Source organism: Meridianimarinicoccus zhengii (assembly GCF_003254465.1).
GTDB classification, from domain to species: domain Bacteria; phylum Pseudomonadota; class Alphaproteobacteria; order Rhodobacterales; family Rhodobacteraceae; genus Meridianimarinicoccus; species Meridianimarinicoccus zhengii.
On the sequence record NZ_QDFI01000029.1, the window covers coordinates 1 to 49,743 of the forward strand.

At 67.8% G+C, this 49,743-nt stretch carries 49 protein-coding genes; 32 read left to right on the forward strand and 17 right to left on the reverse strand.

Annotation, left to right across the window (positions count from 1 at the left end; genetic code table 11):
• Positions 1–1,279: DNA polymerase III subunit gamma/tau (locus DDE13_RS10860; RefSeq protein ID WP_111404109.1), on the reverse strand; the 1,279-nt coding region annotated here is incomplete at its 3' end.
• 195 nt (positions 1,280–1,474) lie between these two features.
• Here DDE13_RS10860 and DDE13_RS10865 point away from each other — a divergent pair.
• Entirely contained in the window at positions 1,475–1,858 is a 384-nt protein-coding gene (locus DDE13_RS10865; protein ID WP_111404110.1) for a hypothetical protein, read from the forward strand.
• A 58-nt stretch (positions 1,859–1,916) separates the two neighbouring features.
• Here DDE13_RS10865 and argF read toward each other — a convergent pair whose 3' ends face one another.
• From argF to DDE13_RS10895, 6 genes are all read right to left on the reverse strand, one after another.
• A complete protein-coding gene (argF, locus tag DDE13_RS10870; protein WP_111404111.1) occupies positions 1,917–2,843 on the reverse strand; it encodes an ornithine carbamoyltransferase in 927 nt (308 codons plus the stop codon).
• A 3-nt stretch (positions 2,844–2,846) separates the two neighbouring features.
• Positions 2,847–3,446 carry a GNAT family N-acetyltransferase gene (locus tag DDE13_RS10875; RefSeq protein ID WP_111404112.1) on the reverse strand — a complete coding sequence of 200 codons (600 nt, stop codon included), beginning with the start codon at positions 3,444–3,446 and terminating at the stop codon, positions 2,847–2,849.
• Positions 3,433–4,617 (reverse strand): aspartate aminotransferase family protein, encoded by a 1,185-nt coding sequence (locus tag DDE13_RS10880; protein WP_111404113.1) that lies wholly within the window; start codon positions 4,615–4,617, stop codon positions 3,433–3,435. Before DDE13_RS10880 ends, DDE13_RS10875 begins: the two co-directional genes overlap by 14 nt.
• Before the next feature lie 196 nt (positions 4,618–4,813).
• A complete protein-coding gene (locus DDE13_RS10885; protein ID WP_111404114.1) occupies positions 4,814–6,226 on the reverse strand; it encodes an L-serine ammonia-lyase in 1,413 nt (470 codons plus the stop codon).
• Between the two features lie 226 nt (positions 6,227–6,452).
• Entirely contained in the window at positions 6,453–8,897 is a 2,445-nt protein-coding gene (gene hrpB, locus DDE13_RS10890) for an ATP-dependent helicase HrpB (protein WP_111404115.1), read from the reverse strand.
• Between the two features lie 256 nt (positions 8,898–9,153).
• Positions 9,154–9,879 carry a DUF3108 domain-containing protein gene (locus tag DDE13_RS10895; protein ID WP_162630952.1) on the reverse strand — a complete coding sequence of 242 codons (726 nt, stop codon included), beginning with the start codon at positions 9,877–9,879 and terminating at the stop codon, positions 9,154–9,156.
• A 96-nt stretch (positions 9,880–9,975) separates the two neighbouring features.
• Here DDE13_RS10895 and meaB point away from each other — a divergent pair, with 96 nt between their 5' ends.
• The 5 genes from meaB (at position 9,976) to DDE13_RS10920 (ending at position 13,378) form a co-directional block, all read left to right on the forward strand.
• The gene (gene meaB, locus DDE13_RS10900; protein WP_111404117.1) at positions 9,976–10,989 is read left to right on the forward strand and encodes a methylmalonyl Co-A mutase-associated GTPase MeaB; all 1,014 of its coding nucleotides are present in this window, start codon (positions 9,976–9,978) and stop codon (positions 10,987–10,989) included.
• Positions 10,986–11,918, forward strand: coding sequence for a DMT family transporter (locus tag DDE13_RS10905; protein WP_111404118.1), 933 nt, complete (start codon positions 10,986–10,988; stop codon positions 11,916–11,918). The genes meaB and DDE13_RS10905 overlap by 4 nt, the downstream gene beginning before the upstream one ends.
• 109 nt (positions 11,919–12,027) lie before the next feature.
• Positions 12,028–12,318, forward strand: coding sequence for a 50S ribosomal protein L28 (rpmB, locus tag DDE13_RS10910; RefSeq protein WP_111404119.1), 291 nt, complete (start codon positions 12,028–12,030; stop codon positions 12,316–12,318).
• Between the two features lie 173 nt (positions 12,319–12,491).
• Entirely contained in the window at positions 12,492–12,842 is a 351-nt protein-coding gene (locus DDE13_RS10915) for a hypothetical protein (RefSeq protein ID WP_111404120.1), read from the forward strand.
• Positions 12,843–12,883: 41 nt separating this feature from the next.
• On the forward strand, positions 12,884–13,378 hold the full coding sequence (locus tag DDE13_RS10920) for a copper chaperone PCu(A)C (RefSeq protein ID WP_111404154.1): 495 nt from the start codon (positions 12,884–12,886) through the stop codon (positions 13,376–13,378).
• A gap of 37 nt (positions 13,379–13,415) precedes the next feature.
• Here the strand turns inward: DDE13_RS10920 and DDE13_RS10925 are convergent, their stop codons facing one another.
• Complete coding sequence (locus tag DDE13_RS10925; RefSeq protein ID WP_111404121.1) at positions 13,416–14,108, reverse strand: NAD-dependent deacylase; 693 nt, start codon at positions 14,106–14,108, stop codon at positions 13,416–13,418.
• A gap of 45 nt (positions 14,109–14,153) precedes the next feature.
• On the opposite strand from DDE13_RS10925, the gene DDE13_RS10930 reads away from it, so the two are divergent.
• Positions 14,154–14,615: a low molecular weight protein-tyrosine-phosphatase gene (locus DDE13_RS10930; RefSeq protein ID WP_111404122.1), complete on the forward strand. Its 462-nt coding sequence runs from the start codon at positions 14,154–14,156 to the stop codon at positions 14,613–14,615.
• A 4-nt stretch (positions 14,616–14,619) separates the two neighbouring features.
• Here the strand turns inward: DDE13_RS10930 and DDE13_RS10935 are convergent, their stop codons facing one another.
• Positions 14,620–14,922 carry a hypothetical protein gene (locus DDE13_RS10935; RefSeq protein ID WP_111404155.1) on the reverse strand — a complete coding sequence of 101 codons (303 nt, stop codon included), beginning with the start codon at positions 14,920–14,922 and terminating at the stop codon, positions 14,620–14,622.
• A 78-nt stretch (positions 14,923–15,000) separates the two neighbouring features.
• A complete protein-coding gene (locus DDE13_RS10940; RefSeq protein ID WP_111404123.1) occupies positions 15,001–15,552 on the reverse strand; it encodes a TlpA disulfide reductase family protein in 552 nt (183 codons plus the stop codon).
• A 165-nt stretch (positions 15,553–15,717) separates the two neighbouring features.
• Here DDE13_RS10940 and argH point away from each other — a divergent pair, with 165 nt between their 5' ends.
• From argH to DDE13_RS11010, 13 genes are all read left to right on the forward strand, one after another.
• Positions 15,718–17,112: an argininosuccinate lyase gene (argH, locus tag DDE13_RS10945; RefSeq protein ID WP_111404124.1), complete on the forward strand. Its 1,395-nt coding sequence runs from the start codon at positions 15,718–15,720 to the stop codon at positions 17,110–17,112.
• On the forward strand, positions 17,109–17,432 hold the full coding sequence (locus tag DDE13_RS10950; RefSeq protein ID WP_111404125.1) for a hypothetical protein: 324 nt from the start codon (positions 17,109–17,111) through the stop codon (positions 17,430–17,432). Before argH ends, DDE13_RS10950 begins: the two co-directional genes overlap by 4 nt.
• A 224-nt stretch (positions 17,433–17,656) precedes the next feature.
• Positions 17,657–17,971 (forward strand): DUF2834 domain-containing protein, encoded by a 315-nt coding sequence (locus tag DDE13_RS10960; protein WP_111404127.1) that lies wholly within the window; start codon positions 17,657–17,659, stop codon positions 17,969–17,971.
• Between the two features lie 71 nt (positions 17,972–18,042).
• Positions 18,043–19,308, forward strand: coding sequence for a Coenzyme F420 hydrogenase/dehydrogenase, beta subunit C-terminal domain (locus tag DDE13_RS10965; protein WP_111404128.1), 1,266 nt, complete (start codon positions 18,043–18,045; stop codon positions 19,306–19,308).
• 83 nt (positions 19,309–19,391) lie between these two features.
• The gene (locus tag DDE13_RS10970; RefSeq protein ID WP_111404129.1) at positions 19,392–20,975 is read left to right on the forward strand and encodes an ABC transporter substrate-binding protein; all 1,584 of its coding nucleotides are present in this window, start codon (positions 19,392–19,394) and stop codon (positions 20,973–20,975) included.
• Positions 20,976–21,039: 64 nt separating this feature from the next.
• A complete protein-coding gene (locus DDE13_RS10975; protein WP_111404130.1) occupies positions 21,040–22,020 on the forward strand; it encodes an ABC transporter permease in 981 nt (326 codons plus the stop codon).
• 1 nt (position 22,021) lies between these two features.
• Positions 22,022–22,978 (forward strand): ABC transporter permease, encoded by a 957-nt coding sequence (locus DDE13_RS10980; protein WP_111404131.1) that lies wholly within the window; start codon positions 22,022–22,024, stop codon positions 22,976–22,978.
• On the forward strand, positions 22,975–23,958 hold the full coding sequence (locus tag DDE13_RS10985; RefSeq protein WP_111404132.1) for an ABC transporter ATP-binding protein: 984 nt from the start codon (positions 22,975–22,977) through the stop codon (positions 23,956–23,958). Before DDE13_RS10980 ends, DDE13_RS10985 begins: the two co-directional genes overlap by 4 nt.
• The gene (locus DDE13_RS10990; RefSeq protein WP_111404133.1) at positions 23,955–24,935 is read left to right on the forward strand and encodes an ABC transporter ATP-binding protein; all 981 of its coding nucleotides are present in this window, start codon (positions 23,955–23,957) and stop codon (positions 24,933–24,935) included. Before DDE13_RS10985 ends, DDE13_RS10990 begins: the two co-directional genes overlap by 4 nt.
• A gap of 163 nt (positions 24,936–25,098) precedes the next feature.
• Positions 25,099–26,067, forward strand: a complete 969-nt coding sequence (locus DDE13_RS10995) for a TAXI family TRAP transporter solute-binding subunit (protein WP_111404134.1) — start codon at positions 25,099–25,101, stop codon at positions 26,065–26,067.
• Positions 26,068–26,130: 63 nt separating this feature from the next.
• The gene (locus DDE13_RS11000; RefSeq protein ID WP_111404135.1) at positions 26,131–28,740 is read left to right on the forward strand and encodes a TRAP transporter permease; all 2,610 of its coding nucleotides are present in this window, start codon (positions 26,131–26,133) and stop codon (positions 28,738–28,740) included.
• Positions 28,737–29,174, forward strand: coding sequence for a universal stress protein (locus DDE13_RS11005; protein ID WP_111404136.1), 438 nt, complete (start codon positions 28,737–28,739; stop codon positions 29,172–29,174). The genes DDE13_RS11000 and DDE13_RS11005 overlap by 4 nt, the downstream gene beginning before the upstream one ends.
• Positions 29,175–29,190: 16 nt before the next feature.
• Positions 29,191–30,231, forward strand: a complete 1,041-nt coding sequence (locus DDE13_RS11010; protein ID WP_162630953.1) for an AI-2E family transporter — start codon at positions 29,191–29,193, stop codon at positions 30,229–30,231.
• A gap of 85 nt (positions 30,232–30,316) precedes the next feature.
• On the opposite strand, the gene DDE13_RS11015 is transcribed toward DDE13_RS11010, so the two are convergent.
• The 7 genes from DDE13_RS11015 to DDE13_RS11045 all read right to left on the reverse strand — a co-directional run bounded on the left by DDE13_RS11015 (position 30,317) and on the right by DDE13_RS11045 (position 38,249).
• Positions 30,317–31,126 (reverse strand): division plane positioning ATPase MipZ, encoded by an 810-nt coding sequence (locus DDE13_RS11015; protein WP_111404138.1) that lies wholly within the window; start codon positions 31,124–31,126, stop codon positions 30,317–30,319.
• Positions 31,127–31,229: 103 nt separating this feature from the next.
• Positions 31,230–31,409, reverse strand: coding sequence for a formate dehydrogenase subunit delta (locus DDE13_RS11020; RefSeq protein ID WP_394340299.1), 180 nt, complete (start codon positions 31,407–31,409; stop codon positions 31,230–31,232).
• Between the two features lie 13 nt (positions 31,410–31,422).
• Complete coding sequence (gene fdhD / locus DDE13_RS11025; RefSeq protein ID WP_111404140.1) at positions 31,423–32,250, reverse strand: formate dehydrogenase accessory sulfurtransferase FdhD; 828 nt, start codon at positions 32,248–32,250, stop codon at positions 31,423–31,425.
• Between the two features lie 5 nt (positions 32,251–32,255).
• The gene (gene fdhF, locus DDE13_RS11030) at positions 32,256–35,153 is read right to left on the reverse strand and encodes a formate dehydrogenase subunit alpha (RefSeq protein WP_111404141.1); all 2,898 of its coding nucleotides are present in this window, start codon (positions 35,151–35,153) and stop codon (positions 32,256–32,258) included.
• 103 nt (positions 35,154–35,256) lie between these two features.
• Positions 35,257–36,777: a formate dehydrogenase beta subunit gene (locus DDE13_RS11035; RefSeq protein ID WP_111404142.1), complete on the reverse strand. Its 1,521-nt coding sequence runs from the start codon at positions 36,775–36,777 to the stop codon at positions 35,257–35,259.
• On the reverse strand, positions 36,774–37,274 hold the full coding sequence (locus DDE13_RS11040; protein ID WP_111404143.1) for a formate dehydrogenase subunit gamma: 501 nt from the start codon (positions 37,272–37,274) through the stop codon (positions 36,774–36,776). The genes DDE13_RS11035 and DDE13_RS11040 overlap by 4 nt, the downstream gene beginning before the upstream one ends.
• An 87-nt stretch (positions 37,275–37,361) precedes the next feature.
• Positions 37,362–38,249, reverse strand: coding sequence for a LysR family transcriptional regulator (locus DDE13_RS11045; RefSeq protein ID WP_111404156.1), 888 nt, complete (start codon positions 38,247–38,249; stop codon positions 37,362–37,364).
• Between the two features lie 346 nt (positions 38,250–38,595).
• Here DDE13_RS11045 and rpsM point away from each other — a divergent pair, with 346 nt between their 5' ends.
• The 12 genes from rpsM (at position 38,596) to DDE13_RS11105 (ending at position 49,405) form a co-directional block, all read left to right on the forward strand.
• Positions 38,596–38,964, forward strand: coding sequence for a 30S ribosomal protein S13 (gene rpsM / locus DDE13_RS11050; RefSeq protein WP_111404144.1), 369 nt, complete (start codon positions 38,596–38,598; stop codon positions 38,962–38,964).
• A 12-nt stretch (positions 38,965–38,976) separates the two neighbouring features.
• Positions 38,977–39,372, forward strand: coding sequence for a 30S ribosomal protein S11 (gene rpsK, locus DDE13_RS11055; RefSeq protein WP_109812311.1), 396 nt, complete (start codon positions 38,977–38,979; stop codon positions 39,370–39,372).
• 113 nt (positions 39,373–39,485) lie between these two features.
• On the forward strand, positions 39,486–40,502 hold the full coding sequence (locus DDE13_RS11060; protein WP_111404157.1) for a DNA-directed RNA polymerase subunit alpha: 1,017 nt from the start codon (positions 39,486–39,488) through the stop codon (positions 40,500–40,502).
• A 153-nt stretch (positions 40,503–40,655) separates the two neighbouring features.
• A complete protein-coding gene (gene rplQ / locus DDE13_RS11065; protein WP_111404145.1) occupies positions 40,656–41,075 on the forward strand; it encodes a 50S ribosomal protein L17 in 420 nt (139 codons plus the stop codon).
• A gap of 83 nt (positions 41,076–41,158) precedes the next feature.
• Positions 41,159–42,496 carry a replication-associated recombination protein A gene (locus DDE13_RS11070; protein ID WP_111404146.1) on the forward strand — a complete coding sequence of 446 codons (1,338 nt, stop codon included), beginning with the start codon at positions 41,159–41,161 and terminating at the stop codon, positions 42,494–42,496.
• A 13-nt stretch (positions 42,497–42,509) separates the two neighbouring features.
• Complete coding sequence (crcB, locus tag DDE13_RS11075; RefSeq protein ID WP_111404147.1) at positions 42,510–42,893, forward strand: fluoride efflux transporter CrcB; 384 nt, start codon at positions 42,510–42,512, stop codon at positions 42,891–42,893.
• Complete coding sequence (locus tag DDE13_RS11080) at positions 42,890–43,948, forward strand: RluA family pseudouridine synthase (protein WP_111404148.1); 1,059 nt, start codon at positions 42,890–42,892, stop codon at positions 43,946–43,948. Before crcB ends, DDE13_RS11080 begins: the two co-directional genes overlap by 4 nt.
• On the forward strand, positions 43,945–44,658 hold the full coding sequence (locus tag DDE13_RS11085; protein ID WP_111404149.1) for an ATP12 family chaperone protein: 714 nt from the start codon (positions 43,945–43,947) through the stop codon (positions 44,656–44,658). Before DDE13_RS11080 ends, DDE13_RS11085 begins: the two co-directional genes overlap by 4 nt.
• A 290-nt stretch (positions 44,659–44,948) precedes the next feature.
• Positions 44,949–45,965, forward strand: a complete 1,017-nt coding sequence (locus DDE13_RS11090; RefSeq protein ID WP_111404150.1) for an amino acid ABC transporter substrate-binding protein — start codon at positions 44,949–44,951, stop codon at positions 45,963–45,965.
• A 98-nt stretch (positions 45,966–46,063) separates the two neighbouring features.
• Positions 46,064–47,278, forward strand: a complete 1,215-nt coding sequence (locus DDE13_RS11095) for an amino acid ABC transporter permease (protein WP_111404151.1) — start codon at positions 46,064–46,066, stop codon at positions 47,276–47,278.
• A gap of 1 nt (position 47,279) precedes the next feature.
• Complete coding sequence (locus DDE13_RS11100) at positions 47,280–48,590, forward strand: amino acid ABC transporter permease (protein ID WP_111404152.1); 1,311 nt, start codon at positions 47,280–47,282, stop codon at positions 48,588–48,590.
• A 14-nt stretch (positions 48,591–48,604) separates the two neighbouring features.
• Positions 48,605–49,405 carry an amino acid ABC transporter ATP-binding protein gene (locus tag DDE13_RS11105; RefSeq protein WP_328587839.1) on the forward strand — a complete coding sequence of 267 codons (801 nt, stop codon included), beginning with the start codon at positions 48,605–48,607 and terminating at the stop codon, positions 49,403–49,405.
• The last annotated feature ends 338 nt before the right edge of the window (positions 49,406–49,743 follow it).

The following is a 49,743-nucleotide window of genomic DNA, read 5'->3' on the forward strand; positions in this document are numbered from 1 at the left end:
CGTGCCCGCCGGACGCGGTCGCGGCATGCGGGCCGGATTGCGCCGCTCTTCCCGCACCCGTGCCCGCAGGCGGCGGGGCAACTGCCGGGGCAGGGCTGGGCGCCGGGGCCGCGGCGGTGCCGTCGGTCATGGCGGCGAGCTTGCGCATCAGGTCTTCGGGCGGGGGCAGGTCGGCCACATGGGTCATGCGGATCACCGCCATCTCCGCCGCCATCATGGCGTTGGGTGCGGTGGCCACTTCCTCCAGCGCCTTCAGCAGCATCTGCCACGCGCGGCCCAGCACCCGTTGCGAAAGCTTCTCAGCCATCGCGGCACCCCGGCTGCGGATGTCCGGCGGCAGGGTCGGGTCGTCCGCGGCGTCGGGCGTGACCTTGCTGACCGACAGCCAGTGCGCCACCTCGGCCAGATCGCGCAGCACCGCCATCGGGTCCGCGCCGTCGGCATAATGCGCCGAAAGCTCGTTCAGCGCGCCAGCGGCATCCCCCGACATCACCATGTCGAACAGGTCGAGCACCCGGCCACGATCCGCAAGCCCAAGCATGGACCGCACCTGATCGACGGTCGTGTCGCCCTGCCCGTGGCTGATCGCCTGATCCAGAAGCGAGGTCGCGTCGCGCGCCGAGCCTTCGGCGGCCCGCGCGATCAGCGACAGCGCCGCGTCCTCGATCTGCGCGCCCTCGGCATCGGCGATGCGGCGCAGCAGGGCCAGCATGTCCTCGGGCTCGATCCGGCGCAGGTCGAACCGCTGGCAACGCGACAGCACCGTGACCGGCACCTTGCGGATCTCGGTCGTGGCGAAGATGAACTTCACGTGGCGGGGCGGTTCCTCCAGCGTCTTGAGAAGCGCGTTGAAGGCCGAGGTGGACAGCATGTGCACCTCGTCGATGATGTAGACCTTGTAGCGGCTTTCCGACGGCGCATAGGTCACGCTGTCCAGAACGTTCTGGCGGATGTTGTCCACGCCGGTATTGCTGGCCGCGTCCATTTCGATCACGTCCACATGGGTGCCCGCGGCGATGCGTACGCATTGGGGGCATTCCCCGCAGGGGTCTGTCGTCGGCCCGTCGCGCCCGGTGCAGTTCATGCCCTTGGCGATGATCCGGGCCGTGGTGGTCTTCCCGGTGCCGCGGATGCCCGTCATGATGAAGGCCTGCGCGATCCGGTCGGCGGCGAAGGCGTTGCGCAAGGTGCGGACCATCGCCTCCTGCCCGACGAGATCGGCGAAGGTCTCGGGCCGGTACTTGCGGGCCAGCACCTGGTAGCCTGTCGTCTTTTCCACGCCTGCTTGCCCTTCGCGGATTCGATCAAGACCGCAGCCTAGGGCCGGGGGGCGGCAAGGTCCAGCCGCGCGGCCCCGCCCAGCCGTCGGTCAAGCCATGAAGCCCCTCATTGCGCGGTGACGGACCCGCGCCTAGCGTAACGTCAGCGCGGGCGGCGGGCCGGCGCCGGGAACGCCCATGAAGGAGGACACGACATGGCCAATTTTCTAAGTCCGACCCAGCATATCAAGCTGGCCGAGATGCTCGACAAGGCGATCAACATTCCGCTCGTGAGCAACCAGAAGGAAAAGGATATCTTCCTGAAACTCGTGCGCGCCATCGACAGCCGGGTGGAGGCGATCACACCGGACGAGGTGCTCGCGGCCTTGAACAGCAAGGACGTGACCGTGGCCGACGTGGTGGCGGGGGCGATGAAGGACAATCTGGTGCCGTTCCTCGCGGATGCGCTCGCCTTTCCCTTCCTGCCCACGATGATCAAGCGGCGCGTGCTGGAACTGGTGGTGGACATGCTTGTCGAAGCCGCGGCGCAGGCCACGACGCTGGACGACAAGCTCGACGATTTCCTGCAGGCGACCTGACGCCCGCGCCCCGGTCGGCGCGCCACGCGGCCGGGGCGCCGCGTGGCGCGTGTCGGCGTCAGACCCCGAGACACCAGCGCAGCACGGCCTTCTGGGCGTGCAGGCGGTTCTCGGCCTCGTCGAAGATCACCGATTGCGGACCGTCCATGACGCTGCTGGTCACCTCTTCCTCGCGGTGGGCGGGCAGGCAGTGCATGAACAGCGCCTGTGGCCCCGCGGCGGCCATCAGCGCGTCGTTGACCTGGTAGGGGCGCAACTGGTTGTGCCGCCGTTCGCGCATGGAGGCGGGATCGTGCATGGATACCCATGTGTCCGTGACCACGAGATCCGCGCCGGGCACGGCCTTGAACGGGTCCCGCTCGATCGTGATCGTGGCCCCTGCCGCGCGGGCGGCCGCGATGGCCTCGGGCTCGGGGTCGAGCGGCTCCGGCCCTGTAAAGGTCAGGTCGAACCCGAACTGTCCTGCGGCATGGATGAACGACGCGCACACATTGTTGCCGTCCCCCGCCCAGACCACGCGCCGCCCCGCGATGGGGCCGCGATGTTCCTCGAAGGTCAGGATGTCGGCCATGATCTGGCAGGGATGGGTGCGGTTGGTCAGGCCGTTCACCACGGGCACGGTGGCATGTTCGGCCAGTTCCAGCAGGGTCGATTCCTCGAAGGTGCGGATCATGATCAGATCAACGTAGCGCGACAGGACCCGCGCCGTATCGGCGATGGTCTCGCCGTGCCCCAGCTGCATGTCGCTGCCCGACAGTACCAGCGTCTCCCCGCCCATCTGGCGCACGCCCACGTCGAAGCTGACCCGCGTGCGGGTGGACGGCTTTTCGAACACGAGCGCGACCATCCGCCCGGCAAGCGGCTGCTTCGCGTCCGGCGTGCCGCGCGGCAGGTCGCGGCGGGCGTCCTTCATGGCCGCGGCCCGGTCGATCATGGCGCGCAGGTCGGTGGGCGCGGTCTTGTGCAGGTCGAGGAAGTGATTCATGGATCAGTGCCTTGTGGCGGAGGTGCAGGGGCCATCTGGCCCACGGACCCCCCGAGGATATGTCGGGACGGAAGATGGATCGGCGCGCTGCGCGGGGCTGTTGCCCGGTACGAAGACCATGCAGCGCACCTGCGCGCCGTCTTCGGCGATACGGATCTCGCCGGGCACGAAGCCGGCGCGGCGATACATGGCGATGCCGCGCGGGTTGGTCAGGCGCGGGTCGGTGACGACCGCGGGCGCATCGGCGGCGCGCAGGCGGCTGGCATAAGCACGCACGAAGCCCGAAGCGACACCGCACCCGAGCAGGTCCGGTTCGCCGAGGAACATGTCCACCGCGCGGGTGCCCGCCGGGGCATCGTGGAAATGCGGCACCCCGGCAAGATGCGGGCACCAGTTCTGGACGAAGCCGACGGGTCTGTCGTCCATGGTCACCACATGCATCTTGCAGTCGCCGCCGTCGATTTCGGCATGGATCAGCGCGAGTTCGCGGTCAGGATCGCCCCATGTCGCGCGGACATGGGGCTGCGCAAGCCACACGAGAAGCATCGCGTCATCGCCGCGTTGCACGGGCCGGAAGCCGAAGGGCGCGTCAGGCGGGTTCATGGGCGGTCACGGCGACGGCGGCGCGGTCGAGCCGGTCCGCCGCTTCGCCGATCTCGGCATCGGTGATGGTCAGCGGCGGCAGGATGCGCACCACGTTGTCGGCGGCGGGCACGGTCAGCACCTGCTGTTCGATCCCTGCCGCAACGACCGCCGCGGCGGGCTTCACGCAATGCAGGCCCAGCATCAGCCCGCGCCCGCGGACATGGTCGAACACATCCGGGTGCCGCGCCACCAGCCCGTCCAGCGTCGCGCGCAGTTCGCCGCCCTTGCGCGTGACCTCGGACAGGAAGGCCGGGTCGGCGACGTGCCGCATGACGGCAAGCCCCACGGCGCAGCCCAGCGGGTTGCCGCCATAGGTCGATCCGTGCGTGCCTGCCGTCATGCCCGATGCAGCGTTTTCGGTCGCCAGCACCGCACCCAGCGGGAAGCCGCCGCCGATGCCCTTGGCCACCATCATGATGTCGGGGGCGATCCCGGCCCATTCATGGGCGAAGAGCCGCCCCGTCCGGCCCATGCCGCACTGCACCTCGTCGAGGATCAGCAGCATTCCGGTCTCGTCGCAGATCTTGCGCAGGCCGCGCAGGCAGTCCAGGGGCAGGGGCCGGATGCCGCCTTCGCCCTGCACGGGTTCCACCAGTATCGCGGCAGTGTCAGAGCCGATGCCAGCGCGCAGCGCGTCATGGTCGCCCCACGGCAGGTGGGTGAAGCCGGGCAGCAGCGGCGCGAAGCCCTTCGTCATCTTTTCCGAACCGGCGGCGGCGATGCCCGCGCTGGACCGGCCATGGAATGCGCCCTCGAAGGCGATGATCCCGGTGCGATCGGTCCGGCCCTGGTCGAACCAGTATTTCCGGGCCATCTTCATCGCCAGCTCGCAGCTTTCCGTGCCGGAGTTCGTGAAGAACACCGTGTCGGCAAAGGTCGCGGCGACCAGCGCGTCGGCCAGCGCCTGCTGCTGCGGGATACGGTATAGGTTGGAGGTGTGCCAAAGCCGCCCCGCCTGTTCGGTGAGCGCCGCGACCAGCGCCGGGTGCGCGTGGCCCATCGCATTGACCGCGATCCCGGCGGTCAGGTCCAGAAAACGGCGGCCATCCGCCTCGGTCAGCCAGCAGCCTTCGCCGGTCACGAAGCTCAGAGGCGTGCGGTTATAGGTCGGCAGGACGGTCGGAAACATGGCGGAACCTCAAGGGGCAAGCCCTGTTCGTGCCGCAGGCACGGGGGCGTGTCAATTGGAACGGGACGAAGGTCTGGGAACAGGCACGGGGCAACGGCCCCGTTGGGGGCTCAGGCGGTCGCGCGGAGGCGTCGGAGAGCGGGCGTGCTGTTCATACGGTTCCGATAGCAGGGTCCGGCGCCGCGGGGAAGCCCCGTCAGCATTCCGGCAGGTTGACCGCAAGCCCCCCCTGCGAGGTTTCCTTGTACTTCTCGGACATGTCGCGCCCGGTCTGGCGCATCGTTTCGATGCAGTTGTCGAGCGGCATGAAATGCTGTCCGTCCCCGCGCAGCGACAGCGACGCGGCGGATACCGCCTTGATCGCGCCCAGCCCGTTGCGTTCGATGCAGGGCACCTGCACCAGCCCCGCCACCGGGTCGCAGGTCATGCCGAGGTGATGTTCCAGCGCGATCTCGGCGGCATTCTCGATCTGTGCATTGGTGCCGCCAAGGGCCGCGCACAGCCCTGCCGCGGCCATGGCGGCGGCCGATCCGACCTCGGCCTGGCAGCCGCATTCCGCGCCCGAGATCGACGCGTTGTGCTTGATGAGCCCGCCGATGGCGGCGGCGGTCAGGATCATGTCGCGGATGCCGGCCTGCGTGGCCCCCACGCAATGGTCGCGGTAATAGCGGATCGTCGCCGGGACGACCCCCGCCGCCCCGTTGGTGGGCGAGGTGACGACGGTGCCGCCCGCCGCGTTTTCCTCGTTCACGGCCATGGCGTAGACCGACAGCCAGTCGTTGACCACGTGGGGCTGGGCAAGGTTGCGGCCCGCCTCTGCGATCAACTGGTCATGGATCGCGCGGGCACGGCGGCGCACGTTCAGCCCCCCTGGCAGGGTCCCGGTCGCGGCGAGCCCCCGGTCGATCACACCGTCCATCGTCGCCCAGAGCGCATCGAGCCGCGCGTCGAGATCGATGCCAGGGCTGTGCGCGGTCTCGTTCGCACGCTTCATCGCGGCGATGGACAGACCCGCAGCGTCCCCCATCGCCAGCATCTCGCGCGCCGATCCGAACGGGTAGGGGTAGCCATGGGCCGCCTTTTCGGCGTGCAGGTCGCCATCTTCCGCATCTCGCGCGGCCATTTCGGCCGCGGTCAGAACGAAACCGCCCCCGACCGAGTAGTAGGTTTCCCGGTGATAGGGATTGCCCGCGGTGTCGAGCGCGGTCAGTACCAGCCCGTTCGCATGTCCCGGCAGGGGCGGGCCATAGTCGAACACCACGTCAGCGCCCGGGTCGAAGGCCAGCGGGGGCAGCCCCGGCGGCGTCACCCGCCCCTCGGTCCGCACGCGCGCCAGCGCCGCCTCTGCGGCCGCCGCGTCGCAATCGTGCGGCACGAATCCGCACAGCCCGAGGATCACGGCCCGGTCGGTCGCGTGTCCCTTGCCCGTGAAGGCGAGCGAGCCGTGAAGGGACGCCCGCACCGATGCGAGATCGCCCGCGCCAGGGATCTTCTCCGCACCGCCGCGTAGATCGTCGAGGAATCGTGCGGCCGCCGTCATGGGCCCCATCGTATGGGACGAGGACGGGCCGATCCCGACCTTGAAGATATCGAAGACGCTCAGGAACATCGCGCGCACTCCATGCTGGCATGATGGACACTAGCGGCGATGCCCGCCGGGTGCAGCCCGATAACGACGCAGGCCCGGCGATCCGCGACCGGCCCAGACCGCCCGCCAACTTTTGTCCCGAAATATCCCTGCCTGACGCCCGCGTGCAGCGCACGCGGCGCGGCCCAACGGGGTGGCGCCCGCAAAGCGGGCGGAAGACGTGTGGAAGTCGCCCCGTCCCGGCGGCTCAGGTTCCGCGCGGTTTTGCGCGCAGGGTCGGATCGGCCCGGGTCGGGTCCTCGGGCCAGGGATGGCGGGGATAGCGCGCGCGCATGTCCTTGCGCACGTCCGCGTAGCTGCCCGCCCAGAATCCCGGCAGGTCCATCGTGGTCTGAACCGGCCGCCCTGCGGGCGACAGCAGCGTCACACGCAAGGGCTGCCCGCCCACGACCGGGTGACGGGTTTCCCCGAACATCTCCTGCAGCCGCAGCGCGATCTCCGGGGCCTCGCCGTCGTAATCGATGGCGATCCGCCGCCCCAGCGGTGTCGTGTAGGCGGGCGGTGCGATCCGGTCGAGCGCCTGTACCTGGTCATGGTCAAGCGATGCCAGCAGCGCCGGGGCCGGGTCGAAGCCGCGCAGGTCGGCGGCGGTCCGCACCCCGGTTAGGTACGGCAGCAGCCAGTCCTCCGCGCTGTTCAGCAGCGCCGCTTCTGATGGATTGGGCAGGTCGGGCCGTTCTGCCCGCGCCACGCGCAGCCGCGCGCGCAGGAGCGCGAAGGCCCGCGACCCGTCGAACACGCCGGGCCCGAGATCGCGCACACCCGCCAGGGCCGCCGCCGCCAGCGTGTCGGGCGGCGCGTCACGCCAGATTGCATCCGCCAGCACCAGCGCGCCCAGCCGTTCCTGCCGCCGCGCGGTGACGCGCCGGTCGCGTCTGGACCAGACGCATAGGTCCACGGTTTCGATCCGGTCGGAGAACAGAGCCCGCAGGGTGGCCTCGGAAATCGGGGCGGCCCGGCGGATCTTCGCCTCGCGCGGATCGCCGTCCAGATCGGCGACCGCCAGCAGGCGTTGCCCCGCCAGCGGGTCGCCCTCGGGCAGAACCGCCCCCTTGCCGCCCGACAGCACGAAACGCGGCGCGTCGCCGGGACGGTGCAGTGCGATCCGGTCGGGATAGGCCAGCGCCGTCATCCCGCCCGTATCCAGTGGTGTGGCGGGGTCGGGCGCGAGCCGCGCAAGCCGCTTCGCCTCCGTTCGGATGCGTTTGGCGGCCGCAGGCTCCGGAGGCGGGCCGTCGCCGCGCAGCGCGCGCAGCCGCAGGTCCAGATCCGCCCCCGCGTCGCGCGGCAGGGGATCACGCTCCTCCATCAGTGCGGCAAGCATGGCTGCCGGTTTGCCCGCGCGCACGAGCATGTGCCCCAGCCGCGGATGCAGGGGCAGCCCCGCCAGCGCCTGCCCGTGTGCGGTGATGCGCCCGGCTGCATCCAGCGCGCCCAGGTCGCGCAGCAGCGCCTGCGCCTCGGCCAGGGCGGGTGCCGGCGGCGGGGTGAGGAACGCCAGTTCCCCGGCCTGCGCCCCCCATTGCGCAAGATCGAGCGCGAGCCCGGTCAGGTCCGCCGCCTCGATCTCGGCGGGGGGATAGGCGGCCAGCGCGCCCTCTTCGCCCGCCGTCCAGAGCCGGTAGCAGGTGCCCGGTGCCACCCGGCCCGCGCGGCCCCGGCGCTGGTCGGCCTCGGCGCGGGTCACGCGTTCGGTCACAAGCCGCGACATGCCCGATCCCGGATCGAAGCGCGCCCGCCGGGCGCGGCCGGCATCGACCACCACCCGGATACCGTCGATGGTGAGCGAGGTTTCGGCAATGGCCGTGGCGAGCACGATCTTGCGCATCCCCGCCGCCGCGGGCGCGAGCGCGGTGCGTTGCGCCGCGGCAGGCAGCGCACCGTAGAGCGGCAGGGCAGTGCAATCAGCCGGCAGGCGCGGGCTGAGGCTGGACATGCAGCGCCGGATCTCGCCTTCGCCGGGCAGGAACACGAGCACCCCGCCCGCGGTTTCGTCCAGCGCGCGCAGGGTCAGGTCCGCGGTGGCCTCCGGCAGCCGGGCACCGCGCGGCAGGGGTGCGTAGAGCCAGCGGGTGTCCACCGGATAGGCGCGCCCTTCGGCGGTCAGCACGGGGGCATCATCCAAGAGCGCCGCGACCGGGGCGGCGTCGAGCGTGGCGGACATCACGAGGATCGCCAGGTCGGGGCGCAAGGCGCCGCGAACCTCCCAGGCGAGTGCAAGGCCCAGATCGGCCTGCAGCGACCGTTCGTGGAACTCGTCGAAGATCAGCGTGCCGATGCCGGCCAGTTCCGGATCGGCCTGGAGACGCCGGGTCAGCAGACCCTCGGTGACGACCTCGATGCGCGTCGCGGGCGACACGCGGCTTTCGCCCCGGATGCTGTAGCCGATGGTTTGCCCGACCGGTTCGCCGCGTTCGGCGGCCATCCGCTCGGCGGCCGCGCGGGCGGCGATGCGCCGGGGTTCCAGCATGACGATGCGGCCTTCTGCGCCAGCCGCCAGCAGCGCGGGCGGAACGCGCGTGGTCTTGCCCGCGCCGGGCGGCGCCTGCAGCACGGTCCGCCCGTCCCGCGCCAGTGCGCGCACGAGATCGGGCAGGACCGGGTCGATGGGAAGCGGCGCGGGCGGGGTCATGGCGCGGTTATGGCGCGCGGCGCGGGCCGGTGCAAACCGGCGGTACGCCGCCGCGCCTGCCAGACCGCCGCACCGTGTGCTGACCGTGCGTGGTCCATCCGGAAAAGTCCCGGCCAAAGGGCTGCGCGCCAGCCGGGCGCGACACGGTCCGGCGTCTGCCCTGCCAAGTCGACGGCCGGGGCGGCGCGTCCGCCGTTCCGCCGGTGGCACGGTTCCGCGCGCGCCGCGTGGCCGGCCATGTGCCCGTGGCTGCCGGCTAGCGGCGGGTGACCCGCGCCGTGCCGAAACTGGTGGGAAAGCTCAGCCGTTCGACCCGCAACGTTCCGTCCGGCAGGCGCGCATATGTCAGTGTCAGCGGCCAGTCGCGTTGTTCCGACATCTCCTCGGCGCTGAACCCCGCGACCCGGCTGTAGGTGCCGGTGCAGGTCAGGCCGTCCGCCGCCATCCGGTCGAACACGATCCGGTGCCGCTTGCGCCCGTCGAACACCGCGAGGTCCAGATCGCAGGCCAGCGCCGCTGGACGGTCGCGCAGGATGGCATAGGCCGCGGTCGTCGTATCCACGGTGCCCGCCTGCCGTGCCGCGGGCGCGTCCCCGGGCCGTGGATCGCGCGCGGGCGTGTTGGTGATCTGCGGCACGCCCGCCGCGGTGAAATCATACCGCCGTTCGCGCCGGTCATCGGGCTTGGCCGTCACCTCGCGCGCCATGCGGGGGCTGTAGGCGTTCCCGCTGACCCGCCCCTGCGCCACCGTGTCGATTTCCGCATCGAAGAGCGCGCCCAGCAGCCCGCTTGCCCGCGCCGATCCGTGGACCGTGTAGCTGCCGCCGCCATCCTCGCCGCGGAAGGCCAGCACGCCGGCCCGGATGCCGCCGAAGCTGACGTTGAAGGCGGCGCTTTCCTCGGCAGCCCGCGCGCCCTGCGCTGTGGCAAGTACGAGAACGAGGACACAGGCGAGAACGCGCGTGATCGGGCGGTGTGGCATGGGGCGATCCTTGGGTCGGCTGAGGCACGGGGCGAGGGTGGACATAGCCGGGACGACACGGCAAGACCATCCGCACGCATTTCACCGTGAGGTCCCATGCAGGATACCGCCGCCGCCGCACCCGATCCCGCCGCGCTGGCCCACACGCTCGCGCCGCGTATCCTTGCGGGGGAGCGCCGCGCGCTGGCTCGGGCGATCACGCTTGTTGAAAGCGGGCGGGCGGATCATCGCGCGCAGGCCGTGGCCCTGCTGGACCAGCTTCGGGGCGCGGGGCGGCAGGCGCTGCGCGTCGGGCTGTCGGGCACGCCGGGCGTGGGCAAGTCCACGTTCATCGAAGCCTTCGGCACGATGCTCACGGGGCAGGGGCTGCGGGTGGCGGTGCTGGCGGTGGACCCGTCCTCTGCGCGCTCCGGCGGATCGATCCTTGGAGACAAGACCCGGATGGAGCGGCTGAGCCGCGATCCGAACGCGTTCATCCGCCCCTCCCCGAGCCAGACCCAGCTGGGCGGGGTCGCGCGCCGGTCGCGGGAGGCCGTGGCGCTGTGCGAGGCGGCGGGATTTGACCTGGTGCTGATCGAGACCGTGGGCGTGGGGCAGTCCGAAACAGTTGTGGCCGAGATGGCCGACCTGTTCGTGCTGCTGATGGCGCCCGCGGGCGGTGACGAATTGCAGGGTGTCAAGCGCGGCATCATGGAAATCGCGGACATGATCGTCGTGAACAAGGCGGATGGGGAACTGTTGTCGACCGCCACGCGGACCTGTGCCGATTACGCCGGTGCGCTGCGGCTGCTGCGCAAGCGGCCGCAGGACCCGTCAGGCTTTCCCAAGGCGTTGATGGTGTCCGCCGTGGCCGAGACGGGCCTCGCCGAGGCCTGGGCCGAGATGCGAGATCTTGCCGACTGGCGGCGCGAGCATGGGCACTGGAATGCCCGACGCGCGGGGCAGGCGCGCTACTGGTTCGAGGAGGAGGTCCGGCAGGGCCTGCTCGCGCGGCTCACGGGCGATCCGGCGGCGCGCGCGCGGCTTGCCGAACTGGGCGATACGGTCGCGGCGGGAGAGGTGCTGCCCGGCATCGCCGCCGCGCGGATGCTCGACTGGCTCGGGCGATGACCGCGCGTGCAGGGCGGGCCGTGCCCGTCGCCGCGTCGCGCGCCGACAACCTGCGTGGGGCGGCGCTGATGGTGGCGGCCATGGCGGCCTTCGCCGTCGAGGACATGTTTCTCAAGGCCGCCGCCGCCACCCTGCCCGTGGGCGTGGTGCTGATGCTGTTCGGCGCGGGCGGCGCGCTGGGCTTTTCGGTACTGGCGCTCTCGCGGGGCGAGCCGCTGTGGCACCCGGCGATGGCCAGCCGGGGCGTGGCGATGCGTGCAGTGGCCGAGGTGACGGGGCGGCTTGGGTACACGCTGGCCATCGCGCTCACGCCGTTGTCTGCGGCCACCGCCATCCTGCAGGCGACGCCGCTGGTGGTCGTGGCGGGGGCTGCGGTTTTCTTCGGCGAACGGGTCGGCTGGCGACGCTGGTGCGCGGTTCTGGCCGGGTTCGCGGGGGTCATGGTCATCCTGCAGCCGACGCCGGGAAGCTTCGTGCCGTCGTCGATCTTCGCGGTGATCGGCATGGCGGGGTTCGCCGCGCGCGATCTGGCCACACGTGCCGCTCCGCGCGTGCTGTCGAATCGCCAGCTTGGCCTGTGCGGCTTCGTGGTGCTGGTGCCCACGGGTGCGCTGCTCTGGGCGTGGACGGGCGGCGCGGTTCCGGCCGATGCGCGGGCCTTCGGCTACCTGGCCGCGGGAACCGCCATCGGCATCGCGGCCTATAGCGGGCTGACAGCGGCCATGCGCGTGGGCGATGTTTCGGTTGTGACGCCATTCCGCTACAGCCGCCTTCTGTTCGGGATAGGGCTAGGCGTGGCCGTGTTCGGCGAAGACCTGTCGCCTGCCACGCTGCTGGGCAGTGCCGTGGTGCTGGCGGCTGGGCTTTACACGCTGGCCGGGGCGGGACGTGGCGCAAAAGTGCTTGACGCCCCCCGGAGCAGCCGCTAGAGCCAGCCCTCACATCCCGAGGGCGCTGCAAGTCGGCGCCCCTGTCATTTGAACAACACCCGTTCGGGGCTGCCCCGGACCCCGCTTGTCGAGATCACGAGGAACGCCCATGTCGCGCCGCTGCGAATTGACCGGAATTGGCCCGATGGTCGGCAACAATGTCAGCCACGCCAACAACAAGACCAAACGCCGCTTTCTGCCGAATCTGCAGGAGGTCACGCTGATCTCCGACACGCTGGGCCGGTCGTTCAAGCTGCGCATCTCGTCCAAGGCGCTGCGCTCGGTCGACCATCGCGGCGGGTTCGACGCGTTCATGGCCAAGGCCAAGGATGCCGACCTGTCCGAAGGTGCGCTGAAGATCAAGAAAGAGATCGCGAAGGCGCAGGCGGCCACCGCCTGATCGCGTCGATCCGCCGGGCGCGGCCCGGCGTCACCCTTTCAACGACGATCCGGTGAACGGACACCTTGGGCCCCGCGGAGACGCGGGGCTTTTTCATGGGCGGTGCATGGTGCGCGTCTGGTCGCACCGGGCAGGTCTTGGCGGGCCTGAGGGTCCGGGATAGACACCTGCGCATGGTTCGCCGCTCCGCGCCCTTCCTGTCCGTCCTGCTGGCGCTGGTGATCGCGCTGACCGCGATCCATGCGGGCGCCATGCGCGGGCAGGCGAAGGCCGCGGGCAGCATCGTGCTGTGCACCGGAACCGGGCCTGTCAGTGTCGCCGTGGACGCGGATGGCCAGCCGGTCGGTCCCGTTCATGTCTGCCCGGACTGCGTCATGTCCCTTCTGGCCGCGGTGGATGCCCCGTCGCCGGTCCCCCATGCCGCGGCCCCGGCCCGGCGCCTGTCCTTTGCGCAGGCCGGCGTGGCCTTGCGGTCCCGCGCCGTTGTCGGCCCAAGGGCGCGGGGGCCGCCGCACCCGTCCTGATCCGCGACACCGACATTCCAGATCAAGGACAACAGACGATGATGAAACCGACCCTCCTGGCCGTGGCGCTTGCCGTGGCTATGCCCGCCGCCGTGTTCGCCCAGAGCGTGATCGAGGTGCATGACCCGTATGCCCGGGCGTCCGGGCCGTCCGCCGTGTCCGGCGCGGCGTTCATGGTGCTGCACAACCACGGCGACGTGGATGACCGGCTGGTATCGGCCAGCAGCCCGGTGGCGGCGCGGGTGGAACTGCACACCCATATCGAGGACGACGCCGGCGTGATGCGCATGGTCCATGTGGACGAGGGCCTGTCCCTCCCGGCCGGCGGCGAACGGTCTCTGGTGCGGGGCGGGGACCATGTGATGTTTCTCGGGATCACGACCCCGTTCGAGGACGGCACGTCCGTGCCGCTGACCCTGACCTTTGAGCAGGCGGGCGACGTGACCATCGAGGTGCCCGTGGACCTGAGCCGGATGCCCGGCGGGCACGGGGAACATGGCGGCCAAGACGGCCATGGTATGACAACCGGGAACTGATCCCGGCGCGGCGTCGCCTCGCACGGGGCGGCGCGCATCAGCCTGCCAGTATCGCGTCCACCCAGCCGGGCACGAGCGTTTCCGCGGGCCCGTGGCGATGTTCGGCAAACATCGCGGACGTGTCGGACGGATCGAGGTTCAACTCCAGCGTATGCGCGCCCATGGCCGCCGCCTCGGCCACGAAACCCGCCGCGGGATAGACGCTGCCGGATGTGCCGATGGACACGAACAGGTCGCAATCGGCCAGCGCGTCGGCGATACGCTCCATGTGATATGGAAATTCACCGAACCACACCACGTCGGGCCGGGTCGCCGCCGCGCCGCAAGCCGGGCAGGGATCGTCGGGCGACATCTCCGGCGGTGCGTCCCAGCGGTGTCCGCAGGCACCGCAGAGCCCGCGCATCAGTTCGCCATGCATGTGCACGATGCCGCGTGCCCCTGCCCGCTCCAGCAAGTCGTCGATGTTCTGCGTCACCAGCATGACGTCGGTCCCGCGCACCTGCGACAGCCGCGCAAGCGCTTCGTGGGCGAGGTTCGGCCGCGCGGCGATGCAGTTGGCCCGCCGCGCGTTGTAGAAACCATGCACCAGCCGCGGATTACGGGCGAAGCCCTGCGGCGTCGCCACGTCCTCCAGATCGTACTGCGACCACAGCCCGCCCGCATCGCGGAACGTGCCCAGACCGCTGGCCGCGGACAGGCCCGCGCCGCTCAGAACCACGATGCGCGTCATGGCGTCCCCCTTTTCCGCGTTCGCCCGCCCCGGTATGGGTGGCATATGGAACATGCCCCTGCCAGCCCGCGCATCCTGTGCGTCTGTCTCGGAAATATCTGCCGGTCGCCCATGGCAGAGGCCGTGCTGCGTGCCATGGACCCCGGACTGGTCGTGGACAGCGCGGGCACCGGCGCGTGGCACCTGGGCAGCCCGCCCCACGAAGATGCTGTGAACGCCGGGGCGCGGCGCAGGTTCGACCTGACCGGGCAACGCGCGCGGCGCATCACGGCTTCGGATTTCGACGCGTTCGACCTGATCCTCGTGATGGACGATTCCAACCTGCGCGACGTGGAGGGTCTGCGCCCGCGCGGCAGCGCCACCCCGGTCCGCAGGCTTCTGGACCACGTGCCCGGCTGCGGTATCTCGGCTGTGCCCGACCCATGGAACACGGGCGATTTCGATGGCGCGCTTGACCTGATCGAAGCCGGGTGCCGGGGCGTGCTGCGCGCGCTCGGGCGGGCGTGACGGGTCAGTTGCAGGACTGTTCGGCCAGCGCGCCGAACTGGCGATAGACGGTCCAGAACCGTTCGTCCTGCGCGCGGTCCGACATGCGGATTTCCTGTGCCCGATGCGGGTCGCGGAAAAAGCTTGCAGCAAGCCGCTGGTCGCGCGGGGTCAGCAACTGGTCGGCGATCCGCTGGATGCAGGTGCACAGGCGCGAATCGTCGCCCACGCGTTCTGACCGGACGCAGGCCTGTTCGATGGCCCGGGCGTGCAGCGGTGCGGCAAGGCTGACGACAAGGACAGAAGCGGCGGCAAGGCGGAAGATCATCGCGGCGTCATCCATTCGGCGGGAGATTGCGCGAATCGTGGCAAATTCTCGCCGACTTCGCAACCGTTGCGCGGCGTGTCACCGCGTGTCCTCGATGATTGCGGACAGAAGGGCGCGTGCGCTGTCGCCGTCCCAGGTCGCCTCCCCCTGCATTCGGGCGATCTCCTGCCCTTCGCGGTCGAGGATCAGGGTGACCGGCAGGCCCAGCACCCCCATCCCGCGCGCCATCGCCATGGTCGGATCGTTGTGCAGCGGCAGGGTGTCGATTTGCGCCTCGTCGAAGAAACGCGTCATGGCCGCGGGGGAATTGCGCCCCGTTGCCACGGTCACCACCTGAAAGTCGTCGCCGCCCATGTCGCGGTTGAGCGCATCGAGCATCGGCATTTCCTTGCGGCACGGGGGGCACCACGTCGCCCAGAAATTCAGGACAACCACCTGCCCGCGATAGGCGTCGAGCGTGATCTCACCGCCGTCGGCCGCCTTGAACGGCGCGGCATCGACCGGGCGCGGGCTGTCGTGGATGACAAGCTTGCGCATGTCGCCCTCGCGGAGCGTGGCCCATGCGGCAGGGTCCGCGAACGCGGGCAGGGCGGACAGGCAAAGGGCAACAAATGCAATCAGTCGGGTCATGTGGTCCTCCGGGCTGCACCGGAAGTGGCCGGGGCGAGGCGACGGGTCAAGGAAACGCGGCGAAGCTGTCGCAGATGTGAACCCGTTTGCGCGGGCGCCGTGCGAGGTCTATGGACGGGGCCGAAGGTGCGGGTCAGGCTGCGCCGGGATACCGGGGAACGGCACATGGGCAAGGATAGCGGCAGCAACGCGATGTGGGGCGGACGGTTCAGCGCCGGACCCGACGCGATCATGGAGGCGATCAATGCGTCCATCGGGTTCGACAAGCGGCTGGCCGATCAGGATATCGCGGGATCGAAAGCCCATGCCGCGATGCTGGCCGCGCAGGGGATCATCACGCGCGCCGACGCCGATGCCATCGCGGACGGGCTGAACCGGGTGAAGGCCGAGATCGATGGCGGCCAGTTCGTGTTTTCCGCCGCGCTCGAAGACATCCACATGAACGTGGAGGCACGGTTGCGGGATCTCATCGGCGCGGCGGCGGGGCGGCTGCACACGGCCCGGTCGCGCAACGACCAGGTGGCAACGGATTTCCGGCTTTGGGTGCGCGACCAGTGCGATGGGGCGGTCGAGGGGCTGGAGGCGCTGCAGCGCGCGCTGCTGGCGCAGGCAGAGGCCGGTGCGGACTGGGTCATGCCCGGCTTCACCCATCTGCAGACCGCGCAGCCGGTGACGTGGGGCCATCACATGCTGGCCTATGTGGAGATGTTCGCCCGCGATGCGGGCCGGTTCCGCGATGCACGCGCGCGGATGAACGAATGTCCGCTCGGGGCGGCGGCGCTGGCGGGCACCGGGTTTCCCATCGACCGCCACGCGACGGCGACAGCGCTCGGGTTCGACAAGCCCATGGACAACAGTCTCGATGCCGTGTCGGACCGGGACTTCGCGCTGGAATTTCTTTCGGCTGCGGCGATCTGTTCAGTGCACCTGTCGCGGCTGGCAGAGGAGTTAGTGATCTGGTCCTCGGCGCAGTTCCGGTTCGTGACGCTGTCGGACCGGTTCTCGACCGGGTCCAGCATCATGCCGCAGAAGAAGAACCCCGATGCCGCCGAGCTGATCCGCGCCAAGATCGGGCGCATCACCGGCGCTCTGGTGGCGCTGCTGACGGTGATGAAGGGGCTGCCGCTGGCCTATTCCAAGGACATGCAGGAGGACAAGGAACAGGTCTTCGACGCCGCCGACACGCTGATGCTGTCGCTGGCGGCGATGACCGGGATGGTGTCGGACCTGACGGCGAACCGCGCGGCGCTGGAAGCCGCGGCCTCGGCGGGTTTCTCGACCGCGACGGACCTTGCTGACTGGCTGGTGCGCGAGGCGGGGCTGCCGTTCCGCGACGCACATCACGTCACCGGCACGCTGGTGGCGATGGCCGAGGCGCGGGGCGTGGACCTGCCGGACCTGACGATTGACGACATGCAGTCCGTGCATACGGGCATCACCGTGGGGGTGTTCGACGTGTTGGGCGTGCACAACTCGGTCGCATCCCGCACGAGCCATGGCGGCACCGCGCCCGCACAGGTACGCGCGCGGATCACCGACTGGAAGGAGCGGTTGGGATGACGGGATATCGCAAGGCCCTGCGCGCTGTGACTGCGCTGCTGACCTGCGCGGCTCTCGCGGGCTGTGCCGGCGCGAACCCGGACGGTGAAGTGTCGGTCGGATCGAGCGGTGCCGAGGCGCGCGCGGGCGTGGAGACCGACACGGGACGCGCCCGCGCCGGCATGTCCACCTCGGGGCCCTATGCCGAGGCCGACGTGGTCAAGGCCGGTCCGGCCGCGGTCACCGTGGGCACGGGCGGCGTGAGCGCCAGCGTCGGTGCGGGCCCGCTGCGCGTGGGTGTCGGCAGCGGCAGCTGGTGGCGCGTGGGGCTGGGCCTGTGAGCCGTGTCGTCGCCTTTGTCGCCGCGCTGTGGCTCGCGGGATGCGGGCTCGACGGTGCGCCCACCCGCCCGGAACCGGCGCCCGCCCCTCAGTCCGGTGTCGTGATCGGCGGATCGGGCTACATCGGAGGGTCCGTGAGGCGGTAGCGGTATGCCGGAGCGATCCGGTCCCGGTCGCCGCCATGGATTTCCCGGCGCAATCCGCGCCACAGCTTGGAGCCTGCGATGACCGCCCTGCGCCTGACCTACCTTGCCCTTGCCATCTGGGGGGCGATCCACCCGATGTACTGGTTCGTCAGCCACATGGCGAACAATCCCGGCGGCTTGGGCGGCCTGATCGACGCGTGGTATGTCAACGACAGCACCACCGGCCTGACATGGGATCTGACCATCGCGGCCATCGCGCTGACGGTGTGGATCGTGGCGGAATGCGTCCAGAGGCGCACATGGGTCAATCTCGTGGCGATCCCGGCCACGTTCTGCATCGGGGTAAGCTGCGGTCTGCCGCTGTTCCTGTTCCTACGCAGCCGTCCCGCCTGATAGGTGCCTGATCCGGGCCTGAGACAGCCCGCCGCTGGACGCGGGCGCCCCAAGCAGTCTACGCAGGACGCATGAAGGACGCAGGCCCCATCCCCGGACTGACAAGCCCTACCCCCGGCGGGGCCGCGCGCCCGGGCCTGTGCACCGATTGCGGGGTGTCGCGGATGGGCGACGGCAAGGCCTGCGGGCGGGCCTGCCAGTTCATCGCGCCGGACTATCCCGCGCTGGAACGGGCCGTCCATGGCCGGGCCGCGGGCGGCGCGGGCGAAGAGCCGTTCTTCGGCGTGATCCATGCCATGCACCGCGCGCGGCTCGACCCGCCTGCCGCGGGCGCGCAATGGACCGGGCTGACCACGGCGCTGGCGGCACGGCTGCTGGAAACGGGCGCGGTCGACGCCGTGCTGACCGTGGCGCCGGACCCGGACGACCGCTGGGCTCCGCGTGCGGTGATCGTGACCGACCCGTCGGCGCTGGCGGCCTGCCGGGGCATGCGCATGGGCTATGCGCCGCTGCTGGCCATGCTAGAACCGGCCCGTGACGCCGGGCACCGGCGCATCGCGGTGATCGGAATCCCCTGCCAGGTCTATGCCCTGCGCGCGCTGGAGTCGGAGCTTGGCTTCGACGCGATCACGGTGATCGGCACGCCCTGTTCCGACAACACGACGACCGCGCGGTTCCACGAGTTCCTCGCCCTGCTCGACGACCGGCCCGACACGATCAGCTACCTGGAGTTCCGCCACGATTACCGGGTGGAGCTGCGCTTCGACGACGGGCGCGCGCCGCGCCTCATCCCGTTCCTGAAGTTGCCCATATCCGACCTGCCCGCGGATTTCTTTCCGCTGACCTGCAAGACCTGCGTGGATTACACGAACCGGCTCGCGGACATCACCGTGGGCTACATGGGCGGGGATGGGCAGCAATGGGTGATCGCCCGTAACGCGCGCGGGGCCGATGCATTGGCTGCGCTTGGGTCAGACGTCGTGCTGTCGAACCCGACCACGCGCGGCAGCCGCGCCGGGGCCGTGAAGGGGTTCATTGCCAACACGGAACGCGCAGCGGGGGGGATGCCGCTGCGCCGTATGCCCGGTTGGCTGCGCCCCATCGTGGCGTGGCTGCAACCGCGCATCGGTCCTCGGGGGCTGGAATTCGCGCGCGCACGGGTGGAGATGAAGGCGGCCGAGACGGTGCTGCACCTTCGCCGCACCCATCCCGCGCGGATCAAGAACATGGTGCCCGCCCATGTCTGGCGGCTCGTGGCGCCTTATGGGCTTGCGCCTTCGGCTGACGAACTGCGCGAGACGCCCGTGGAACGGGCAGGCACCGAGGCCGAAGGCTGACGTCGTAACGGAAAGGTTGCGCGACGGTCCCATCGCCGGCAATCATGACGCCAATGCGACAAGACATCAGGGAGACAACCACAATGACCCGGACAACCGGACTTCTGACAGCCACGCTGCTGGCCACCACGGCGATGGCGCCCTTTGCGCAGGCCGAAACGCTCCGCTGGGCGCGGGCGGGCGACAGCCTCACGCTGGACCCGCATGCCCAGAACGAAGGGCCGACTCACACGATCGCGCACCAGATCTATGAACCGCTCCTGATCCGCGACATGACCGGCGCGTTCGAACCGGCACTGGCGACCGATTGGGCCCCGTCGCCGGACGATCCCAACGTATGGGTGTTCAATCTGCGCGAAGGCGTGACCTTCCATGATGGGGCCGCCTTCGATGCATCGGACGTGGTGTTCTCGATCGAGCGCGCCCAGACTGAGGACAGCGACATGAAGGAGCTGCTGACCTCCATCGTCGAGGTTCGCGCGCCCGACCCGCTGACCGTGGAATTCGTCACCGACGGGCCGAACCCGATCCTGCCCAGCAACCTGACGAACCTGTTCATCATCGACGAGGACTGGGCCCGCGCGAACGACGCGGTCGAGGTGCAGGATTACGAAGGCGGGGAGGAAACCTTCGCCGCGCGCAACGCCAACGGCACCGGGCCTTACGTTCTGAACAGCCGGGAGCCGGACGTGCGCACCGTGATGACGCGGTTCGAGGAGTACTGGGGCATGGACCAGTTCCCGCTCGACGTGACCGAGATCGTCTATACCCCGATCCAGAACGCCGCGACCCGCGTGGCCGCACTTCTGTCCGGTGAGGTCGACATCATCCAGGACATGCCGGTGCAGGATCTGGGCCGCGTGGCCGGGACCGACGGGCTGGACGTGCGCACGGCACCGCAGAACCGCACGATCTTCTTCGGGATGAACATGGGTGCCGCGGATATCGAGACCGACTCCGTCGAGGGCGCCAATCCCTTCGCCGACGCCCGTGTGCGGCAGGCGATGAACATGGCGATCAACCGCGATGCCATCAAGCAGGTCGTGATGCGCGGCCAGAGCCAGCCTGCCGGGATGATCGCGCCGCCCTTCGTCAACGGCTGGACGGCCGAACTTGACGCGACCAGCACGGATGTCGCGGCCGCCAAGGCGCTTATGGAGGAAGCGGGCTATGGCGACGGGTTCTCGGTGCAGCTCGACTGCCCGAACGACCGCTACATCAACGACGAAGGCATCTGTCAGGCGGTCGTGGGCATGATGGCGCAGATCGGCGTCACCGTGAATCTCGAAGCGATGCCCAAGGCGCAGTTCTTCCCGCTGATCTCGAACCGGACCACGAATTTCTACATGCTGGGCTGGGGTGTGCCGACCTATGACAGCGAGTACATCTTCAACTTCCTCGTGCATTCGGCGGAAGGGGATCGCGGGTCCTGGAATGCCACGGGCTATTCCAACCCGGAACTGGACGCGATGATCCAGTCGCTGGCGTCGGAAACCGATCTTGATGCGCGCAACGACACCATCGCGGCGATCTGGGAGGTCGTGCAGGCGGAAACCATCTATCTGCCGATCCATCACCAGGTTCTGAACTGGGGTGTGGCCAGCAACGTGGCGATCGAGGTCGATCCCGAGGATCAGCCGAAGATCAAGTATATCGCACTGAACTGATCCGCCATCCGCGCCGGCGCGGGGGCTGTCCCCGCGCGCCGGCGCGTGCCCGAAGGGGTCACCCATGCTTGCCTATATCCTGCGCCGGATCTTCCAGTCGGCCATCGTGCTGCTGGTGGTCGGGCTGGTCGCCTTTTCGCTGTTCCGCTTCGTGGGCGATCCGATCGACAACATGCTGGGGCAGGAACGCACGCAGGCCGATGTGGAGCGCCTGCGCGAAACGCTGGGCTTGAACGAGCCGTTCGTGGTGCAATACGCCAAGTTTCTCGGGCAGGCGGTGCAGGGCAATTTCGGGATGTCCTATCGGCAAGGGCGGCCAGTGGCCGAGATCCTCATGGAGCGCGCGCCCGCGACGCTGGAACTGGCCGCCGTGTCGGGCGTGCTGGCATTAAGCTTCGGGATCGGGCTGGGCGTGTTCACGGCGATCCGGCGTGACGGGTTCGCGGCCAATGCGATCATGACCCTGTCGCTGATCGGCGTGTCGCTGCCGACCTTCCTGATCGGGATCCTTCTCATATACCTGTTTTCGGTGGAACTGGGCTGGTTGCCCAGTTTCGGCCGCGGGGAGGTCGTGGACCTTGGCGGCTGGACCACCGGGTTCCTGACGCCAAGCGGGCTGCAGGCGCTGATCCTGCCGTCGATCACGCTCGGGCTGTACCAGATGACGCTCATCATGCGGCTCGTGCGGTCCGAGATGCTGGAGGTGCTGCGCACCGACTACATCCGCTTCGCCCGCGCCCGCGGGTTGCGCGACCGGGCCGTGCATTTCCGCCACGCGCTGAAGAACACCATGGTGCCGGTCATCACGGTGACGGGGCTTCAGCTTGGGTCCATCATCGCCTTCGCCATCATCACCGAAACCGTGTTCCAGTGGCCCGGCGTGGGGCTGCTGTTCATCAACGCGATCCAGTTCGTCGATATCCCCGTGATGGCCGCTTACCTGATGCTGATCTCGGTCATGTTCGTGGGCATCAACCTGATCGTGGATCTTCTGTATGTCATGGTCGATCCGCGGTTGCGCGGCGATAGCGCACGGGGGCACTGACATGGCCGATCTGCCGCGAACCGGCACGCCCGCGCCCGCCGCCCCCGGCCGTCTGCGCAAGGCATGGGACAGCGATATCGTCTGGTCTTTCCGCCATGCGCCGGTGGCTGTCGTGTCGCTGGTCGTCGTCACGCTCATGGTGCTGGCAGCGGTGTTCGCGCCCTTGATCGCACCCTACGACCCGTTCGATCCCGGCACGCTGAACCTGATGAACGGGTTCACGCCGCCGATGGAGCCCAACGCCTTCACCGGCGACACGTTCTGGCTGGGTACGGACGACCAGGGCCGCGACGTGTTCTCCACGATCCTTTTCGGGCTGCGGATATCGCTGTTCGTGGGGTTCATGGCGGTGGCGCTGGCGATGGTGCTGGGCATCACGCTGGGGCTGCTGGCGGGATATCTGGGCGGCTGGGTCGACACGATCATCATGCGCGTGGCCGACGTGCAGCTGACCTTTCCGGCGATCCTCGTCGCCATGCTGATCTTCGGGGTCGCCAAGGGCATCACGCCGCCCGAGTTGCGCAACGAGGTGGCGATCTGGGTGCTGATCCTCGCCATCGGCCTGTCGGACTGGGTGCAGTTCGCCCGCGTCGTGCGCGGCGCGACACTGGTGGAGAAAAGCCGCGATTACGTCGCCGCCGCGCGGCTGATCGGGCGGGGGTCGGGCGCGATCATGCTGCGCCATATCCTGCCCAACGTGCTGTCGCCCGTGCTGGTGATCGCCACGATTTCGCTGGCGCTGGCGATCATCGCCGAGGCAACGCTGAGCTTCCTCGGCATCGGCGCGCCGCCCACGCAACCCAGCCTCGGCACGCTGATCCGGATCGGGCAGGGGTTCCTGTTCTCGGGCGAGTGGTGGATCCTCCTGTTTCCGGCGGCGACCTTGCTGGCGCTCGCGCTGGCGGTGAACCTGCTGGGCGACTGGCTGCGCGACGCGCTGAACCCGAGGCTGCGGTGATGGCGCCGGTCCTTTCCCTCCGCAACCTCACCGTCGAGATACCGACCCGCCACGGCGTGCTGCGCCCCGTGGACAGTGTCAGCTACGACATCGTGGCGGGGGAGATACTTGGCGTCGTGGGTGAGTCCGGCGCGGGCAAGTCCATGGCGGGCAACGCGGTCATCGGCCTGCTGAACCGCCCCGCGCGGATCACGGGCGGGGAGGTCTGGCTGAACGGCGCGCGGATCGACAACCTGCCGCCCGAGGGCTTGCGCAAGCTGCGCGGCAAGCGGATCGGGATGGTGTTCCAGGACCCGCTCACCAGCCTCAACCCGCTTCTGACCGTGGGCGACCAGATCGCCGAGACGATCCTGGAACACCTTCCCGTCAGCCGGGCGGAGGCACGGGAACGCGCCATCGCGGCCTTGGAGGAGGTGGGCATCCCCGCCGCGCGCGACCGGGTCGACAGCTATCCGCACGCGTTTTCCGGCGGCATGCGGCAACGGGTGGTGATCGCGCTGGCGCTCTGTGCCGAACCGGATCTGGTGATCGCGGACGAGCCCACGACCGCGCTCGATGTCAGCGTGCAGGCGCAGATCATCGTGCTGCTGAAGCGGCTGTGCCGCGAACGGGGCACGGCGGTGATGCTTGTCACCCACGACATGGGCGTGATCGCCGAGGCGGCAGACCGCGTGGCGGTCATGTATGCCGGACGGCTGGCCGAGATCGGGCCGGTGGCTGACGTGATCCAGCACCCGCGCCATCCCTACACGGCGGGGCTGATGGGCTCGACCCCCGGCGCGTCGCAGGGGCAGGCGCGGCTCACGCAGATCCCCGGTGCCATGCCACGGCTGGATGCGATGCCGCCGGGCTGCGCGTTCCACCCGCGTTGCCCGCGGCGCGGCCCCGGCTGCGACATTGACCCGCCGCCCGTCCGCGCGCCCGACGCGCGGGCCGCCTGCCACTATCCGCTGACCGTGGCCGAGGACGTGACCGCATGAAGGATACAGAATCCCCGGCACTGGTCCGCGTCCGCAACCTGACCCGCGTGTTCGACGTGTCGAAACCGTGGCTCAACCGGGTGCTGGAACGGCTGCCGCGCGCGCTGCTGACCGCCGTGTCGGACGTGAGCTTCGATATCCCCGAAAAGGGTGTCTATGCGCTGGTCGGCGAAAGCGGGTCGGGCAAGTCCACCATCGGCAAAATGATTGTGGGGCTTCTGCCGCCGTCGGACGGGTCGGTGTTGATCCGCGACACCGATCTGGCCACGGAACGCGACCCTGCCCGTATCGCCGCAGCCCGGTCGGAAATCCAGATGATATTCCAGGACCCCTATGCCAGCTTGAACCCCCGATGGCGGGTGCGCGACATCATCGCGGAGCCCGTGACCGCGCGCGGCGGGGATGCGTCAGGTCTGGCCGAGCGTCTGCTGGAACAGGTCGGACTCGCGGCGCGGGACGCGGGAAAATACCCGCACGAATTTTCCGGCGGACAGCGGCAGCGCATCTGCATCGCGCGGGCGCTCGCGGCGAACCCCAAGCTGATCGTGTGCGACGAGCCGACATCGGCGCTCGACGTGTCGGTGCAGGCGCAGGTGCTGAACCTGATGTCCGACCTGAAGGACGAATTCGGGCTGACCTACCTGTTCATCAGCCACGACCTGACGGTGGTGCGCCACATGGCCGACACGATCGGCGTGCTGTATCTGGGCCGGCTGGTGGAGGAAGCCCCGGCCGAGGCGCTGTTCGACAATCCGCGCCATCCCTACACGCGGATGCTGTTCGCCGCCGCCCCGCGGATGGATGCCTTCGGCCGCGAGGTGGAACCCCCGAAGGGCGAGATCCCCGACCCGATCAACCCGCCGCCGGGTTGTGCCTTTCATCCGCGCTGCCCCATCGCGGTGGACCGCTGCCGCGCGGAGCGCCCCGAAATGCGCAGGCTCGGGAATGCCCGCGTGGCGTGCCACCTCGCTGAATAAGCGCGGTTTCGCGCCATCGCCGTGGTGCGGCCTGCGTCGGCTCAGGTCAATTGCAGGGATCGGGTGCGACGAGTTGACAAGCCGCGCCACAGGGGATTGCATGAAGGCACAACGCGGCGCCGTCGGGCGCGCCGTGAAACATGCATCAACAGGGGAGAACAGGATGCTGAACCACTTCAAGCTGGCTGCAGTCGGGATCGCGATGGGGGCCATGGCCGCACCCGTTGCGCAGGCGCAGGAATTCTTCACCATCGGCACCGGTGGCGTGACCGGGGTCTATTACCCCACCGGCGGCGCGATCTGCCGTCTCGTGAACCAGGGGCGCCGGGAACATGGGCTGCGCTGCTCGGTGGAATCCACCGGCGGCTCCGTCTACAACCTCAACACCATCCGCGCGGGCGAACTGGAATTCGGCGTCGCCCAGTCCGACTGGCAGTACCACGCGTATAACGGCACCTCGTCCTTCAGCGATGCCGGCCCGTTCGAAGGTCTTCGGGCGGTGTTTTCGGTCCATCCCGAACCCTTCACCGTGGTGGCGCGTGCCGATGCGGGTATCGTGAATTTCGAGGATCTGAAAGGCAAGCGGGTCAATATCGGCAACCCCGGTTCGGGCCAGCGCGGCACGATGGAAGTTCTCCTGGAGGCCTATGGCTGGACCACGGACGACTTCGAACTCGCGACCGAACTGCGCCCGGCGGAACAGTCGGCGGCCCTGTGCGACAATCAGATCGACGCGATGGTCTACACCGTCGGTCACCCCTCGGGGTCCATCCAGGAAGCGACCACGGCCTGCGACAGCGTTCTCGTGAACGTGGCCGGCCCGGTGGTCGAGCAGCTTGTGGCGGACAACGCGTTCTACCGCGTGGCGACGATCCCCGGCGGCATGTATCGCGGCAACCCGGAAGACGTGACGACCTTCGGCGTCGGCGCGACCTTCGTGACCTCCACCGACGTGCCCGAGGATACGGTCTATACGCTTGTCAGCTCGGTCTTCGAGAATTTCGAGGCGTTCACCCAGCTGCACCCGGCTTTCGCCAACCTGAAGAAGGAAGAAATGGTGCGCGACGGGCTTTCCGCGCCGCTCCATGATGGCGCCGTGCGGTACTACCGCGAAGCCGGTCTGATGGACTGACACGAACCGGACCGGGGGCCACAGCGCCCCCGGTTTTTCATATGGTCGGCAAGGGGATCGGCGATGGCGAGCGACAAGAATAGCGGTCTTTCCGAGGCAGAGCTTCAGGAACTCGTCAACGCAAGCGACGCCGGATCGCGCGATCCGGGTGGGAATATCGCGATCCTGATCGCTGCGATCGCGTTGGTCTGGTCGATCTTCCAGGTCGTGCTGGCGTCGCCCCTGTCGAACCAGCTTCTGCCCGGCGATCTGATCAACAATTCGCGCCAGATCCACCTGGCTTTCGCGATCTTCCTCGCATTCCTCGCCTATCCCGCGCTGAAATCGAGCCCCCGTCACTATATCCCCGTCCAGGACTGGGCGATGGCGGGCATCGGTGCGTTTCTCGCGCTGTACGGATACTTCTTCTACGACAAGATCGTGCAGAGCGGCGGGTTGGCCGATGACATGGACAAGTGGTTCGCGCTGGCCGGGCTTCTTCTGCTGTTCGAGGCCGCGCGCCGCGCGCTCGGCCCCGCCATGGCGATCATCGCCACGATCTTTCTTGCCTATGTCTTCTTCGGCTCGGCGCCCTGGGTGCCCGATGTCATCCAGTGGAACGGCGCGAGCCTGCAAAAGGCCATGAGCCACATGTGGATCACGTCCGAGGGCGTGTTCGGCATCGCGCTCGGCGTCTCCACCCGCTTCGTGTTCCTGTTCGTGCTGTTCGGTGCCCTTTTGGACAAGGCTGGTGCGGGCAATTACTTCATCAAGATGGCATTCGGCGCGCTCGGCCACCTGCGCGGTGGTCCCGCCAAGGCGGCAGTCGTCGGCTCTGCGGCCACCGGGCTGATCTCGGGCTCGTCCATTGCCAACGTCGTGACCACCGGCACATTCACCATCCCGCTGATGAAACGGGTGGGGTTCACCAAGGAACAGGCTGGATCGGTCGAGGTCGCCAGTTCGGTGAACGGCCAGATCATGCCGCCGGTGATGGGCGCCGCTGCCTTCCTGATGGTGGAATACGTGGGGATTTCCTATGTTCAGGTCATCACCCACGCCTTCCTTCCCGCGTCGATCAGCTATATCGCGCTCGTCTACATCGTGCATCTCGAAGCGGTGAAGCGCAACATGCCGACGCTGGGGAACCGGGTCGTCAGCATGGGGCGCACCATCGGCGGCATGGCGGCGTTCTTCGCGGGCTTCGCCGCGCTGTGTTACGGTGTGCAGTATCCGGTCGGCTGGATCGTGGCGCTGGTGCCCGAGGGCGCTGGCTGGGTCCTCGCGGCGCTGGTCTTCGCGGCCTATGTGGGGCTGCTGTGGCTCGCCTCCGGCGTGCCGGACCTCGAACCCGACGATCCTAATGCCGAGGAAGTGGAACTGCCCGTCGTAGGCGAGATCTACAAGTCCGGCCTCTATTACCTTCTTCCGATCATCGTTCTGGTCTACTTCCTGATGATCGAGCAGAAATCGCCGGGCCTGTCGGCCTTCTGGGCCACGTTCCTTCTGTTCGGCATCCTGCTGACGCAGCGCCCGCTGAAGGCGATGTTCCGCGGCGAAGGCCAGATCGGATCGGCCACGACGGCCGGTGTGCTGGACCTGATTTCCGGCATGATCACCGGCGCGCGCAACATGATCGGCATCGGGCTGGCGACGGCGACCGCCGGGGTGATCGTGGGGACCGTGACGCTGACAGGCATCGGGCAGGTGATGGCCGACCTGGTGGAATTCGTGTCCGGCGGAAACCTTGTCGCGATGCTGGTCTTCGTCGGCATCCTGTCGCTGATCCTCGGGATGGGCCTGCCGACGACGGCCAACTACATCGTTGTCAGTTCGCTCATGGCGGCGGTCGTGGTGGAACTGGGGGCGCAGTCCGGGCTTATCGTGCCGCTGATCGCGGTGCACCTGTTCGTGTTCTACTTCGGGATCATGGCGGACGTCACACCACCGGTGGGACTGGCGAGCTTCGCCGCCGCCGCAGTGTCCGGGGGGGATGCCATCCGCACCGGGTTCGTGGCGTTCTTCTACAGCCTGCGCACGATCATCCTGCCCTTCATGTTCATCTTCAATACGGATCTCCTGCTGATCGATGTGGGGCTGGTGCAGGGGATCGTGGTGTTCATCGTGGCCACCGTCGCGATCCTCGTGTTCACGGCGGGCACCATGGGTTACTTCCTGACCAAGTCGAACATCGTGGAAAGCGTCGTGCTGGTGCTGGTCGCCTTCGCGCTGTTCCGGCCCGATTTCTTCATGGACCGCATCACGCCGCCTTTCGAGAACGTGCCACCCACCCAGATCGAGGAGGCGCTGGGGCGGGCGCAACCCGGCGGAACCGTGCGCGTCATCGTTCGCGGGCCGGATTTCATGACCGGCACGCCGCGGGAACGGACGCTCGCCTTGCCCGTCGAGGGCGAAGGCGCCAGCGGGGCCGACAGGCTGGGCCAGCTTGGCCTGTCCTTCATGCCGGACGGCGAGATCATGGCGATGGACGAACCGATGTTCGGCACGCCCTTTTCGGAGAAACTGAGCGAGTTCGATTTCTATGGCGACGCTCCGGTGACGCTGGCCGAGGTCAAGATGCCCGCGGACCAGTTGCCCAAGGAACTTGTCTGGATACCGGCGCTGCTGTTGCTGGGGGGCGTGGCCTTCCTGCAGAACGCGCGGTCAGGACGTGAACAGGAAGCCACAGCATGACCGGTATCGTTCTTTGCGCCCTCGACGTCAGCCAACCCGCACATGAAACCCCCGTGCTGCGCAGGGCCGCCCAGCTGGCCGAACTTGACCAGGCCCGGCTCGACGTCATGACCGTGCTGCCAGATTTCGGCACGTCCATGGTGGGAAGCTATTTCAAGGCCGACTATCACGAACACGCGGTCGCGGAAGCGCGCAAGGCGCTCGGGGAACTATGCGAAGCTGTCCTGGGTGCGGAGCTGAACGCGCAAACGCGCCACATCGTCAGCACCGGCACGGTCTACGAAGAGGTGCTGCGCGTCGCCCGCGTGGACGGGGCCGCGCTGATCGTCATCGGCTCGCACCGCCCGGCGCTGCGGGACTATCTGCTCGGGCCGAATGCCAGCCGCGTGGTGCGCCATTCCGACTGTTCGGTCTTCGTGGTCCGCGACGCCTGAGCGGATTGCAGCGGTCATGACCCTGCGCGACGCCGTCCATGTCACTGCGCTCACGCTTGCGCTCGGCTGGCTTCTTGTCGTCGGCAAGACGGTAATCCTGCCGGTCGTCGTGGCGATCATGCTGACCTATGTCCTCGTCGGTGCGGTGCACGGGCTGCTGTCACTGCCGATGGGACGCCGGCTGCCGGTCTGGCTGGCCTATGTCGTGGTTCTGACGCTGTTCGCCCTTGCGCTGACCGGGATCAGCCTGATGATCGTGGCCAACCTGCGCGACATCGCCCGCAGCGAGCTTGCCGTGCAGGACGGATTGCTGGCGCTGATCGAGCGGGCTGCGCCCTGGTTCGGCTATGGCGAGACGATGGAACCCGATGCGCTGCGCGCGGCGCTGCTGGAACGGCTCGACCTGCCGGGGCTGTCGCTGGACCTGCTGTCCACGCTTGCCTCCGCCAGTGGCTATACCGTGCTGATCGCGACCTACATGGTCTTCATGGTGGCAGAGCGTGCGCCGCTTGGGCGCAAGATCGACCTTGTGCTACCGGATACCGGGAACCGGGGCGCGGCGGTGGCAATCTTCCAGCGGATCAACCGCCAGATTGTGACTTACCTTTCCACCAAGACGCTGATCAACGTGATCGTCGCCCTGATATCCTGGGTGCTGATGAAGGTCATGGGGATCGAGAACGCGGCTTTCTGGGCGTTCCTGATCGGCCTGTTCAACTACATCCCCTATGTGGGGTCCATGCTGGGGGTGGGCGTCGTGCTGGTCTACGTGATCCTGACCACGGGCAGCCTGCGCCTGACCTTCGTCGCGCTGATCCTGCTGACCGCGGCGCAGGTCTATGTCGGCAACTGGCTGGAGCCGCGCGTGATGAGCCGGTCGATGAATCTCAGCCCGCTCACGGTGCTGCTGGCCCTTGTGCTGTGGGCGTCGCTCTGGGGGCTGCCGGGGGCGATCATCGCGGTCCCGATGACATCCATCCTGCTGATCGCGCTGGCGCAATTCCGGACTACGCGCGCCGTGGCCGTGCTGGCTTCGCGCAACGGCACGCTCTACTGACGCGCCGCTTCCGTCTTCTGTCCAGATATACCCTGGGCGAATTGGTGCCCTGCGCCAAAAGGCGGCCAGCGGCCCCCTTGCATCCCTAGAAATCCGCGCGGACGCCCGGCAGGTTCAGCGCGTTCACGAGATCGCGCAGTTCCTGCCGGGCCGCGATGTTCGACAGGCTCAGGCTGCCGCCCCCGGTGTCGCGGAGGTCCAGGAGCGTCAGCCCGCGCGGGAAAAGCTCGCGAAAGATCACCCGCTCGGCAAAGCCGGGCGCCACGCGGAACCCGATCCGTTTCGACAGGTCCGACAAGGCGTCGCCCACACGTTTCTTGTTGTGCATCTGCTGGCGGCCCATCCGGTTGCGGATCACCAGCCAGTCGATGGGCTTCAGCCCCGCCTGCGCGCGCAACTGCCGCGCGTTCCAGACCATTTCCGCATAGACCGACGGGCCCGTGATGCGCCCGCTGTCGGGGTCGTGGCGCGCCAGCAGGTCGAAATCGATGAAACTGTCGTTAAGCGGCGTGACCAGCGTGTCGGCCATGGAATGAGCGAGCTGGCTCAGCCGCGTGTGGCTGCCGGGGCAGTCGATCAGCAGGAAATCCGATGCCGGTTCCAGTTCGTTGATCGCCGCGTCGAGCCGCAGGTCGTAAGCGTTCTGCCCGTCGGGCACCGCAGCCGCGTCAATCTCGGGCAGCGGAAGGTAGCGCGGCATCGGCAGGTGCAGCCCCTCGCGGCGGCAGAACGCCTCCCGGTTCTCGGCATAGCGCCCGAATGACCGCTGCCGCAGGTCAAGGTCCAGCCCCCCCACGCGGTATCCCATCCGCGCCAGCGCGGTCGCCAGATGCATGGTCGTCGTGGACTTGCCGGAGCCGCCCTTTTCGTTGCCGATCACGATGATATGGGCCACGCATCCCCCTTGGTCCTGCCATGTACGCAGGTCCGGGGCCCGCGCGCGCCGACACTAGGACCTGTCGCGGCGGTTGCAAAGCGGGAACGCGCGGTGGCCTGGGTCAGACCTTCTGCGCCGCCGCGATGACGGCCGCGTCGAGCCCGTCGCCGCCCGCGGCCACGTGGTCGCGCAGTTGCGCGCGCATGCGTGGGTCCCAGTAGTCGCGGATATGGGCCGCCACGTGTTCTGCCGCAACGTCGCCCGGCTGGGTCTTGAAGAACCCGGCGATTTGGTTAGCCATGCGGATCAGCTTGTCAGGCGACATGGGGCACCTCAGGGTCGATGCGGTGGGGATGGGCGTAGATCTCGAACCCGCTGCCGCGCGCGAATGCGGCCACGGTGATGCCTGCGCCTGCCGCAAGTTCAACGGCCTGCGCCGTGGGTGCCGACACGGCGATCAGAACGGGACACCCAGCAATGGCGCATTTCTGGACCAATTCCACCGACAGGCGTGATGTGAGCACGAAGGCCCCGGTCGCCGGGTCGATCCCGTCCCGCGCAAGCGCACCGATCAGCTTGTCGAGCGCGTTGTGCCGTCCCACATCCTCTCGCGCCGCCACGACGCCGTGGCCGGGCACCAGGAACCCGGCGGCATGGGCGGCATGCGTGCGGTCATGTAGCGGCTGGTGCGTGCGCAGGTCGTCCCCGGCCCGTGCCACGTCGTCCCGCGTCAGCCGCAGGTCCCCGCCGCCGACAGCGGGCAGGGGGCGCGCCGCCTGTTCCAGACTGTCGATCCCGCACAGCCCGCAGCCCACCGGCCCGGCCATGAAGCGGCGCCGCGCGGCCAGCGCCGCCGCGCGGTCGCCGCGCAGCCACAACCGCGCCTCGATGCCCTGCGGGTGATGGGCCTGATCGTAATCTTCGATCTCCGACGGATCGGAGATCACCCCTTCGGTCAACGCGAAGCCCGTGGCGAAATCCCGGATATCCGCAGGCGTCGCCATCATCACCGCCAGTGTCGTGCCATTGCAGACGACCGCCAGCGGCACCTCCTGCGGCAGGGTGCGATGGGCCCGCACGCTGCCATCCGCGCGGATGGCGCGGCCCGGCACGCTGCGGCTGGTCGCGGCGGTACCGGCCATGGCGGTCACTCCGCCGCCGGCAGCACGCGCCGCGCGCGGGCCGACTGGTCCGCATATTCCCGCTGCCATCCGGTCGGGCCGTTGGAGGGGCTGACCTGCACCGCCGTCACCTTGTATTCGGGGCAGTTGGTGGCCCAGTCGGAATGATCGGTCGTCACCACGTTGGCCTGCGTGTCCGGGTGGTGGAAGGTCGTATAGACCACGCCCGGCCCGACTCGGTCGGTGATCTGCGCGCGCAGCGCCGTTTCCCCGGCGCGCGAGGCCACGCGCACCCAGTCGCCGTCGCGGATGCCGCGCTGTTCGGCATCGTGAGGGTGGATTTCCAGCCGGTCCTCGCCGTGCCAGACCGTGTTCGCGGTGCGCCGGGTCTGGGCGCCCACGTTGTACTGGCTGAGAATGCGCCCCGTGGTCAGCAGAAGCGGAAAGCGCGGGCCGCTGCGTTCCTCGGTCGCGATATACTCGGTGACGATGAACCGCCCCTTGCCGCGCATGAACTGATCCACATGCATCAGCGGCGTGCCTTCGGGATGGTCGTCGTTGCACGGCCATTGCACCGATCCCAGCCGGTCCAGCAGATCATAGGTGACGCCTGCGAAGCTGGGCGTGGTCGCCGCGATCTCGGCCATGATCTGGTCAGGGTGTGTGTAATCCCACTCCGCGCCCATGGCATTGGCGAGCGCTTGCGTGACCTCCCAGTCAGCAAATCCGTTGCGGGGTGCCATGACCCGGCGCACACGGTTGATCCGCCGCTCGGCATTGGTGAAGGTGCCGTCCTTTTCCAGAAAGGTCGATCCGGGCAGGAAGACATGGGCGTAATTCGCCGTCTCGTTCAGGAAAAGGTCGTGGACGATCACGCAATCCATCGCCGCAAGCCCCGCCGCGACATGGCGGGTATCGGGGTCGGATTGCAGGATATCCTCGCCCTGGATGTAAATTCCGCGGAACGTGCCCTCCACCGCCGCGTCGAGCATGTTGGGAATGCGCAGGCCCGGTTCCGGGTCGATCTCCACGCCCCATGCCGACTCGAACACGGCGCGCACATCGGCGTTCTTCACATGCCGGTAGCCCGGCAGTTCGTGCGGGAACGAGCCCATGTCGCACGCGCCCTGCACGTTGTTCTGGCCGCGCAGCGGGTTCACGCCGACGCCCGGCCGGCCGATATTGCCGGTCAGCATGGCAAGGTTGGCGATGGCCATGACCGTGGTCGATCCTTGGCTGTGTTCGGTCACGCCAAGCCCGTAATAGATCGCCCCGTTCCCACCGGTCGCGAACATGCGGGCTGCCGCGCGCAGGTCTGCCGCGGGCACGCCGGTTTGCGCCTCCACCGCCTCGGGTGCATGGCGCGGGTCGGCCACGAACTCGGCATAGGCCGCGTAGTCGTCCGGCTCGCAGCGCCCGGCGATAAAGGCGTGGTCCTGAAGCCCCTCGGTCACGATGACATGGGCCATCGCGGTCAGCACGGCGACGTTGGTGCCGGGCCGCAGGGGCAGGTGATGGGCCGCCGCCACATGGGCCGAGCGCACGAGGTCGATCCGGCGCGGGTCGATCACGATCAGCTTCGCGCCCGCCCGCAGCCGTTTCTTCAGCCGGCTGGCGAAGACCGGGTGACCGTCGGTCGGGTTCGCGCCGATGACGATGACGACGTCTGTATGTTCGACGCTGTCGAAGTCCTGCGTGCCGGCGGACGTGCCGAAGGTCTGGCCCAGCCCGTAACCCGTGGGTGAATGGCACACGCGCGCGCAGGTATCGGTGTTGTTGTTGCGGAACACAGCGCGGGCGAGTTTCTGAACGAGGAAGGTTTCTTCGTTCGTGCAGCGGCTTGAGGTGATGACGCCGATGGCGTTCCGTCCATGGTCGGCCTGGATGCCGCGCAGGCGGTCGGCGGCGAAGCCAAGTGCCTCGTTCCAGGACACCTCGCGCCAGGGTTCGTCGATGCTGTCGCGGATCATCGGGTTCAGGATGCGGTCGGGATGGGCGGCATAGCCCCAGGCAAAGCGCCCCTTCACGCAGCTATGCCCGCGATTGGCCTTGCCGTGTTTCCATGGCACCATTCGCACCAGTTGGTCGCCTTGCAGTTCCGCCTTGAACGAACATCCGACACCGCAATAGGCGCAGGTGGTCACGACCGACCGCGCGGGCGTGCCGATCTCGATCACGGATTTCTCCTGCAGGGTCGCGGTCGGGCAGGCCTGCACGCAGGCGCCGCAACTGACGCAGTCGGAGGTCAGGAAGTCGTCGTCCGGACCGCCCGCCTTCACCCGGCTGTCGAAACCGCGCCCTTCGATGGTCAGCGCGAAGGTCCCCTGCACCTCTTCGCAGGCGCGCACGCAGCGCGAGCAGACGATGCATTTCGCCGGATCGAAGTTGAAATAAGGATTGCTGTCGTCCTTGGGCCGCCATTCCGGGTTGGCCGCGCCGCTGGTGTCCCGCGGAGCGAAATGGTTGGCGAGGCCGGCGCCTTCGGGCGCGGCGTAGCGCACGTCGCGCAGGCCCACGGCCCCGGCCATGTCCTGCAATTCGCAATCGCCATTGGCCGAACAGGTCAGGCAGTCGAGCGGGTGGTCGGAGATGTAGAGTTCCATCACCCCGCGCCGCAGTTTCTGCAGCTTGGCATTCTGGGTGGTGACAACCATGCCTTCGGCCACCGGCGTCGTGCAGGAGGCGGGCGTGCCGCGACGGCCTTCGATCTCCACCACGCACAGGCGGCAGGACCCGAACGCGTCTAGGCTGTCGGTGGCGCAAAGCTTCGGCACCGGGATGTCCGCCATCGCCGCGGCGCGCATGACCGACGTGCCCTCGGGCACCGTCACTGCCACCCCGTCGATGGTCAGCGTGACGGGCGCGCCGGCCGCCGCCGGCGTGCCGAGGTCGCGGTCGTCGGCGGGCAGGATGAAGTCCTTCATGGGCGGGTGCCTTTCTCCGGACGACAGTCGCGGCGAGTCCAGAATTTTACTCTAAAATTCTGTCTTGCGGGTGTGGCGGGCCATGACGCGCCCATCCGGTGTCTCATTGCGCGGCCTCCTTCGCGCGGGCGAAGTCGTCGGGGAAATGGGTCAATGCGGACATCACCGGGTAGGGCGTGAATCCCCCCAACGCGCAAAGCGATCCGTCGCGCATCGTCTCGCACAGGTCGCGCAGCAGCGGTTCGGCGGCTGCGTCGCCCGCGGCGATCCGGTCGATGGTTTCGACCCCGCGGACCGCGCCGATCCGGCAGGGCGTGCATTTCCCGCAGCTTTCCACGGCGCAGAATTCCATGGCGAAGCGCGCCATGGCCAGCATGTCGGCGCGGTCGTCGAACACCACGATCCCGGCATGGCCGATCAGCCCGCCCGCGGCGTCGCATTCCTCGTATCCCAGCGGCGTGTCGAAGCGCGCCACGGGGAAATAGGCCCCCAGCGGTCCGCCCACCTGCACGGCCTTGACCGGTCGGCCCGTCGCGGTGCCGCCCGCAAGGTCGTTCACGACCTCGCCCAGCGGTATGCCGAAGCCGGTTTCGAACAGCCCGCCGCGCGCCACGTTGCCCGCGATCTGCAGCGTGACGGTGCCGCGCGACCGGCCAAGGCCGAAATCGGCATAGGCTTGTGCGCCGCGTTCGAAGATCACCGGCACGGTCGCCAGCGAGATCACGTTGTTGACGACCGTGGGGCGTCCCATGAACCCCTCAAGCGCGGGCAATGGCGGCTTGGCGCGGACCACGCCCCGCTTGCCTTCCAGCGAGTTCAGAAGCGAAGTTTCCTCGCCGCAGACATAGGCGCCGGCACCCACGCGGATTTCCATGTCGAACGCGCAGCCCGATCCGAGCACGTCCGGCCCGAGCATCCCGGCCTTGCGCGCCAGCACCACGGCGCGCTGCATCACCGCGATGGCATCGGGGTATTCCGAGCGCAGGTAGACGAAGCCACGGTTCGCCCCCACGCCCAGCCCTGCGATGACCATGCCTTCGATCAGGCTGAACGGATCGCCCTCCATCAGCATCCGGTCGGCGAAGGTGCCGCTGTCGCCTTCGTCGGCGTTGCAGACGACGTATTTCCGCGGCCCGTCCGCGTCGTGCACGGTCTGCCACTTGATGCCCGTCGGGAAGCCCGCGCCGCCGCGCCCGCGCAGGCCACTGGACTTGACCTCGTCCACGATGCCCTGCCCCGTCATGGCGAGCGCGCGGCGCAGCCCCGCCAGGCCGCCATGGGCTTCGTAGTCCGCAAGGGACAGCGGGTCGATGACGCCCACGCGCGCAAAGGTCAGCCGCGTCTGGCGGCGCATCCAGTCGAGATCCTCAACCGGACCCAGAGCCTTGTCGCAATTGCCGTCGAGGATCGGTCCCGCATCGCCGGGAGCGGCGGGCCCGAAGCCGTGGCGGATGCCATCGATCTCGACTTCCACCAGCGGTTCCAGCCAGACCATGCCACGCGATCCGTTGCGGACGATTTCCACCGTCAGGCCGCGATCCTCTGCGGCGCGGACAAGCGCGGTGGCCACTGCGTCGGCCCCGAGCGCGCGGGCAGCGCTGTCCACGGGCACCCGGATCTTCATGCGTCAGCCTCCAGCGCCGCATCGATGCGCGCCGCATCGACCCTTCCCATGACCTGTCCGTCCAGCATCGCCGCGGGAGCGCACGCACACAGCCCAAGGCAATAGACAGGTTCCAGCGTCACGCGCCCATCGGCGGTCGTGCCGTGCCAGTCCAGCCCGAGCAGTGCCTGCACGTCCTCGGCCAGCGCTGCCCCACCCATGGCCTGGCACGCCTCGGCCCGGCAGATCTTCAGCACATGGCGCCCAGCGGGCCGGTCGCGGAAATCATGGTAGAAGGACAGCACGCCGTGCAGTTCCGCCCGCGTGATGTTCAGTGCCGTGGCGATCGGGTCATGCACGGCGGCGGGGATGTGCCCGAACCTGTCCTGCACCGCGTGCAGGATCGGCAGAAGCGGCCCCTCCACATCCGCATGATCCGCGATGATCCGCGCGGTTTCCGCCGCGATCCCGGCATCGTCATGCCCAGTGGCGGGGCGGTCAGTCTGGTGTTGGTGCATGGCTGGTCCAATTGGCTGTGTCCCAGCAGACGCTGCGCATGACCGGAAATCAATATCGAAGATTCGTTGTTCGATAGGATATACCTATCAAAGTGGATCGGACATCTTTCGTGCTTCGGCCAACAGCGCCGACAGCACGGGGCTTGGCGGATCGCGCCGTGGCAGAACCAGCCCGACCGTGTGCCCGCGCGCGCCGTCGTCGAGCGGCACGAGGGCGAGATCCTTCCCCCCCGACAGGAACCGCGCGATATCGGTGGGCATGATCGCAACGCAACGTCCGGCCGCCACGCTTGCCACCAGCGCGATGATCGAATTCGACTCGATCCGTATCTGCGGGGTCACGCCATGGTCGGCAAAGATATGGTCTATGATCCGGCGGTTTTGCATGTCCGGCGTCAGCAGGGCCAATGCGGCACCCTCCAGTTCCCCCCAGCCGAGCCTGTCGCGGCCGGCCAATGGTGTCCCCCGTGCGCAGACCAGCATGTACCGCTCGGCATAGAGCGGTACGGTGTCCAGTCCGCCAAGCGGTTCGTTGTCGAGATAGGAGATCCCCGCCTCGACCTCGAACGCGTCGAGCATCTGAAGGATCTCGCGCGAGGTGCGCGACAGGATCGCCAGTTGCAGCTTCGGATGCTGCCGGGTGACGGCGGTGGCGAGGCGTGCGGCCCATGTCTGCGCCGTCGGGATCACCGCGAGCCGGACCGTGCCGGACAGCCCGTGCCGAGTCGCGCGCATTTCGTCGCGCAACTGCTTCGTGTCCGCGACGATGCGGCGCGCCCAGACGAGCGCGGCCTTGCCCTCGGGTGTCAGCCCGCCGAAGCGCGAGCCCCGAAAGACCAGTTGCACGCCCAGCTGGTCTTCCAGTTGCTTGATGCCCGCCGACAGCGTCGGTTGCGCGATGTTGAGGCTTTCGGCCGCACGCCCGAAATGCCGTTCCCGGGCGAGGGCGATGAACATGTCCAGCTTGTCGATCATGCCGCGCAGTATCGCGCGGCGCCGCATCGCGGGGTAGCCCCATCTTCACGAAGACGCGTCCGCGACGATCGTCGGCGCGGAACGGTTGCGGGGCGTGACAAGCGCCGTCCGCGCCGCTATCGATGGCATGTCGGCATCACGCCGAACACCGGGACCGAGGCGATACCTGACAGGTGGCGCTGATCGGTCTTGACGCTGTTTGCGATTGCCTCTATCGCGACACTTCCCGCAAGAATCAAGCCGTCGGCCCTCCGTGGCCGCGCCGGGACGAATTGGCCGGACCCGCAGGTCGCGGTTGTGAAAAAAGGTTCTGGGACTACGGAACCGCAACAGAAGGACGGACGACTTGGCACGTATTGCCGGTATCAACCTGCCGACCCAGAAACGGGTCCCCATCGCACTCACCTATATCCACGGCATCGGCCCCTCGGCGGCGAAGAGCATCTGCGAAGCCGCCGGCATTGCCGAAAGCCGTCGTCTGAACGACCTGTCGGATGCCGAACTGCTGGCGATCCGCGAGCATATCGACGCGAACTTCACGGTCGAAGGCGACCTGCGCCGTGAAGTGCAGATGAACATCAAGCGCCTGATGGATCTTGGCAGCTATCGCGGCCTGCGCCATCGCCGCAACCTGCCCGTGCGCGGTCAGCGTACCCATACCAATGCCCGCACCCGCAAGGGCCCGGCCAAAGCCATCGCTGGCAAGAAGAAGTAAGGGGGCAGGACAATGGCACGCGATACCCGCCGCACAGCCGGCAAGAAAAAAGAACGCAAGAACATCGCCGCTGGCGTGGCGCATGTGAACTCGACATTCAACAACACCAAGATCCTGATCTCGGACGTACAGGGCAACGCGATTGCGTGGTCGTCGGCCGGGACCATGGGGTTCAAGGGCTCGCGCAAGTCGACGCCGTACGCGGCGCAGCTTGCTGCCGAGGATGCGGGCCGCAAGGCGCAGGATCACGGCGTCAAGACGCTCGAGGTCGAGGTCCAGGGCCCCGGTTCCGGTCGCGAAAGCGCGCTGCGTGCGCTGGCGGCCGTCGGGTTCAACATCACCTCGATCCGCGACGTGACGCCGATCGCGCATAACGGCTGCCGCCCGCCCAAGCGTCGCCGCGTCTGACAATCCGCAAGGAATACGGGGCCGTGCCTGCAGGGCGCGGCCCTTTGGGGCATTTATCCTCGGGTGTTTGCGGCTTGGGACATGGGCCGCGAACGAGCATGGAGGCGACAGGCATGATCCAGAAGAATTGGCAAGAACTTATCAAGCCCACCCAGTTGGTGGTCAAGCCGGGCAACGATCCCGCGCGGCAGGCGACCGTCATTGCCGAGCCGCTGGAGCGTGGCTTCGGTCTGACCATGGGCAACGCGCTGCGGCGTGTGCTGATGTCGTCGCTGCAGGGCGCGGCCATCACATCGGTGCAGATCGACAACGTGCTGCACGAATTCTCGTCGGTGGCGGGCGTTCGCGAGGATGTGACCGATATCGTCCTGAACCTCAAGGGCGTGGCCCTGCGCATGGATGTCGAAGGGCCCAAGCGGGTGTCGATCTCGGCCAAGGGGCCGGGCATCGTGACCGCGGGCGACATTTCGGAAACCACGGGCATCGAGGTTCTCAACAAGGATCACGTGATCTGTCACCTCGACGACGGCGCGGACCTGTTCATGGAACTGACGGTGAACACCGGCAAGGGCTATGTCGCCGCCGACAAGAACCGGCCCGAGGACGCGCCCATCGGCCTGATCCCGATCGACGCGATCTACAGCCCCGTGCGTCGGGTCAGTTATGACGTGCAGCCGACCCGCGAAGGGCAGGTTCTCGACTATGACAAGCTGACGCTGAAGCTGGAAACCGACGGGTCGGTCACGCCGGACGACGCAGTGGCCTACGGCGCGCGGATCCTTCAGGACCAGTTGCAGATCTTCGTCAACTTCGACGAGCCGGAACCGGCACGCGGCGATGCCGAGGATGACAGCCTCGAATTCAACCCGCTGCTGCTGAAGAAGGTGGACGAGCTGGAGTTGTCCGTGCGCTCGGCCAACTGCCTGAAGAACGACAACATCGTCTATATCGGCGACCTGATCCAGAAGACCGAGGCGGAGATGCTGCGCACCCCGAACTTCGGCCGCAAGTCGCTGAACGAGATCAAGGAAGTGCTGTCGGGCATGGGCCTGCATCTGGGCATGGATGTCGAGGACTGGCCGCCGGAAAACATCGAGGACCTGGCCAAGAAGTTCGAAGACCAGTTCTGAAACCGCGACCCGATGCCCCGGGCTTGACCCGGGGCCTCAGGGGCGGGATAGACCGCCACACGACCGGGCCCACGCCCCAAGGAGAGCGGCTGACACGCATCGGCTGCCGGACAAAGCAAAACCGCCCGTAGAGGGCAACATCGGAGAAGACCCATGCGCCACGCTCGCGGATACCGCCGCCTCAACCGCACCCATGAACACCGCAAGGCCCTGTGGGCCAACATGGCCGGCAGCCTGATCGAACACGAACAGATCAAGACGACCTTGCCCAAGGCCAAGGAACTGCGCCCGATCATCGAGAAGATGATCACGCTCGCCAAGCGCGGCGACCTGCATGCGCGCCGTCACGCAGCCAGCCAGCTCAAGCAGGACGCCTACGTCGCCAAGCTGTTCGACGTGCTCGGCCCCCGCTACAAGGACCGTCAGGGCGGCTATGTCCGCGTGCTGAAGGCCGGTTTCCGCTATGGCGACATGGCGCCCATGGCGATCATCGAATTCGTGGATCGCGACCCGTCGGCCAAGGGTGCCGGCGACCGCGCACGGCTGGAGGCCGAGGCCGACGCCGAGGATTGATCCTCGCCGCACCGCGATCCCGAAGGGCTGGCCACCGCGCCGGCCCTTTTGCTTTTGCCCCATCCGCTGCGTAGATTGCCCCCATGGCCGACCTGTTCACCACCGCCGATCCCGCCCTGCCGCAGGGCGACGACCGTCAGCGTCCGCTGGCAGACCGTCTGCGCCCGGCGCGGCTGTCCGATGTCATCGGGCAGGATGCGGTTCTGGGCCCGGACGGTCCGCTGGGCGCGATGCTGGCGGGGGGGCGGCTAGGCTCGGTCATTCTCTGGGGTCCGCCCGGCGTGGGCAAGACCACCATCGCGCGGCTGCTGGCGGCCGAAACCGACCTGCATTTCGTGCAGGTCAGCGCGATCTTCACCGGCGTGGCCGATCTGAAGAAGGTATTCGAAGGCGCGAGGATGCGGCGCGGCAACGGGCAGGGGACGCTTCTGTTCGTGGATGAAATCCACCGCTTCAACCGCGCCCAGCAAGACAGCTTCCTGCCGCACATGGAGGACGGGACGATCCTGCTGGTCGGGGCAACAACCGAAAACCCGTCCTTCGAGCTGAACGCCGCCCTTCTGAGCCGTGCGCAGGTCGTGATGCTGGCGCGGCTCGACCATGCCGCGCTAGGGACGCTGGTGGACAAGGCCGAAGCTTTGGGTGGCCCGTTGCCGCTGGAACCGGATGCGCGCGCGGCGCTCCTCGACATGGCCGATGGCGACGGGCGTGCGGTGCTGAACCTCGTCGAAACCGTGCAGGGCTGGGGGCTGACCGAACCTCTGGACCGGACGGGGCTGACCGCGCGGCTTGCGCGGCGCGCGGCACAGTACGACAAGTCGGGCGATGCCCATTACAACCTGATCTCGGCCTTGCACAAATCGGTGCGCGGGTCGGACCCGGACGCCGCACTCTACTGGTTCGCCCGGATGCTGGAGGGCGGCGAGGACCCGCGCTACCTTGCCCGTCGCCTGACCCGCATGGCGGTGGAGGACATCGCCCTTGCCGACCCGCAGGCGCAGCGCGTCTGCCTCGATGCGTGGGAAAGCTATGAACGGATGGGCAGCCCCGAGGGCGAACTGGCGCTCGCGCAGGCGGTGATCTACGTGGCGCTCGCGCCGAAATCGAACGCAGGATATGTCGCGTACAAGGCCGCGCGGGCGGCGGCGAAGCAGACCGGTTCGGCCCCGCCGCCGGCCCATATCCTGAACGCGCCCACGAAGCTGATGAAGGAACAGGGCTTCGGCGCGGGCTATGCCTATGACCATGACGCCGAGGACGGGTTCTCGGGGCAGGACTATTTTCCCGACGGCATGGCGCGGCCCGCCTTCTACCAGCCTGTCGAACGCGGGTTTGAACGTGACCTCGGCAAGCGTCTGGCGTATTTCGAACGCCTGCGGGCAAAGCGCGCCGAAGGCGGCGCAGGCGAAAGGGACAGCTGATGAAGGTCTGGCCATGACGACTGTCTGGACAGTGGCGCAGGTCGCGGCGGGCGGGGCCATCGGCGCTGCCGCGCGGTACCTTGCCGGTGTCGCGGTGATGCGCGCGGCAGGGCCGGGCTTTCCTTGGGGCACGCTTGCCGTGAACGTGGCGGGATCGTTCCTGATGGGCGTGCTGATCGTGACGCTCGCGCATCTGGGGGGCACGCGCTTCGCACCCTTTCTCGCGGTCGGCGTGCTCGGGGGGTTCACCACCTTTTCCAGTTTCTCGCTCGATGCCGTGACGCTTTATGAACGCGGGGCGCTCGGGGCGGCGGCAGGTTATGTCGGCGGGTCCGTCGTTCTGTCTCTGGCGGGGCTGGTCGCCGGTCTTGCCCTTGCCCGTGCGGTGACGGCATGAGTGGCGTGCAGACCCGGACTGTCGGCCCGGATGAGGCCGACCAGAGGCTCGACCGGTGGTTCCGTCGGCACTTCCCCCATGTCAGCCAGGGCTGGCTGGAAAAACTGTGCCGCAAGGGCGAAATCCGCGTCGATGGCGGACGGGTGAAGGCGGCGAGCCGCATCAGCCCCGGCCAGCAGGTGCGGATCCCGCCGCTGCCCGATGTCGCCGCACCTGCGCCCGTTCGCGGGCCGAGGATTTCCGACAAGGACGCGGCGATGATCCGCGACGCGGTCATCTTCCGCGACGACCACATCATCGCCCTGAACAAGCCGCCGGGCCTGCCCAGCCAGGGCGGCAGCGGGCAGGGCGGCCGGCATGTCGATGCATTGGCGGTCGCGTTGCAGGGGAATCACGCGGAAAAGCCCCGGCTGGTCCACCGGCTCGACAAGGACACGTCGGGCGTGCTGCTCTTGGCGCGCACCGTGGCGGCGGCAAGTGCATTGACCAAGGCGTTCCGCTCCCGGTCGACCCGCAAGATCTATTGGGCCGCCGTCGCCGGGGTGCCCCACCCGCGCATGGGAACGGTGCGCTGGGGGCTGGTGAAGGCGCCGGGCCACGGGCGCGGCGGCGAGAACGAGAAGATGCGCTGTGTGCATCCGAACGACGTCGAGGCGACAGAGGGCGCGAAGCGGGCCGTCACCGATTACGCTGTGCTGTCGGCGCTGGCCAAACGCTGCGCCTGGGTGGCGCTGGTGCCCGTCACGGGCCGCACGCACCAGCTGCGCGCGCATATGGCGGAACTGGGCCACCCGATCATCGGTGACGGCAAGTATGGCGGGTCGGGGCAGGAAAACCAGGGCGATGGCTGGGGCGCGCAGCTGGGCGGGGAAATCTCGCGCAAGCTGCACCTTCATGCCCGCCAGATCGCCATCGACCACCCGGTCACGGGCGCACGGCTCGTCATTACCGCTCCGCTTCCCGATCACATGGCGCGCACATGGGCGGGGTTCGACTGGCATCCCGCCGATGTGCCCGCCGATCCGTTCGACCCGGAAGAAGGATGGCAGCCATGAGCGAATGGAAACAGCGCCGGTTCTGGGATAGCGCCAACCCGGTGGCCGCCTCGGCGGGCTTCGGGATCGCGCTGGACGGGCGCCCGGTCAGGACCCCGGCGAAACAGCCGCTTGTCGTCCCGTCGCGGCCGCTCGCCCGCGCTATTGCCGATGAATGGGATGCGCAGGCAGAGGTGATCGACCCGAACACCATGCCGCTGACTCGGATCGCCAATTCGGCCATCGATACCGCGGGACCGCAGCACACCGAGATCGCCGGGATCATCGCCGCCTACGGCGAAAGCGACCTGCTCTGCTACCGCGCCGAAGGTCCGCCGGAACTTGTCTCGCGGCAGGCGGCGGCGTGGGATCCGTTGCTCGACTGGGCGCGGGATGCGCTTGATGCGCCCCTTGCCGTCGGGACGGGCGTGATCTTCGTGCCCCAGCCCGAGAAAAGCCTGCGCACGCTGTCCGCGAAAGTCCACGGGCTGGATGCGTTCGATCTCGCGCCTTGCCATGACCTTGTCGCGCTGTCCGGGTCGCTCGTGATCGGGCTGGCGGTGCTGGCGGGATTGCACCCGGTCGAAACGCTCTGGGCGCTGTCGCGGGTCGACGAGACATGGCAAGCCGAACAATGGGGCCATGACGAGGACGCGGCCGAGATCGCCGCGCTGCGCGCGGCAGCCTTCGCCGATGCTGCACGTTTCCACGCATTGCGCCACACGGCCTGATCCGTACCCACGGCGCGCCCATGGCGCCGACCCTAAGCAAGGCCGGAAGATTCTTGCGCCGTGTGGGCATCCGCCGCCCCCGCGCCGCCCATTTTTGCGCCATTCGGGCAGAAGTTCGGCAATCCTTCGGTATTTCGGTCGGTTTTTCCGGGCGGTTCGACTTGACGCCCCCCTGTGCTTTTGCCCAAGTTTGCAGCGGCGCTATCTTCCGGAGGCACCGAATAATGAAAACCGGCACGGCACGCTGTCGTCCGGGATCCACCAAGTGGACCATCAGGGGAAATGAAGACATGAAAAAAACCGTGTTGCTAGGCGCTGTAGCCGCCGCAGGACTTGCGGGGGCCGCCGCGTCCGCCCAGACATTGGCAGCCGTGCAGGACCGCGGTGCCTTGAACTGCGGCATCAGCACCGGTCTGGTCGGGTTCGCGTCGCAGGATTCGAATGGCGAGTGGCAGGGCTTCGACGTTGCGGTCTGCCGCGCAGTGGCCGCGGCCGTGCTGGGCGATCCGTCGGCGGTGAACTTCACGCCGACCACCAACCAGGTCCGGTTCGAGGTGCTGAACTCTGGCGATATCGACATGCTGGCACGGAACACCACCTGGACGTTCTCGCGCGACGTTGACCTGAAGCTCGAATTCGCCGGCATCAACTATTACGACGGCCAGGGTTTCATGGTGCCTGCGGCGCTGGCGGTCACCTCTGCGCTGGAACTCGACACGGCCACCGTGTGCATCCAGGCGGGCACGACGACCGAACTGAACCTCGCGGATTTCTTCCGCGTCAACGGGATGACCTATCAGCCCGTGCCGATCACAACCGCGTCCGAGGCGCAGCAGCAGTATCTGGCCGGAACCTGCGACGTCTACACGACGGACGCATCGGGTCTGGCTGCCACGCGTGCCGCGTTCGAAGACCCGTCGGCGCATGTGATCCTGCCCGAGATCATCTCGAAGGAACCGCTTGGCCCGCTGGTGCGCCATGGCGACAACGAATGGGGCGACGTCGTCCGCTGGACCCTCAACGCGCTGATCGCGGCCGAGGAACTGGGCGTCACCTCGGCCAATATCGATGAACTGGCACAGGGCACCGACAACCCAGAAATCAACCGGCTTCTGGGCACTGAAGGCAGTCTGGGCGCGATGCTCGGCCTGTCCGACGACTGGGCGCTGAACGCGATCAAGGCCGGCGGCAACTACGGCGAGATCTTCGAACGTCATATCGGGACAAGCACACCCATCGGGCTGTCCCGCGGTCTGAACGCCCAGTGGACCGAGGGCGGGCTGCTCTACGCACCGCCCTTCCGCTGACCTGACCGGGGCGGCCTGCGATGCGCGGGCCGCCCTTTTCGCTGCGCCGGACCGTCCGGCCCCGGCCATGCGTCCGCCTGCGGACAGGAACCCATCACATGACCTCAGCCACCGATCCGAGCCAGCCGGTGTTCCGGCTGGAGATGCTGATCACCGATACCCGGTATCGCGGCATCACCTTCCAGATCATCGCGTTCTTCGCCTTCGTGCTGCTGTTCGGCTGGATGGCGTGGAACGCCGCGCAGAACCTCGCGGCGCTGGGGCAGAACATTTCCTATGGCTTCCTCGGCGAACAGGCCGGGTATGACATCAACCAGAAGTTGATCCCCTTCGTCAGCACCGACACCCACCTGCGCGCGGCCTTCGTCGGCATCCTGAACACGCTGCTGGTGGCGTTCCTTGGTTGTGTGACAGCCACCATCCTCGGCGTCTTCGTGGGCGTCGCCCGGCTGTCGAAGAACTGGCTAGTGGCGAAGCTGATGTCGGGCTATGTGGAAATTTTCCGCAACGTGCCCGTGCTGATCTGGATTCTCATCATCTTCTCGGTGATGTCGAACGCGCTGCCGGCACCCAATGCCTTTCGTGGCGAAGACCCGGCGGCGAGCATGGTCATGGGGGCGATCGCCTTCACCAATCGCGGCGTCTATATCCCGCGCCCGCTGTGGGAGCCGGGATCGGCCATCGTCGTCGCCGTGTTTCTGCTGTCCATCCTGAGCATCTTCGCGCTGCGCCGATACGCCATCAAGCGGCTGTTCGACACCGGGCAGGAAACGCCAGTGCTGCCGCTGTCGCTGGCGCTGCTGTTCGTGCCGACGCTGCTGGCATTTTTCCTCCTCGGGCGCCCCATCGGGATCGAATACCCTGAATTGCGCGGGTTCAACTTCCAGGGCGGGGTGCAGGTCTTCGGATCGCTCATCGGCCTGTGGTTTGCGCTTGCGCTTTACACAGGTGCGTTCATCGCGGAAAACGTGCGCGCGGGCATCATGGCCGTGAGCAAGGGCCAGACCGAGGCCGCGGCGGCGCTGGGGATGCGCCCGGGACGGATCATGCGGCTGGTGATCCTGCCGCAGGCTTTGCGGGTCATCATCCCGCCTCTGATCTCGCAATACCTCAACCTGACCAAGAACACGTCCCTCGCGGCGGCGGTGGGATACATGGATATCACGGGCACGCTGGGCGGGATCACGCTGAACCAGACCGGGCGCAGCTTCGAAGCGATCCTGCTCCTGATGCTGTTCTACCTCATCATCTCGCTGTCCATCGCCGGGATCATGAACCTCTACAACAACGCCGTGAAGCTGAAGGAGCGCTGAGATGAGCACGGCGTCAAAATCTTCCGCGCGCATCAAGCCTTTCGTCCGGCATGACCCCCTTCCCGCGAAGGCCCCGCCCATGGCCCAGAGCGGAATTGCCCGCTGGCTGCGCGAGAACCTGTTCAGCTCGCCGGGCAACACGGTGATGACGCTGGTCGCGGGTTATGCGCTGGTCTGGCTGGCCATGCAGATCGGGCCCTGGCTTCTGAACGGCGTCTGGTCGGCGGACTCGATCCGCGACTGTCGTGAACAGCTGGAGGGGGCCACCGGCGGCTGCTTTGCCGTGATCGCCGAACGCTGGCCGCAGCTTCTGTTCGGCAACTACCCGTCGGAACATTACGGTCGTGCCGGGATCGCGTTCATCATGCTGTTCGTGGCGCTTGCGCCGCTCCTGTTCATCGAATTGCCGCGCAAGATGCTGTGGTTCACCGGGCTGTTCCCGTTCATCGCCTATTGGCTGATCTGGGGTGGGTCGCTGTGGGTTTCCGTCATGGCGCTGGCGGGGCTGGTCGCGGGGGCTATGGTCTACAAGCGGCTGGAGTGGCGGAGCGCCGCCGGGGCGCTGGCGGCGGGCATCGTGACGGCTTTCGTGTTCTGGATGTTCCTGTCGGGCCCTCTTGTGGCGGGTCTGTCGGCAGTGGTGCCATTGCAGCTTGCGCCGGTGGAAAGCGGCGAGATCGGCGGGTTCATGATCAACTTCATCCTCGGGACAACCTGCATCGCGCTGTCGCTGCCACTGGGGATCGCGCTGGCGCTGGGGCGTCAATCCAACCTGCCGATCATCAAGGGCATCTGCGTGCTGTTCATCGAATTCATCCGCGGCGTGCCGCTGATCACCCTGCTGTTCGTGGCGTCGGTGATGCTGGCCTATTTCCTGCCGCCGGGAACGAATTTCGACCTCATCCTGCGGGTCATCATCATGATCACGCTGTTCGCCGCCGCCTACATGGCCGAGGCGATCCGCGGCGGGCTCGCGGCGTTGCCGAAAGGGCAGTATGAGGCGGCGAACAGCCTCGGCCTCGACTACTGGCAATCCATGCGGCTGATCATCCTGCCGCAGGCGCTCAAGATCTCGATCCCGTCCATCGTGAACATCGCGATCGGCCTTTTCAAGGACACGACGCTGGTGTCGATCATCTCGATGTTCGACATGCTGGGCATGATCAAGGGGCCGATCCTGTCCTCGACCGACTGGTTCGGGGTCTATTGGGAACTCTATGCCTTTGCCGGCCTGCTGTTCTTCGTCTTCACCTACGGCATCTCGCAATACTCGCAATATCTCGAGCGGAAGCTCGCCACCGATCACCGCTGAGTTCAGGGGACCCCATGACCGATACGAGCATCCAGACCGATCCCGCCGCAGCACCGCCCAAGGCAATGGCCATCTCGGACGAGGTCGCCATCGACATCCAGGGCATGAACAAGTGGTACGGCGCGTTCCACGTGCTGCGCGATATCAACCTGACCGTCTATCGCGGCGAGCGGATCGTGATCTGCGGCCCGTCCGGATCGGGCAAGTCCACCCTGATCCGCTGCATCAACGCGCTGGAGGAACACCAGCAGGGCGCCATCACCGTGGACGGCACGCGGTTGTCTTCGGACCTCAAGAACATCGACAAGATCCGGTCCGAGGTCGGGATGTGCTTTCAGCATTTCAACCTGTTCCCGCATCTGACGATCCTGGAAAACTGCACGCTGGCGCCGATCTGGGTGCGCAAGACGCCCAAGAAGGAAGCCGAGGCGACGGCGATGCATTTCCTCGAGAAGGTGAAGATCCCCGAACAGGCGGACAAGTATCCAGGCCAGTTGTCGGGTGGCCAGCAGCAGCGTGTTGCTATCGCTCGGAGCCTGTGCATGCGGCCCAAGATCATGCTGTTCGACGAACCGACCTCGGCGCTCGATCCCGAGATGATCAAGGAAGTGCTCGACACGATGATCGCGCTGGCCGAAGACGGAATGACCATGCTCTGCGTGACCCACGAGATGGGCTTCGCCCGCAAGGTGGCGAACCGCGTGATCTTCATGGATCAGGGGCAGATCGTCGAACAGAACGAACCGGAGCCGTTCTTCAACGACCCCCAGAGCGACCGGACCAAGCTGTTCCTGAGCCAGATCCTGGGGCACTAGAAATGAGTTCCAGAGATATCCTCTTGCCGTGGATCATCGAGGCCATACAGGCAAGCGGCGGGTCGTGTCGGCGTGTTGATGTCTTCAAATATGTCTTCGACAACTACGAAACCCAACTTCGCGCTGCCGGTGACCTCTTCTATACTTGGCAGTACGATATCAATTGGGGGGCGACAAAGCTCCGCAAAGATGGAAAGCTTAAATCTGCCAGCGTTTCTCCCAAGGGAATATGGGAGTTAGAGCATGTCGCGTTTAATCGGCTTGGTACCCCGCCGCTTTGAAGAAGTTGTTGCACTCTTCATCGGTGAACAGGTCGCACACATGGCCGACGGCCTGCC

Coding starts and splice junctions, on each gene's coding strand:
- DDE13_RS10865 (WP_111404110.1), top strand. CDS start 1,475: ATGGCCAATTTTCTAAGTCCGACCCAGCATATCAAGCTGGCCGAGATG.
- argF (WP_111404111.1), bottom strand. CDS start 2,843: ATGAATCACTTCCTCGACCTGCACAAGACCGCGCCCACCGACCTGCGC.
- DDE13_RS10875 (WP_111404112.1), bottom strand. CDS start 3,446: ATGAACCCGCCTGACGCGCCCTTCGGCTTCCGGCCCGTGCAACGCGGC.
- DDE13_RS10880 (WP_111404113.1), bottom strand. CDS start 4,617: ATGTTTCCGACCGTCCTGCCGACCTATAACCGCACGCCTCTGAGCTTC.
- DDE13_RS10885 (WP_111404114.1), bottom strand. CDS start 6,226: ATGTTCCTGAGCGTCTTCGATATCTTCAAGGTCGGGATCGGCCCGTCC.
- hrpB (WP_111404115.1), bottom strand. CDS start 8,897: ATGACCCCGCCCGCGCCGCTTCCCATCGACCCGGTCCTGCCCGATCTC.
- DDE13_RS10895 (WP_162630952.1), bottom strand. CDS start 9,879: ATGCCACACCGCCCGATCACGCGCGTTCTCGCCTGTGTCCTCGTTCTC.
- meaB (WP_111404117.1), top strand. CDS start 9,976: ATGCAGGATACCGCCGCCGCCGCACCCGATCCCGCCGCGCTGGCCCAC.
- DDE13_RS10905 (WP_111404118.1), top strand. CDS start 10,986: ATGACCGCGCGTGCAGGGCGGGCCGTGCCCGTCGCCGCGTCGCGCGCC.
- rpmB (WP_111404119.1), top strand. CDS start 12,028: ATGTCGCGCCGCTGCGAATTGACCGGAATTGGCCCGATGGTCGGCAAC.
- DDE13_RS10915 (WP_111404120.1), top strand. CDS start 12,492: ATGGTTCGCCGCTCCGCGCCCTTCCTGTCCGTCCTGCTGGCGCTGGTG.
- DDE13_RS10920 (WP_111404154.1), top strand. CDS start 12,884: ATGAAACCGACCCTCCTGGCCGTGGCGCTTGCCGTGGCTATGCCCGCC.
- DDE13_RS10925 (WP_111404121.1), bottom strand. CDS start 14,108: ATGACGCGCATCGTGGTTCTGAGCGGCGCGGGCCTGTCCGCGGCCAGC.
- DDE13_RS10930 (WP_111404122.1), top strand. CDS start 14,154: ATGGAACATGCCCCTGCCAGCCCGCGCATCCTGTGCGTCTGTCTCGGA.
- DDE13_RS10935 (WP_111404155.1), bottom strand. CDS start 14,922: ATGATCTTCCGCCTTGCCGCCGCTTCTGTCCTTGTCGTCAGCCTTGCC.
- DDE13_RS10940 (WP_111404123.1), bottom strand. CDS start 15,552: ATGACCCGACTGATTGCATTTGTTGCCCTTTGCCTGTCCGCCCTGCCC.
- argH (WP_111404124.1), top strand. CDS start 15,718: ATGGGCAAGGATAGCGGCAGCAACGCGATGTGGGGCGGACGGTTCAGC.
- DDE13_RS10950 (WP_111404125.1), top strand. CDS start 17,109: ATGACGGGATATCGCAAGGCCCTGCGCGCTGTGACTGCGCTGCTGACC.
- DDE13_RS10960 (WP_111404127.1), top strand. CDS start 17,657: ATGACCGCCCTGCGCCTGACCTACCTTGCCCTTGCCATCTGGGGGGCG.
- DDE13_RS10965 (WP_111404128.1), top strand. CDS start 18,043: ATGAAGGACGCAGGCCCCATCCCCGGACTGACAAGCCCTACCCCCGGC.
- DDE13_RS10970 (WP_111404129.1), top strand. CDS start 19,392: ATGACCCGGACAACCGGACTTCTGACAGCCACGCTGCTGGCCACCACG.
- DDE13_RS10975 (WP_111404130.1), top strand. CDS start 21,040: ATGCTTGCCTATATCCTGCGCCGGATCTTCCAGTCGGCCATCGTGCTG.
- DDE13_RS10980 (WP_111404131.1), top strand. CDS start 22,022: ATGGCCGATCTGCCGCGAACCGGCACGCCCGCGCCCGCCGCCCCCGGC.
- DDE13_RS10990 (WP_111404133.1), top strand. CDS start 23,955: ATGAAGGATACAGAATCCCCGGCACTGGTCCGCGTCCGCAACCTGACC.
- DDE13_RS10995 (WP_111404134.1), top strand. CDS start 25,099: ATGCTGAACCACTTCAAGCTGGCTGCAGTCGGGATCGCGATGGGGGCC.
- DDE13_RS11000 (WP_111404135.1), top strand. CDS start 26,131: ATGGCGAGCGACAAGAATAGCGGTCTTTCCGAGGCAGAGCTTCAGGAA.
- DDE13_RS11005 (WP_111404136.1), top strand. CDS start 28,737: ATGACCGGTATCGTTCTTTGCGCCCTCGACGTCAGCCAACCCGCACAT.
- DDE13_RS11010 (WP_162630953.1), top strand. CDS start 29,191: ATGACCCTGCGCGACGCCGTCCATGTCACTGCGCTCACGCTTGCGCTC.
- DDE13_RS11020 (WP_394340299.1), bottom strand. CDS start 31,409: ATGGCTAACCAAATCGCCGGGTTCTTCAAGACCCAGCCGGGCGACGTT.
- fdhD (WP_111404140.1), bottom strand. CDS start 32,250: ATGGCCGGTACCGCCGCGACCAGCCGCAGCGTGCCGGGCCGCGCCATC.
- fdhF (WP_111404141.1), bottom strand. CDS start 35,153: ATGAAGGACTTCATCCTGCCCGCCGACGACCGCGACCTCGGCACGCCG.
- DDE13_RS11035 (WP_111404142.1), bottom strand. CDS start 36,777: ATGAAGATCCGGGTGCCCGTGGACAGCGCTGCCCGCGCGCTCGGGGCC.
- DDE13_RS11040 (WP_111404143.1), bottom strand. CDS start 37,274: ATGCACCAACACCAGACTGACCGCCCCGCCACTGGGCATGACGATGCC.
- DDE13_RS11045 (WP_111404156.1), bottom strand. CDS start 38,249: ATGATCGACAAGCTGGACATGTTCATCGCCCTCGCCCGGGAACGGCAT.
- rpsK (WP_109812311.1), top strand. CDS start 38,977: ATGGCACGCGATACCCGCCGCACAGCCGGCAAGAAAAAAGAACGCAAG.
- DDE13_RS11060 (WP_111404157.1), top strand. CDS start 39,486: ATGATCCAGAAGAATTGGCAAGAACTTATCAAGCCCACCCAGTTGGTG.
- rplQ (WP_111404145.1), top strand. CDS start 40,656: ATGCGCCACGCTCGCGGATACCGCCGCCTCAACCGCACCCATGAACAC.
- DDE13_RS11070 (WP_111404146.1), top strand. CDS start 41,159: ATGGCCGACCTGTTCACCACCGCCGATCCCGCCCTGCCGCAGGGCGAC.
- crcB (WP_111404147.1), top strand. CDS start 42,510: ATGACGACTGTCTGGACAGTGGCGCAGGTCGCGGCGGGCGGGGCCATC.
- DDE13_RS11080 (WP_111404148.1), top strand. CDS start 42,890: ATGAGTGGCGTGCAGACCCGGACTGTCGGCCCGGATGAGGCCGACCAG.
- DDE13_RS11085 (WP_111404149.1), top strand. CDS start 43,945: ATGAGCGAATGGAAACAGCGCCGGTTCTGGGATAGCGCCAACCCGGTG.
- DDE13_RS11090 (WP_111404150.1), top strand. CDS start 44,949: ATGAAAAAAACCGTGTTGCTAGGCGCTGTAGCCGCCGCAGGACTTGCG.
- DDE13_RS11095 (WP_111404151.1), top strand. CDS start 46,064: ATGACCTCAGCCACCGATCCGAGCCAGCCGGTGTTCCGGCTGGAGATG.
- DDE13_RS11100 (WP_111404152.1), top strand. CDS start 47,280: ATGAGCACGGCGTCAAAATCTTCCGCGCGCATCAAGCCTTTCGTCCGG.
- DDE13_RS11105 (WP_328587839.1), top strand. CDS start 48,605: ATGACCGATACGAGCATCCAGACCGATCCCGCCGCAGCACCGCCCAAG.